Origin of the sequence: Pseudomonas sp. B707 (genome assembly GCF_022496685.1) — a bacterium.
GTDB classification, from domain to species: domain Bacteria; phylum Pseudomonadota; class Gammaproteobacteria; order Pseudomonadales; family Pseudomonadaceae; genus Aquipseudomonas; species Aquipseudomonas paraglycinae.
Genome location: NZ_WTVE01000035.1, coordinates 369,238 through 426,908 on the forward strand (window position 1 = coordinate 369,238; position 57,671 = coordinate 426,908).

The 57,671-nt window shown below is 61.1% G+C and carries 52 protein-coding genes (1 of these 52 running past the window's edge); 6 read left to right on the plus strand and 46 right to left on the minus strand.

What is annotated here, in order from left to right:
* The 43 genes from GQX66_RS26880 to GQX66_RS27090 all read right to left on the minus strand — a co-directional run.
* Positions 1–995, minus strand: partial view of a fused response regulator/phosphatase gene (locus GQX66_RS26880; RefSeq protein WP_102717469.1) — the 5' portion only. The gene continues 709 nt to the left of window position 1, outside the view; 995 of the gene's 1,704 nt are visible here — the first part of the coding sequence; it begins with the start codon at positions 993–995; its stop codon lies off the left edge, out of view.
* Positions 996–1,000: 5 nt separating this feature from the next.
* A complete protein-coding gene (locus GQX66_RS26885; RefSeq protein WP_011333053.1) occupies positions 1,001–1,300 on the minus strand; it encodes an STAS domain-containing protein in 300 nt (99 codons plus the stop codon).
* 102 nt (positions 1,301–1,402) lie between these two features.
* Entirely contained in the window at positions 1,403–1,852 is a 450-nt protein-coding gene (gene fliJ, locus GQX66_RS26890) for a flagellar export protein FliJ (RefSeq protein ID WP_007951935.1), read from the minus strand.
* A 6-nt stretch (positions 1,853–1,858) separates the two neighbouring features.
* A complete protein-coding gene (gene fliI / locus GQX66_RS26895) occupies positions 1,859–3,217 on the minus strand; it encodes a flagellar protein export ATPase FliI (RefSeq protein WP_085605786.1) in 1,359 nt (452 codons plus the stop codon).
* Positions 3,207–4,013, minus strand: a complete 807-nt coding sequence (fliH, locus tag GQX66_RS26900) for a flagellar assembly protein FliH (protein ID WP_240872034.1) — start codon at positions 4,011–4,013, stop codon at positions 3,207–3,209. Before fliH ends, fliI begins: the two co-directional genes overlap by 11 nt.
* Positions 4,014–4,017: 4 nt before the next feature.
* Entirely contained in the window at positions 4,018–5,037 is a 1,020-nt protein-coding gene (fliG, locus tag GQX66_RS26905) for a flagellar motor switch protein FliG (RefSeq protein WP_007958288.1), read from the minus strand.
* Positions 5,030–6,817, minus strand: a complete 1,788-nt coding sequence (gene fliF / locus GQX66_RS26910; RefSeq protein ID WP_007958290.1) for a flagellar basal-body MS-ring/collar protein FliF — start codon at positions 6,815–6,817, stop codon at positions 5,030–5,032. The genes fliG and fliF overlap by 8 nt, the downstream gene beginning before the upstream one ends.
* Before the next feature lie 15 nt (positions 6,818–6,832).
* Complete coding sequence (fliE, locus tag GQX66_RS26915) at positions 6,833–7,162, minus strand: flagellar hook-basal body complex protein FliE (protein WP_007958292.1); 330 nt, start codon at positions 7,160–7,162, stop codon at positions 6,833–6,835.
* A 128-nt stretch (positions 7,163–7,290) separates the two neighbouring features.
* Positions 7,291–8,682: a sigma-54 dependent transcriptional regulator gene (locus GQX66_RS26920; protein ID WP_134022259.1), complete on the minus strand. Its 1,392-nt coding sequence runs from the start codon at positions 8,680–8,682 to the stop codon at positions 7,291–7,293.
* A 5-nt stretch (positions 8,683–8,687) separates the two neighbouring features.
* Positions 8,688–9,881 (minus strand): ATP-binding protein, encoded by a 1,194-nt coding sequence (locus GQX66_RS26925; protein ID WP_165369548.1) that lies wholly within the window; start codon positions 9,879–9,881, stop codon positions 8,688–8,690.
* A gap of 128 nt (positions 9,882–10,009) precedes the next feature.
* Complete coding sequence (locus tag GQX66_RS26930; RefSeq protein ID WP_003222863.1) at positions 10,010–11,485, minus strand: sigma-54 dependent transcriptional regulator; 1,476 nt, start codon at positions 11,483–11,485, stop codon at positions 10,010–10,012.
* Between the two features lie 172 nt (positions 11,486–11,657).
* Complete coding sequence (locus GQX66_RS26935; protein WP_007958300.1) at positions 11,658–11,954, minus strand: hypothetical protein; 297 nt, start codon at positions 11,952–11,954, stop codon at positions 11,658–11,660.
* Between the two features lie 10 nt (positions 11,955–11,964).
* Positions 11,965–12,363 carry a flagellar export chaperone FliS gene (fliS, locus tag GQX66_RS26940; protein WP_007958302.1) on the minus strand — a complete coding sequence of 133 codons (399 nt, stop codon included), beginning with the start codon at positions 12,361–12,363 and terminating at the stop codon, positions 11,965–11,967.
* A 129-nt stretch (positions 12,364–12,492) separates the two neighbouring features.
* The gene (fliD, locus tag GQX66_RS26945) at positions 12,493–13,935 is read right to left on the minus strand and encodes a flagellar filament capping protein FliD (protein ID WP_085747114.1); all 1,443 of its coding nucleotides are present in this window, start codon (positions 13,933–13,935) and stop codon (positions 12,493–12,495) included.
* 80 nt (positions 13,936–14,015) lie between these two features.
* The gene (locus GQX66_RS26950) at positions 14,016–14,372 is read right to left on the minus strand and encodes a flagellar protein FlaG (protein ID WP_085605774.1); all 357 of its coding nucleotides are present in this window, start codon (positions 14,370–14,372) and stop codon (positions 14,016–14,018) included.
* A 71-nt stretch (positions 14,373–14,443) separates the two neighbouring features.
* Positions 14,444–15,295: a flagellin domain-containing protein gene (locus tag GQX66_RS26955; RefSeq protein ID WP_007920059.1), complete on the minus strand. Its 852-nt coding sequence runs from the start codon at positions 15,293–15,295 to the stop codon at positions 14,444–14,446.
* Positions 15,296–15,538: 243 nt separating this feature from the next.
* The gene (locus tag GQX66_RS26960; RefSeq protein ID WP_085747116.1) at positions 15,539–15,805 is read right to left on the minus strand and encodes a hypothetical protein; all 267 of its coding nucleotides are present in this window, start codon (positions 15,803–15,805) and stop codon (positions 15,539–15,541) included.
* Complete coding sequence (locus GQX66_RS26965; protein ID WP_085747117.1) at positions 15,802–17,094, minus strand: 6-hydroxymethylpterin diphosphokinase MptE-like protein; 1,293 nt, start codon at positions 17,092–17,094, stop codon at positions 15,802–15,804. Before GQX66_RS26965 ends, GQX66_RS26960 begins: the two co-directional genes overlap by 4 nt.
* A gap of 86 nt (positions 17,095–17,180) precedes the next feature.
* On the minus strand, positions 17,181–18,107 hold the full coding sequence (locus GQX66_RS26970) for a ketoacyl-ACP synthase III (protein ID WP_085611535.1): 927 nt from the start codon (positions 18,105–18,107) through the stop codon (positions 17,181–17,183).
* 226 nt (positions 18,108–18,333) lie between these two features.
* Positions 18,334–19,386: a pseudaminic acid synthase gene (pseI, locus tag GQX66_RS26975; protein WP_134022255.1), complete on the minus strand. Its 1,053-nt coding sequence runs from the start codon at positions 19,384–19,386 to the stop codon at positions 18,334–18,336.
* Positions 19,383–20,885 carry a UDP-2,4-diacetamido-2,4,6-trideoxy-beta-L-altropyranose hydrolase gene (pseG, locus tag GQX66_RS26980; RefSeq protein ID WP_240872035.1) on the minus strand — a complete coding sequence of 501 codons (1,503 nt, stop codon included), beginning with the start codon at positions 20,883–20,885 and terminating at the stop codon, positions 19,383–19,385. The genes pseI and pseG overlap by 4 nt, the downstream gene beginning before the upstream one ends.
* Positions 20,882–21,577 (minus strand): pseudaminic acid cytidylyltransferase, encoded by a 696-nt coding sequence (pseF, locus tag GQX66_RS26985; RefSeq protein ID WP_240872036.1) that lies wholly within the window; start codon positions 21,575–21,577, stop codon positions 20,882–20,884. Before pseF ends, pseG begins: the two co-directional genes overlap by 4 nt.
* Positions 21,574–22,194 carry a pseudaminic acid biosynthesis-associated methylase gene (locus tag GQX66_RS26990; protein WP_102717463.1) on the minus strand — a complete coding sequence of 207 codons (621 nt, stop codon included), beginning with the start codon at positions 22,192–22,194 and terminating at the stop codon, positions 21,574–21,576. Before GQX66_RS26990 ends, pseF begins: the two co-directional genes overlap by 4 nt.
* 30 nt (positions 22,195–22,224) lie before the next feature.
* On the minus strand, positions 22,225–23,382 hold the full coding sequence (pseC, locus tag GQX66_RS26995) for a UDP-4-amino-4,6-dideoxy-N-acetyl-beta-L-altrosamine transaminase (protein WP_240872037.1): 1,158 nt from the start codon (positions 23,380–23,382) through the stop codon (positions 22,225–22,227).
* Positions 23,379–24,380, minus strand: a complete 1,002-nt coding sequence (pseB, locus tag GQX66_RS27000) for a UDP-N-acetylglucosamine 4,6-dehydratase (inverting) (protein WP_007958320.1) — start codon at positions 24,378–24,380, stop codon at positions 23,379–23,381. The genes pseC and pseB overlap by 4 nt, the downstream gene beginning before the upstream one ends.
* Positions 24,381–24,410: 30 nt before the next feature.
* Positions 24,411–27,326, minus strand: a complete 2,916-nt coding sequence (locus GQX66_RS27005) for a TIGR00180 family glycosyltransferase (protein WP_240872038.1) — start codon at positions 27,324–27,326, stop codon at positions 24,411–24,413.
* A 55-nt stretch (positions 27,327–27,381) separates the two neighbouring features.
* Positions 27,382–28,119, minus strand: a complete 738-nt coding sequence (locus GQX66_RS27010; protein WP_007958324.1) for a cephalosporin hydroxylase family protein — start codon at positions 28,117–28,119, stop codon at positions 27,382–27,384.
* Between the two features lie 17 nt (positions 28,120–28,136).
* Positions 28,137–29,210, minus strand: a complete 1,074-nt coding sequence (locus tag GQX66_RS27015; RefSeq protein ID WP_085747125.1) for a class I SAM-dependent methyltransferase — start codon at positions 29,208–29,210, stop codon at positions 28,137–28,139.
* Positions 29,207–30,058, minus strand: coding sequence for an NAD(P)-dependent oxidoreductase (locus GQX66_RS27020; RefSeq protein WP_240872039.1), 852 nt, complete (start codon positions 30,056–30,058; stop codon positions 29,207–29,209). Before GQX66_RS27020 ends, GQX66_RS27015 begins: the two co-directional genes overlap by 4 nt.
* Entirely contained in the window at positions 30,055–31,281 is a 1,227-nt protein-coding gene (locus GQX66_RS27025; RefSeq protein WP_240872040.1) for a class I SAM-dependent methyltransferase, read from the minus strand. Before GQX66_RS27025 ends, GQX66_RS27020 begins: the two co-directional genes overlap by 4 nt.
* Positions 31,278–31,838 carry a dTDP-4-dehydrorhamnose 3,5-epimerase gene (gene rfbC, locus GQX66_RS27030; RefSeq protein WP_007958330.1) on the minus strand — a complete coding sequence of 187 codons (561 nt, stop codon included), beginning with the start codon at positions 31,836–31,838 and terminating at the stop codon, positions 31,278–31,280. The genes GQX66_RS27025 and rfbC overlap by 4 nt, the downstream gene beginning before the upstream one ends.
* Entirely contained in the window at positions 31,835–32,917 is a 1,083-nt protein-coding gene (gene rfbG, locus GQX66_RS27035; protein WP_240872041.1) for a CDP-glucose 4,6-dehydratase, read from the minus strand. The genes rfbC and rfbG overlap by 4 nt, the downstream gene beginning before the upstream one ends.
* Complete coding sequence (gene rfbF, locus GQX66_RS27040) at positions 32,899–33,672, minus strand: glucose-1-phosphate cytidylyltransferase (RefSeq protein WP_007958332.1); 774 nt, start codon at positions 33,670–33,672, stop codon at positions 32,899–32,901. Before rfbF ends, rfbG begins: the two co-directional genes overlap by 19 nt.
* 247 nt (positions 33,673–33,919) lie before the next feature.
* Positions 33,920–35,677, minus strand: coding sequence for a calcium-binding protein (locus GQX66_RS27045; protein WP_240872042.1), 1,758 nt, complete (start codon positions 35,675–35,677; stop codon positions 33,920–33,922).
* Positions 35,678–35,895: 218 nt separating this feature from the next.
* Positions 35,896–39,489: a glycosyltransferase gene (locus GQX66_RS27050; RefSeq protein ID WP_240872043.1), complete on the minus strand. Its 3,594-nt coding sequence runs from the start codon at positions 39,487–39,489 to the stop codon at positions 35,896–35,898.
* Between the two features lie 117 nt (positions 39,490–39,606).
* Positions 39,607–41,178: a flagellar hook-associated protein 3 gene (locus GQX66_RS27055; protein WP_102717454.1), complete on the minus strand. Its 1,572-nt coding sequence runs from the start codon at positions 41,176–41,178 to the stop codon at positions 39,607–39,609.
* A gap of 13 nt (positions 41,179–41,191) precedes the next feature.
* The gene (gene flgK / locus GQX66_RS27060) at positions 41,192–43,237 is read right to left on the minus strand and encodes a flagellar hook-associated protein FlgK (protein WP_085747132.1); all 2,046 of its coding nucleotides are present in this window, start codon (positions 43,235–43,237) and stop codon (positions 41,192–41,194) included.
* A 21-nt stretch (positions 43,238–43,258) separates the two neighbouring features.
* Entirely contained in the window at positions 43,259–44,551 is a 1,293-nt protein-coding gene (gene flgJ / locus GQX66_RS27065) for a flagellar assembly peptidoglycan hydrolase FlgJ (protein WP_134022238.1), read from the minus strand.
* Positions 44,552–44,562: 11 nt separating this feature from the next.
* Complete coding sequence (locus tag GQX66_RS27070) at positions 44,563–45,651, minus strand: flagellar basal body P-ring protein FlgI (protein WP_039765528.1); 1,089 nt, start codon at positions 45,649–45,651, stop codon at positions 44,563–44,565.
* Between the two features lie 27 nt (positions 45,652–45,678).
* A complete protein-coding gene (gene flgH, locus GQX66_RS27075; RefSeq protein WP_085605729.1) occupies positions 45,679–46,374 on the minus strand; it encodes a flagellar basal body L-ring protein FlgH in 696 nt (231 codons plus the stop codon).
* A gap of 53 nt (positions 46,375–46,427) precedes the next feature.
* A complete protein-coding gene (gene flgG / locus GQX66_RS27080) occupies positions 46,428–47,213 on the minus strand; it encodes a flagellar basal-body rod protein FlgG (protein WP_007958342.1) in 786 nt (261 codons plus the stop codon).
* Between the two features lie 45 nt (positions 47,214–47,258).
* Entirely contained in the window at positions 47,259–47,999 is a 741-nt protein-coding gene (locus GQX66_RS27085; RefSeq protein ID WP_007958343.1) for a flagellar basal body rod protein FlgF, read from the minus strand.
* Between the two features lie 204 nt (positions 48,000–48,203).
* The gene (locus GQX66_RS27090) at positions 48,204–49,766 is read right to left on the minus strand and encodes a sigma-54-dependent phenylalanine hydroxylase transcriptional regulator PhhR (RefSeq protein WP_011333015.1); all 1,563 of its coding nucleotides are present in this window, start codon (positions 49,764–49,766) and stop codon (positions 48,204–48,206) included.
* A 280-nt stretch (positions 49,767–50,046) separates the two neighbouring features.
* On the opposite strand from GQX66_RS27090, the gene phhA reads away from it, so the two are divergent.
* From phhA to GQX66_RS27115, 6 genes are all read left to right on the plus strand, one after another.
* Positions 50,047–50,838, plus strand: coding sequence for a phenylalanine 4-monooxygenase (gene phhA / locus GQX66_RS27095; RefSeq protein ID WP_011333014.1), 792 nt, complete (start codon positions 50,047–50,049; stop codon positions 50,836–50,838).
* 110 nt (positions 50,839–50,948) lie between these two features.
* Positions 50,949–51,305, plus strand: coding sequence for a 4a-hydroxytetrahydrobiopterin dehydratase (locus GQX66_RS27100; protein WP_003222798.1), 357 nt, complete (start codon positions 50,949–50,951; stop codon positions 51,303–51,305).
* A complete protein-coding gene (locus GQX66_RS27105; RefSeq protein ID WP_085683027.1) occupies positions 51,305–52,498 on the plus strand; it encodes an amino acid aminotransferase in 1,194 nt (397 codons plus the stop codon). Before GQX66_RS27100 ends, GQX66_RS27105 begins: the two co-directional genes overlap by 1 nt.
* A 240-nt stretch (positions 52,499–52,738) precedes the next feature.
* A complete protein-coding gene (locus GQX66_RS28535; RefSeq protein ID WP_007958347.1) occupies positions 52,739–52,870 on the plus strand; it encodes a hypothetical protein in 132 nt (43 codons plus the stop codon).
* A 73-nt stretch (positions 52,871–52,943) separates the two neighbouring features.
* A complete protein-coding gene (locus tag GQX66_RS27110) occupies positions 52,944–53,123 on the plus strand; it encodes a hypothetical protein (RefSeq protein ID WP_007958348.1) in 180 nt (59 codons plus the stop codon).
* A 95-nt stretch (positions 53,124–53,218) separates the two neighbouring features.
* Positions 53,219–54,406, plus strand: a complete 1,188-nt coding sequence (locus GQX66_RS27115) for an MFS transporter (RefSeq protein ID WP_240872056.1) — start codon at positions 53,219–53,221, stop codon at positions 54,404–54,406.
* Here GQX66_RS27115 and arfB read toward each other — a convergent pair.
* From arfB to GQX66_RS27130, 3 genes are all read right to left on the minus strand, one after another.
* Positions 54,403–54,816, minus strand: coding sequence for an alternative ribosome rescue aminoacyl-tRNA hydrolase ArfB (gene arfB, locus GQX66_RS27120; protein ID WP_011333010.1), 414 nt, complete (start codon positions 54,814–54,816; stop codon positions 54,403–54,405). The genes GQX66_RS27115 and arfB overlap by 4 nt on opposite strands.
* Before the next feature lie 21 nt (positions 54,817–54,837).
* The gene (locus GQX66_RS27125; protein WP_240872044.1) at positions 54,838–55,533 is read right to left on the minus strand and encodes a pentapeptide repeat-containing protein; all 696 of its coding nucleotides are present in this window, start codon (positions 55,531–55,533) and stop codon (positions 54,838–54,840) included.
* 108 nt (positions 55,534–55,641) lie between these two features.
* On the minus strand, positions 55,642–57,057 hold the full coding sequence (locus GQX66_RS27130) for an amino acid permease (protein ID WP_129973378.1): 1,416 nt from the start codon (positions 57,055–57,057) through the stop codon (positions 55,642–55,644).
* Between the last annotated feature and the right edge of the window lie 614 nt (positions 57,058–57,671).

A 57,671-nucleotide genomic window follows, 5' to 3' on the forward strand; every position in this document is an offset into this window, starting at 1 on the left:
TCGCAGGTGTCGATGACCCCGTCGGAGAGCAGAAACACCCGATCGCCCACCGCCATCGAGTGAACCTCGGTGCGGTCATCGAAGGTCTGCGGGCTGAGCACGCCCAGCGGCAGATGCCGAGCCGCCAGCGGCTTGCGCTCCCCGGTAGCCAGGCAATGCAGATAACCGTCGGGCATGCCGCCGTTCCAGACTTCCACCGAGCGCCGCTGAAAACTCAGGCACAACAGCGTCGCGCAACAGAACATGTCCACCGGCAGGATGCGCTTGAGCTTGGCGTTCATTTCCCGAAGGGTCTCGGCCAGACCGTAACCCTTGGCGGTCATGCCATAGAACACCTCGGCCAGCGGCATGGCGCCGACCGCCGCCGGCAAGCCGTGACCGGTGAAGTCACCGAGCAACACATGCATGTCGCCGGCAGGCGTGTAGGCCGCCAACAGCAGGTCGCCATTGAACAGCGCATAGGGTGATTGCAGGTAACGGATATTCGGCGCGCTCAGGCAACCGGAATGCGCGACCTTGTCGAATACAGCCTTGGCGACCCGCTGCTCGTTGAGCAGATAGTCGTGATGCTTGGCGATCAGGTCGCGTTGCTGAAGAACCGTGGCCTGCAAACGCCGCAAGCGATCCATCGCCTTGATTTTGGCGGCGAGAATCACCTGGTTGTAGGGCTTCGCCAGAAAGTCGTCACCGCCAGCCTCAAGGCAGCGGGCCAGCGCTTCACTTTCCGTCAGCGACGTGAGGAAGATGATCGGCACCAGATTCTCACCCGCCAGGTTCTTGATCTGGCGTGCGGCTTCGAACCCGTCCATCACCGGCATCATGGCGTCCATCAGCACCAGATGCGGCTTTTGTCGAATAAATGCCTCGACCGCCTCCGCACCGTGGGTGGCCGTCAGCACTTCATGCCCCTGACGACGGACGATGGTCGACAACAACAGCCGGTCAGCGGCGCTGTCTTCGGCAATCAGGATCGTCAGCGGCTCTTGCGGCTGCATGGCCGTCAACTGATGTCGAACAGTTTGTCGAAGTTGGAGATGGCGAGGATTTTCTTCACGTCGGAACTGCTGTTGACCACGCGGATTTCCGAGTCGTCACCGCCGACATGATCACGCAGCAGAAGCAGCATGCCGAGCGCCGAACTGTCGAGATAGGTCGCCTCTTTGAGGTCGACAATCACAGATTCGGGCTGCTCTTTTTCGTAGGATTGGCGAAATTCCTGATGCTTGGCGAAATCGAATCGCCCCTTGACCGAAATCGTCAGTTTTTTCTTGTCCGCAGACACTTCTGTAACGACTGACATGTACTGGCTTCCTTGTCATTTGACGAACCTGTACAAGGTTTAGCACCTGAAGGGGCCATGGGCAAGGCGCGATGGCGTCGGGATCTGTGCGAGATCTGCCCGTCAAAACGCCTCGTGGCGCGGCAAACGCTGAGACAACTCGTCCAGCAGCTTCTGTTCGCGCTTGTCTTCGGCGCGCTGCGCTTCATCCAGATAACGTTGTACAAGCTTGCGCAGACCTTCGACCCGGGCGAATGCCTGCTGCCAGGCATCGCGGGCCTTGTCCAGATTGTTCTGGTGCCATTGCAGACTCTGGCGCTGCTGATCGACGGCGGTGTCGAGTTGCGCCAGAAAGCCCTGAAAACCCAGCAGCCACTGCCCGGACACGCCGGTGCTGCCGCGTACGATCCACTGCTCGGAGTAATCCAGACGAAAGGCATGCAGGTCGGCGAGCTTGCTCTCGGCCACCTTCACCTGCCCCTGAAAGTAACCCAGGCGTTGCACGGCGGTTTTCTCGGCCTTCTCGGCCATGTCCACCACCGGCGCCAGACGCGCGGCTCGACTCAGGGCCATGACCGGTTACCCGCCGGCCGCCGGGGCGAAAATCGTGCCGAGATACGCTTCGCTTTCACCCAGGCTGATGTTGTCGTTGAGACCCTGACGCAGGTATCTGACCAGTTGCGGCTGCAGATTGATGGCAAGGTCAGTCTCGCGGTCACCGCCCGCGACATAGGCGCCGACGCTGATCAGGTCGCGGCTCTGTTGATAGCGCGACCACAGCTGCTTGAAGTATTGCGCGCGCTGCATGTGCTCCGGCGACACCACCGCGGGCATTACCCGGCTGATCGAGGCTTCAATATCGATGGCCGGGTAATGGCCCTCTTCGGCCAGGCGTCGCGACAGCACGATGTGGCCGTCGAGCACACCACGCGCCGAGTCGGCGATCGGGTCCTGCTGGTCATCTCCTTCGGACAATACGGTGTAGAACGCGGTGATCGAACCCCCGCCCTTCTCCGCATTACCGGCGCGCTCCACCAGTTTCGGCAATTTGGCAAAAACCGACGGCGGATACCCCTTGGTCGCCGGCGGCTCGCCGATGGCTAGGGCGATTTCCCGCTGGGCCTGGGCGAAACGGGTCAGGGAATCCATCAGCAACAGGACGTTCTTGCCCTTGTCGCGGAAATACTCGGCGATCCGCGTGCAGTACATCGCCGCGCGCAGACGCATCAGCGGCGCATCGTCCGCCGGCGACGCCACCACCACGGAACGCTTGAGGCCTTCTTCACCGAGGATGTGTTCGATGAATTCCTTAACTTCTCGACCCCGCTCACCGATCAGGCCGACGACAATGATGTCGGCCTCGGTGAAGCGGGTCATCATGCCGAGCAGCACCGATTTACCGACACCGGTACCGGCGAACAGACCCAGACGCTGGCCGCGACCGACCGTCAACAAACCGTTGATGCAACGGATACCGACGTCCAGCGGCACGCTGATCGGGTCACGGTTGAGCGGGTTGATTGTCGGGCCGTCCATCGGCACCCAGTCTTCGGCCTTCATGCCGCCCTTGCCGTCCAGCGCACGTCCGGCGCCGTCCAGCACGCGACCGAGCATGCTCATGCCCATCGGCAGGCGACCCGTGTCGGCCAGCGGCACCACGCGGGCACCCGGGGCAATGCCAGCCACACTGCCGACCGGCATCAGGAACACCTTGCTGCCGGAGAAGCCCATGACTTCGGCTTCAACCTGGGACGGGTGATAGGTGTCGTCGTTGATCACCATGCAGCGGGTGCCCATGGCGGCGCGCAGGCCTTCGGCTTCAAGCGTCAGGCCGACCATGCGCAGCAGGCGCCCTTCGAGAATCGGCGCACCGGCGATTTCGGTGGCCTCGGCGTAGGTGCTCAGGCGCTTGGCGAAACTGGTGCGTTCAAGGCGCATCGGGGGCGTCCGCGAGCGGCTCATCTGCGACCGGTGCCGGTTTTGGCGACTCCGGCAGATCCAGACTCAGGTCCGGCGCGGCCGGGTGCAGGGCCTGTTCGTGCAACTGGTCGAACAGCTTGGCCATGACCTGGCTGACGCGGGTTTCGATGCTGGCGTCGATCCGGCTGTGGTCGGTCTCGACCCGGCAACCGCCCGGCAGCAGGGATTCGTCTTCGACGATGCGCCAGGTTTCTTCATGACGTTCGCGCAGAGCTTTGACCTGTTCGAAATCCTGTGGATTGACGTACAGCCGCACATTGCCCACGCCCAGCGGCAGCAGCTTGAGGGCGTCGCGCATGACGTGTTCGATCTGCGTCGAGTCGATGGCCAGTTCGCGCTGAATCACCTGCTTGGCGATGTGCTGCACGAGGTCGACCAGTGACTTTTCGATCTGGGTGTCTTGCTCGGCGATGGGCTCGAACAGGTGGCCCATCAGCTGCTCAAGGCTGTTGACCTTGGCCGTCAGGACCACTTCGGCTTCCTGGCGCACCTTGAGGGTGGCGCTGTGAAAGCCTTCCTTTTCGCCGATGGCGAAGCCTTCGTTGTAGGCCTCCTGACGGATGCTTTCGAGCTCTTCCAGAGTCAGTGGCTGGACTTCCTCCAGCGGCACCTCTTCCATTTCCGGCGGTTCAGGCTCCGGTTCCGGCTCGGGCTCAGGTTTCGGCGGGTCGAAGCTGGGCAACGCCCAAGATTCGAAACCACGGACGTCCCGGGCACGGATCAGGTCCGTCACATCGTCGTCATGCTTGTCCATGGGCTTAGATCATTTCCTCGCCGCCCTTGCCACCGAGCACGATTTCTCCGGCTTCGGCCATACGGCGGGCGATGGTGAGGATTTCCTTCTGCGCGGTCTCCACGTCGCTGACGCGCACCGGGCCCTTGGCCTCGAGGTCGTCGCGCAGCAGTTCGGCGGCACGCTTGGACATGTTCTTGAAGATCTTCTCCTTGACGCCTTCGTCCGAACCCTTGAGGGCCAGCACCAGCACATCGGAAGACACTTCGCGCAACAGCGCCTGGATCCCGCGGTCGTCGACATCGGCCAGGTTGTTGAACACGAACATGAGGTCTTCGATCTGACCGGACAGGTCTTCGTCGACTTCGCGGATCGAGTCCATGAGCTGGCCTTCGATCGAGCTGTCGAGGAAGTTCATGATGTCCGCCGCCCGCTTGATGCCACCCAGGGTGGTGCGCGAGGCGTTCGAGTTGCCGGAGAACTGCTTCTCGAGGATCTGGTTCAATTCTTTCAGCGCGGCCGGCTGCACGGTGTTCAACGACGAGACGCGCAGGATGATGTCCAGACGCACCTTGTGGTCGAAGTTGCCCAGCACTTCACCGGCCTGATCCGGATCGAGGTACGCGACCACGATCGCCTGGATCTGCGGGTGCTCGTAACGGATCACGTCGGCAACGGCGCGCGGCTCCATCCATTTCAGGCTGTCGAGGCCACTGGTGTTGCCACCCAGCAGAATGCGGTCGATCAGGCCGTTGGCCTTGTCTTCACCCAAAGCCTGGGTGAGCATTTTGCGCACGTAGTCGTCGGAGCCGACGCCCAGGCTGGTCTGATCGCCGACGATGTCGACGAACTCGCTCATGACCTGCTCGACCTGCTCACGGTGGACGTTGCCCATCTGGGCCATGGCCACGCCGACTCGCTGAACCTCTTTGGGGCCCATGTGGCGCAGCACTTGTGCGGCATCGGTCGAACCCAGGGACAGCAGCAGAATCGCGGCTTTATCGACCCGGGACAGTTTGGCGACGGCGGCTCGGTTATCACTCATCTGCGTTAATCCACTCTTTCACGACCTGGGCCACACGACCCGGGTCTTCTGCCACCAGACTCTTGATTGCGTTCAACTGAGCGTCATAACCCTCGCTCGGGCTCGGCAGCAGAATGCTGGTCGGGCCGCCGAGGCTGACGCGATCGTTGGACAGTTCACCATCCAGACCGCCCATGCCACCGAGTTCCATGTCGCCGCCGAGACCGGCCAGCTCCTTGCTTTTGCCGCCACCGGTGATGTTGTTGAGCACCGGACGCAGCACGCCGAACACCAGCACCAGGATGAACAACACACCCAGCACTTGTTTGACGATGTCCCAGAACCATGGCTGGGAGTAGAACGGAATGTCGGCGATCACTTCGCCGCGCTCGGCGGAGAACGGCATGTTGATCACGCTGACGCTGTCGCCACGGCTGGCGTCGAAGCCAACGGCGTCCTGTACCAGACGAGTGAAGCGCGCCAATTCGTCGGCGCTCCACGGCGCACGGGTGGTTTCGCCGTTGGCCGGGTTGATCTTGACCTGATCGTCCACCACCACCGACACCGACAGGCGATTCAGGCGACCCTGCTGCTGTTTGGTGTGGCTGATGGAACGGTCGAGCTCAAAGTTCTTGGTGGATTGTTGACGCTTGTCCGCCGGGTACGGCGCGAGCATCGGCTGGCCGGTGGCCGGGTCCATGATCTGCTGACCGTTGGCATCAACCAGTGGCTGACCTGGCTGCACCATGCTCGCCGGCGCGGCTGCGCCACCGGTGGTCTGCGGCGCCGAAGCGGGCGACGGTGGCTGGTTACTCAGGGCACCCGGCACACCTTGCGGGCCATTGCTGGCGGTGCGTTGTTCGTTGACCGACTGTTCGCTGCGCAGGGCCGGTTGATCCGGGTTGAACTGCTCGGCGGTCGATTCGACGGCACTGAAATCGACGTCGGCCGAGACTTCAGCCTTGTAACGATCGTTGCCCAGTACCGGTTGCAGAATGTTGTGCACGCGCTGGGTGAGCATGCTTTCCATGCGACGGCTGTAGTCGAACTGCTTGCCGGCCATGGTCATTTCGGAGTTTTCCGCCTGATCCGACAGCAGGTTGCCCTTCTGGTCGACGACGGTGATCTGCGATTTGCTCAGCTCGGGAACGGAGGTTGCCACCAGATTGATAATGGCAACGACCTGACCTGGCTCCAGCGAACGACCGGAGTACAGCTCGACCAGTACCGAAGCGCTTGGCTTGCGCTCGTCACGCACGAACACCGAGCTTTTCGGGATCGCCAGGTGAACGCGCGCGCCCTTGACGTTGTTCAGGCTGGAAATGGTGCGGGCCAGTTCGCCTTCGAGGCCGCGACGATAACGGGTCGCTTCCATGAACTGGCTGGTGCCCAGACCCTGTTCCTTGTCGAGGATTTCAAAACCGATGTTGCCGTCGCTGGGAGTGACACCAGCGGCCGCGAGCTTGAGCCGCGCACGGGACAGGTCATCGGCCTTGACCAGCAAGGCGCCGGAATTCGGTTCGACGGTGTAGGGAATGTCGGCGGAGGCCAGGGTGTCCATGACCTGCTTGGCGTCCATGCCGGCAAGGCTGCCGTACAGAGGCCGGTAGTCCGGTTGCTGCGACCACAGCACCACGGCAAAGCCAATCGCCACGCTCGCGGCCAGGCCGACCAACAGGCCCACCTGACGCAGCACGGTCATCTCGGAGAGGTTTTCCAGGAAGGACAGGCCGAACAGCGGCGGTTTGCCGTCTATCGGGGTGGCCTTGGCCGGAACGTTATCGGCGACTGCTTCTGCCATGACTCAATCTCGTCCTTAAACCGGCATCTGCATGATGTCTTGATAAGCCTGAACCAGCTTGTTGCGCACCTGGGTCAGAGCCTGGAACGACACGCTGGCTTTTTGCGAGGCAATCATCACGTCCGTCAGATCGACGCCGCTCTTGCCGATTTCAAATGCGTTGGCCAACTGAGTCGACGCCTGCTGGGTATCACTGACTTTGTTGATGGCCTGACCGAGCATGTCGGAAAAGCTGCTGCCTGCCACTTCAGGGGCAGCGGCAATCGATTTCGGCTTCGACATGGCGTCCATTTGCATGGCCTTCATGTCCATCATCAACCGATTAAATTCAATACCTTGGCTCATGGTCTACTCTCTTGGGCGGCCCGCAATTTTTTGACACTCACTCGGCGGGTACTCAGGTGTTAGCAACAACGGTGCCAGCTCATGGGCACCGCTTTCAGAAAAGCCGTTTCAAACGTTTGCGCCACCCGTCAGGTGGCGAACAGGTAGCCTTCGACATCCATGCCCGCATCGCGCATTTGCGCCAGTTTGTAACGCAGGGTGCGCGGGCTGATGCCGAGTTTTTCGGCGGCTTCCTTGCGTCGACCGCGTTCGGTACGCAGGGTGTCGATGATCATCTGGAACTCGCGGCGACGCAGGTCATCGCCCAGCGCACCGGCCGAATCCGCCTCGATTTCGACTTCACGAATGACCGGCGCAACCGGCACAACCGACGGCAACGGGGCGAACAGCGCAGGCCCGGAGAGACAGAAATCCTGCGGCTGGATCAACCCGCCCTGCTGGAGAATCAAGGCCCGCTGGACCGCGTTATCCAGCTCGCGCACGTTGCCCGGCCACGGATAACCGATCAGGCACGCTTGCGCCTCGGGCGAGAACTTCGCCATCGCGTGCTTCATTTTATTGACGTGTTTGGCCAACAGACGCTCGGCCAGCGGCAGGATATCGGCGGTGCGCTCGCGCAACGGACGCCAGGCCAGCGGAAATACCGACAGACGATAATAGAGGTCTTCACGGAATCGCCCCGCCGCGACTTCGCCGGCCAGATCACGGTTGGTGGTCGCTACCACGCGGATATCCAGAGTGATCGGCTTGCGGGCGCCGACCCGCTCCACTTCCCGCTCCTGCAACACCCGCAGCAGCTTGGCTTGCAGGCCCAGAGGCATTTCGGAAATTTCGTCGAGCAGAATGGTGCCGCCGTCCGCCTGTTCGAACTTGCCGGCCTGGGCCGCGATGGCGCCGGTGAACGAGCCTTTTTCGTGACCGAACAGGGTGGCTTCGAGCATGTTGTCGGGGATCGCCGCACAGTTGATCGCAATGAACGGCTGACTGGCGCGATGGGATTGCTGGTGGATGTAGCGCGCCAGCACTTCCTTGCCGGTGCCGGACTCGCCGGAAATCAGCACGGTGGAATCACTGCGCGCGACCCGCGCTGCCAGATCCAGCAATTGAGCGCTGGCGGGCTCGACCGCGACCGGGCCTTCGGTATCACTCACGCCAAGGCTGCCCAAGGCGTGACGCGCCACCAGATCCAGCAGAGCCTTGGGCTCGAACGGCTTGACCAGATAATCCGCCGCGCCTTGACGCATCGCATCGACCGCGCGCTCGACCGCGCCATGGGCGGTCATCAGTAGCACCGGCAATTGCGGTTGTCGCGCGCGCAGCAGGCCGAGCAATTGATGGCCGTCCATGCCCGGCATGTTGACGTCGCTGACCACCAGACTGAACGCTTCGCGCTCGACGGCGTTCAGCGCCTCTTCGGCCGAACCCACCGCGTGATAGTCGTGACCGGCCAGCAACAGCGTATCGGCCAGCGCTTCGCGCAACGAGCGGTCATCCTCGACCAGCAGAACCTTGATGCCCATGACCTTCACTCAGCTCCCTGTACAGCAGAAAACAACGGCAGGATGACCTGCGCGCACGTACCGCGCCCGACCCGCGAACGCAGCTGCAATTCTCCCTGATGCGCACGTGCCACGGCCTTGACCACGGTCAGGCCCAGGCCGGTCCCGGTAACCTTGGTGGTGAAAAACGGCTCGCCCAGCCGCGCCAGCACCGCCGCATCAATACCGCTACCGCTGTCACTGACACACAAACGCAGGGTGTTGTCGCGGGTATAGCAATGCACCTTCAGACGTACCTCGCCGGCACTCGCCTGAATGGCGTTTTCAATCAGATTGAGCAAAGCGCCGACCAGCGTGTCGCGATTGCACAGCAACTCACCGGCATGGCTGTCGCACTGCCAGCGGATCGGCAGATCCTGCACATGGGTCAGCGCCGCGGCCTGCAACGACTGCATCAAGGTATTGGGCGTGATGCGATCAGTCAGCGGCAATTCTCCGCGAGCGAACACCAGCATGTCGCGCACCTGATGCTCGAGCTCGTGCAGACGCTCTTTGAGGCGACCGGCGAAACGCTGCTGGGTGGCGACCGGCAGTTCCTGCTCGGTCAAATGACTGGCGTACAGCAAGGCGGCGGACAACGGCGTACGAATTTGATGAGCCAGCGAAGCGACCATCCGACCCAGGGAAGACAGTCGCTCGTGGCGCGCAAGCTGATCCTGCAAGTGACGGGTCTCAGTCAGGTCGTTGAGCAGCACCAACTGCCCCGGCTCGGCATCCAGCGAGCGGGTGGCAATCGACAGGCGTCGACCGTTCTTCAAGGAAATTTCGTGGCCGTCATCTTCACGAGGCGCGAAGCAACGGGCGATGACATGGCGCCACAGCTCGCCTTCCAGAGGCAGGCCCAGCAGATCGATGGCGGCCGGATTGGCCTCGCACACAATGCCGTGACCGTCGATGACGATGACGCCACCGGGCAACAGATCGAGGAGGTTTTGCAGACGGTTGGCCAGGCGTTCTTTTTCCGCCAGTTCCTGCATGCGTTGGGCGCTGACTACGGCCAGCTCGCCCTTGAGCTCGGTGACCCGGGCTTCGAGCATGCTGTAGGAGTCGGTCAACTGGCTCGACATCTGGTTGAACAGGGCGAATGCCTGCTCAAGCCCCTGGCGGCTCGCCTGCTCTACGGACGGCAGTTGCCCCGAGGACTCGGGAACAGAAGACATCTGGGAGGCTTGGGGCATTGTGCTCTCTCGCTTGGCTGACCGTCAGTTAAACGGAACGTTGCGAGGGACGTAGCAATACCCGTGCCTAAAAAAAACCGCTTATAAATGAAACAGTTGAAAAACAGGCGTCAATCATCCGCCTGTTCATCACCTTCACGACGGCTCATGCCGTACTTGCGCATCTTTTCCACAAGCGTGGTGCGGCGAATGCGCAGGCGTTCGGCGGCGCGGGCAACGATGCCGTTGGCGTCGTCCAGCGCCTGCTGGATCAAGCCCTGCTCCAGACCACCGAGGTAGTCCTTCAGGTCGAGACCTTCCGGCGGCAGCATGGCGTTGGCGGTGAAGTCCGGCGTGTGGCCGTTGATCGCCACGCGCTCTTCCAGGTCGCTGCGCAGGCTGTCGACCATTTGCTCGTCTTCGTCGTCGACGTAGCGGAATTTCTTCGGCAACTCGACCACGCCGATCACCCCGTACGGATGCATGATCGCCATGCGCTCCACCAGGTTGGCCAGCTCGCGGACGTTGCCCGGCCAGCCGTGGCGGCAAAGGGACATGATGGCGGCGGAGTTGAAGCGGATCGAACCGCGCTTCTCGTGCTCCATGCGCGAGATCAGCTCGTTCATCAGCAACGGAATGTCTTCGACGCGCTCACGCAGCGGCGCCATCTCGATCGGGAACACGTTCAGGCGATAGTAGAGGTCTTCGCGGAAGGTGCCGATCTCGATCATGCTTTCGAGATTCTTGTGAGTCGCGGCGATGATGCGCACGTCGACGCTTTGGGTCTTGTTGCTGCCCACGCGCTCGAAGGTGCGCTCCTGCAACACGCGCAGCAGTTTGACCTGCATCGGCAGCGGCATGTCGCCGATTTCGTCGAGGAACAGCGTACCGCCGTTGGCCAGCTCGAAGCGGCCGGCACGGCTGGTGATCGCGCCGGTGAAGGCGCCCTTCTCGTGGCCGAACAGTTCGCTTTCCAGCAACTCGGCCGGGATCGCCCCGCAGTTGACCGGTACGAATGGCGCGTCACGACGCTTGGAATGGTAATGCAGGTTGCGCGCAACCACTTCCTTGCCGGTCCCGGACTCGCCGAGGATCAACACGCTGGCGTCGGTGTCGGCCACTTGCTGCATCATCTGACGCACGTGCTGAATCGCGCGACTGGTGCCGACGAGACTGCGGAACAGGTTGGGTTCGCGATGACGGCCGCGCTCGCGGGCCTGGTCGTACATCTCGCGATAGACCTGGGCACGGTGCAGGGAGTCCAGCAGCTTGCTGTAGCTCGGCGGCATTTCGAGGGTCGAAAGTACCCGGCGGCGTTGGTCTTCGGGCAGGTCCACCGAAGAATTATCGCCCATCAGCAAAACCGGAAGGAACTCATCCCAGGTTGAGAGTGTCTTTAACAGGCCCAAAAGCGCACCAGGAGCATTGACCGTCCCGATCAGTACGCAAATGACCTCACGACTAGACGACAAAGAGCCGACTGCCTGCTGCCAGTCATGGCTTCCGCAGGGTAAATTTTCTTCGCCAAGAAAATTTAAGATCACCGCCAGGTCGCGGCGGCGGACGCTATCGTCATCGATCAGCAGAATTTTGGTTTCACGCCACATGCAATAGCAACTTCCCTAGTCAACTCAATGCCCAAAATGAGGGGCAAGCGAGACGCTTGCAGGACACCTTGTGCCTGTAGACGCCTGAAATCTGAAAACAGCCACTAGTTAAGTCAAAAAACCGTGCACAGTCAAATTTATGGCGCACATGTCTGGATTAACTGGGGGTTAATTAACCAAACAGATGGTAAACCTTTGCCGCGTTCTGCGCTTGGGTGATCTGCGACATCTCGTCGACTATCGCCTGACGCTCACCCATGGCGACTTCAAGCAGCTGCTTGTAAACATGCAGCAACTCCTCGAGGTTGTCGCGCAATGCGACCTCGTCCACCGAAGCCTCACTCAAGACATCTTCCATGCAGGAACGGCAATCGAGATCCAGTTGACCGATGGCCTCCCAGTTGCGCTCGGCCAGTGCTCCGACCAACGCTGCCCGGGTTTCTTCGATTCGCTGCAATACAAGACTCATGGTGATCTCCTCAGAACTGCGGAGCGGGCGCAGGCGCGATCGCATCCCAGCCTTCTTTGACGGTGCTCAGCAAGCCGGCAACCTCATCAAGAATACGCGGATCGCTACTGATGTTCGCCTCGGCGAGACGCTTCATCATGTAGATGTAAAGACCGTCCAGATCAGCCAGCGTATCCGCGGAATTTTCCAGATCCAGTCCTTCACGCAGCCCGCTGACGATGCCGATGGCCTTGCTGATCGACGTGCACTTGGCAGGAATGTCCTTGCGCTCGATCGCACCTTTGGCCTGGGCGATACGGTCCAGACCGCCTTCCATCAGCATTTGCACCAGGCGATGAGGGCTCGCTTCAGAGGTCTGAGCGTGCGCACCTACTTTCTGGTATTGCCGAAGGGCTAACATCGGATTCATGTTCTACCTCATTTGCCACAATGACTCGTATGAACAGTGTATCGCCAGCGAGTCGAAAAACTTTAGACCATAAGACAAAAACCCGGCGCACGCTCGAAAGCGTAGCCGGGTTTTTGTCGTTTTTGCATGTTACTTCGCGGATTGCTGAGCGTTCAGCGAGCTGAAGAACGACGTAATGTTGCTCGCCGTCGCCTTCATCTGCCCTACCAGCAAGTCCATGGCGTTGTACTTGGCAGTCAACGTCTTGGTCAGGTTGGCCACACGGACATCCAGGGCTTTTTGCTGATCGGTAATCGTCCGGCTATTGGCATTCAGGATCGTCAGTCGCTGATCCAGCAGACCTTGAGTCTTGCCGTCGGCCGATGTCTTGAGATACGGGTCAACCGCCTTGCTCATGCGCGCCAGCAGACCGTTGGTGTCATTGGTACCACTGAACAACTGCTGTACCTGACCCGTTGCCCCCGGAGCCGCCATGGCCTTGTTGAAGGCAGTGGTGTCGAGCTTCAGGTTACCGGTAATGGAGTCGGTCATGATGCCCACTTCCGACAGATAGGCCATCGAGCCACCCGCGCCCGCGCCGGTAAACTCGGCGCGAATGCTCGCAATCAACGAACGCGGCAAGGAATCGCCAGTGAACGCCGCCTGCACGGTCAGCTTGCCGTCTTCATCCGGCGTGGCTTTGGACAGGCTGTCAACGGTGGTCTTGAGCGAATTGTAGGCATCGACGAACTGCTGAAGCGACGTCTGCAGCCCTTTGGTATTGGTATCAACGGTAACCGTGGACGGCGTCGCGCTGGCAGCGACCAGATTCAGGGTCATGCCACTGATCGCACCGGTAACCGTGTTGCTCTTGCTGGTGACTGCCAGGCCATCGATGGTCAGGGACGCATCCTTGGCGAGCGCGCCCACGGAACCGGAATCACCTGCCGCCGGCGTAGCCGACATGACCTTGGTGCCATCGATTTCCAGGCCGGCGATACCGCTGACAGAGAGATCGGAACCCGCACCGGTCTTGTTCGAACCAATCACCAGACGAGAGGCGCCAGTGGCGTCGGTCACGATGTTGGCGGAAATACCATTGCTGCCCTGGGCCTTGTTGATCGCATCACGCGTGCTCTGCAAGGTGGCATTGGCCGGGATGGTGACATTGTAATCAGTGCCATTCTGACTGATTTTCAGGGTACCACTCGGAATGGCACTGGATGCACCGCCGGCAAAGGCTGCAGAGGCGACCTTCGAACCGGTAGCCAGTTCTTTCACGACAACGCTGTAAGAGCCCGAAACCGCAGTGTTATCGGAAGTTACAGTCAGCGTTCCAGGCACGCTCGATGTCGCCGTGTAGCCGGCGAATGCGGGATTGGTCTTGCTGCCCAGAGTGGCCAATGCCGCCTGAAAGGTGGTCAGCGCGCTCTTCAGAGCACCCACACCGGAAATTTTCAGCGTGTTGGTTTTGGTCTGGTTATCGATCTGCGTCTGCTTCGGCGATTTGTCAGCGTTGACCAGCGCAGTAACGATCGCACCGATGTCCAGGCCGGAACCCAGGCCCGAACCCGGTAAAATTGGACTTGCCATGTGCATCTCCCTTGGGTTGTTGCCAGTCTTTTGACCAATACCTGCGCCTAAAGAACTTCAAACACTATTCATGCCAGCTATCAGACTTTGGCGTCGAACAACACGTGACTTGCGTTGGCGAGGCTGTCTGCCAGCTTCAGGGCTTCTGCGGAGGGGATCTGTCGTACGACCTCGCCCGTCTCGCTTGCGATCACCTTGACGATGACCTTGCCGGAATGCTCGTCGATCGAAAATTCCAGATTGCGCTTGATCGACTGAACGAACTTCTCGATCTCCTGCACCGCCAGCTTCAGCTTGGTTTCATCTGCTTCCTGGCTCTTTTTCGAGGCAGGAACAGCATCAACGGTCTGAGGCTTGGTTTCCGACGGCTTGTCGGTAACGGTATTGGCTGGTTTGGGAGCCGGATAAGACACGTTAAGCTTGACGCTCATGTCCATGCTCATCACCTCATAACGTAAAAAGCGAGAGAGCACGCAAGCGCACTCCCCCGCTAAAACTCATTCCGAAATTACTGAAGCAGCTTCAGTACAGCGGAAGGCAGTTGGTTGGCTTGAGCCAGAACAGAGGTCGAAGCCTGTTGCAGGGTTTGCTGCTTGGTCAGGTTAGCAGTCTCTGCGGCGAAGTCGGTATCTTGTACGCGACCTTGTGCAGCAGTGGTGTTCTCGGTGATGTTCTGCAAGTTCTGGATGGTGCTGGTCAGACGGTTTTGCGAAGCACCCAGGCTGGCACGAGTTGCACCGATTGCAGCGATAGCGGCGTCGATTGCAGTGATCGCGTTGTCGATGTTCTGCGAAGCGCCAGTTACGGTAGCACCGGTCAGGGACAGAGTACCGCTACCAACCGACAGGCTGACGGCGTCGAACTTGGAGCTCAGTACCAGGTCGATGTGGTTAGCCGAACCGGTGTTTGCACCCACTTGCAGGGTTACAGTACCAGCCGAACCGTCCAGCAGGTTTTTGCCGTTCAGGTTGGTCGAAGCCGAGATACGGGTGATCTCGTCGGACATCTGAGCGAATTCAGCGTTGGTAGCGGTCTGGTCAGCAGTGCCGTTGGTACCGTTACGTGCTTTAACAGCCAGTTCACGCATACGCTGCAGAATGTCGGTAGTAGCTTGCAGAGCGCCTTCAGCGGTCTGGGCAACGGAGATACCGTCGTTGGCGTTCTGGATTGCCTGGGTGTTACCGCGGATCTGGGAAGACATACGGTTGGAGATCTGCAGGCCAGCGGCGTCGTCTTTAGCGCTGTTGATTTTCAGGCCGGAAGACAGGCGCTGCATCGAAGTCGACAGAGCGTCGGAAGCGCGGTTCAGGTTTTTCTGAACGTTCAACGACGTGGTGTTGGTGTTTACTGTTAAAGCCATGACGAATTCCTCGTTGGTTGGGTACTGCGGCTTCCGGCCCTGGCAACCGCCGGGTATGGCCTAGAGAACCTTCGTAATAGTTATCGTCGGGTTTGCAGGTTGCTTGAGGGCTTTTTTGAAAAAATTTGCCATCACCCTGCCACCCCCTAGAAAACAAAGACTTAGCAGCACTTCACCTTCGAAAAAATGACGTCATAAAACCGTCCGTGGCGCAAACCGGCGGGCCAGCGCCTTCGCTCCTCTTCAGGCGGACGATTCTTCCAGCAATTGAATCAACTCGTACTCCATGAAATCGGCAAGTCCCAGCCAGTCCTGACGCTCCTGGCACTCGAGCATTTGTGCGAGCAATTGCGCCCAGACTTGCTGCGTCTGCGTGCCGGCCGACAGCAATGACTGCTGCGCGCCCTCGAACACATCGACCATGGTCAACGCCGCCTCGACATCACGTCCCAGGCGGAACAACCCGGCGCACTGATGGCATTCGTCTACCCAGCTTTGCAGTGCAGTCATTGCACAAACTCCTGATTGAACGCTGTTCCGGCAATCTGCGCACCCGCCCGGCTGCTGTTGAAAAATGCCACCTGCGGCTGACTGGCGATGTATCGCTCCAGCACGCACAGATAACCGCGAAAATTGAGCTGGGTACTGACGCGCTGGCCATACCCGTCACGCACCCAGTGCCGCGCCTGATTCACCGACGGCCCCAGGTCACCGTCATTCCAGCCGGCATGGGTCTTGTTCATCGGGAAAGCAAAATCGGCACCGAACAGCGTGATGCGTGCAGCGCCCATCTTCACCGCCAGGTCCACGGCCGGGTGAATCACACTGCCACCCACATGCAGCAGCGCCCTCGGGTGCTGTTCACGCAATGCCGCATAGACCGGACTGGCCGAGTAGCCGCCGTAACGCTTGCCCTTCCAGGCCCTCAGCACCTCGGGATCACTCATGGGCAGGTACACCAGCGGGATGCCGTCGGAGTCCTCGAAAGGCAAATGCCGGAAGCTGATGCGCTGATCGATGCTCACCACATAGTCGGGCACGATCCCGTGCTCGCGCAGCGGCCGGTAGGCGGTATCGACGCAAATGAACAACGGACGCTCGGCCCGCTCGCGGATCGCGGCCAGACGTTCGAAATGCTGTTCCAGCGTCGGCCCGGTGCCGATCACATAGATCTCCCGACCGGTGCAGGTGCCGAACAGCGTCGCCACATCATCGTCGGCAAGCAATACCGGCAAGCAGTCCTGCAGACGCTGTTGAATGAACGGTGACTGCGGATCGAACTCACGGTTGTTGAAGCTCAAGTGCACTTCGCTGACCAGTCGATCACGAATCTTCGCGTTGAAGTCATCGGCCAGCAGCATTTCGGCAGGCAATGCAAAGAATGGCGTGCAGATGTCGGGCAGGTCGCCGGCGTAGAGCAATTCAACTCGCGGCTCCTGCAGCCACTCACGCTGATCGAGCAGTTGCAGCACCAGGGCAAACAGCGCGCCATTGAGGATGTGCACATACAAGCGCTCAAGCCCGGCGCGCTCCAGCAGCACCGCGGGCAAATCCCCGAGGCCGGTGCCGTAGACATGCAGTTGCGGCTTGTCCGCCGGTAGGCTGGCGGCCTGAATCTGCGCCTCGCGGACACGATCATGCCGGCTGGTGAGCTGAATGCCGCCAATGCTCAGCGTCGAGCCCAGCCCTTGCGTCAGTTCGGCCTCAATCGCCGAACTGTCTTCGTTCAGCAATCGTGCGAACAGCGCCGGCCAGCGTCGCTCGACGACTTCAGCATTGGCCTGGAAAAACTCACTCATGGCGCCTCGCGCTCCCTTCAGGCAAAAAAATAGCGTTCAAGGTTAACCCTTGAACGCTATTTTTGTATCCGTCGTTCTTAGCGGATTCAAGGACGATAAATAATCGCCGAACCCCACGACAGACCGACACCGAAACCACTGATCGCGATGCGGTTCCAGTCGGAATCCATCACGTGTTTTTCCAGCAGAAGCGGCACACTGGACGACACGGTGTTGCCGGTCTCGACCATGTCCTTGATGAACTTCTCCGGCTCGCCTTCGAAGCGCCGCGCCACGGCGTCGACAATCGCCGCACTGCCCTGGTGGATGCAGAAGGCATCGATGTCATCGGCCTTCAGGCCGGAATCGTCGAGCAGTTCATGCAGGTGCGCCGGCACCTTGAGCAGCGCGAAGTTGAACACTTGGCGGCCGTTCATGAAAAACACACCATCGGTGACTTTCAGGTGCGGTGCGCCGGAACCGTCGGTGCCGAACTTGGCCTTGCCCAGCGCCCAGACCGGATCTTCACCCATCCAGGTGGCGGTAGCAGCATCGCCGAACAGCATGGTGGTGTTGCGATCTTCCGGGTCAACGATCTTCGAATACGGGTCGGCTGTGATCAGCAGGCCGTTCTTCAGGCCGGCGGCTTCCATGAAGCCTTTGATCGCATAGATGCCGTAGACGTAACCGGAGCAGCCCAGGGAAATATCGAACGCCGCGACATTGGTCGGCAGGCCGAGTTTGTCCTGGACGATGGCCGCGGTGTGCGGCAGGCCTTCCTCGTCACCGTTCTGGGTGACGACGATCAGCGCATCGATGGATTCACGTTTCAGTTCAGGGTTGTTGGCAAACAGCGCATTGGCCGCTTCAACGCACAGATCGGAGGTTTCCTGTTCCGCGTCTTTGCGTGGGAGGAAGGCCGAACCGATCTTGCCGAGGATGAATTCTTCATCCTTCTCGAATTTTGCACCTTGTGCGTAATTGTCCACGCCGGCTACAGGAACGTAGCTCGCAATGCTTTTTATGCCAATCATTACGGCTTCCCAATAATAAACAGCCCAATACCACCGCTCGCAAGGATTCGAGGGGCGCCGACAAACAGAAAACGGCCGCCACAACGGGCAGCCACGGGGAGCGCAAAGGGCTATCACTGGAACCGAAAACGGGCCAGGCGCCATCTCCCCGGTCATTACAATACAGTGAAGATGCGCGTTATGACTCGCAGGTCACGCTATTTTGCCGAATCGGTGACAGATCGGGTCATTCGACCAATGACCAGTCCAGCGGCGTACCGCGTTTGATCGGCTGGCGCGCACGGCGCCCGAGGACGGCTTCGGCGTGCTTGGGCGGCAAGCCGAGACCGGGACGAATGGCGCGCACATTAGCCACAGTGAAGAGTTCACCGGCCGCCATATCGGCCGTGACATACAGCGACCGGCGGTAAACCAGCGACTTTTGCTCAGCCTCGGTCACCCCGTAATGCACCTGCCCCATGGCCTGCCAGGCGCGCTCGGTCTCGACCACCAGACTGGCCAGTTCCGCCGGTTCCAGCGAGAAACTGGCGTCCACGCCACCGGCCGCACGGTCGAGGGTGAAGTGTTTTTCCACCACGGTCGCACCCAGCGCCACCGCCGCCACCGATACGCCAACACCCATCGAATGGTCTGACAGCCCAACCTCACAACCGAACAACTCACGCAGATGCGGGATCGTGCGCACGTTGCTGTTGGTCGGGGTCGCCGGGTAGGTGCTGGTGCACTTGAGCAGCACCAGATCCTTGCATCCCGCCTCACGGGCGGCGCGCACGGTTTCGTCGAGTTCGGCGATGCTGGCCATGCCGGTGGAAATGATCAGCGGTTTGCCGGTCGCTGCGACACGGCGAATCAACGGCAGATCGGTGTTCTCGAAACTGGCGATCTTGTAGGCCGGCACATCGAGGCTTTCGAGGAAATCCACGGCGCTGTCGTCGAACGGCGTCGAAAACGCGAGCATGCCCAATTCCTTGGCCCGGGCGAAGATCGGCGCATGCCATTCCCAGGGCGTGTGGGCCTTTTCATACAGGTCATAGAGCGAGGTACCGGCCCACAGACTGTTCGGGTCCTTGATGAAGAACTCGCCTTCCGCCAGATCCAGGGTCATGGTTTCGGCGGTGTAGGTTTGCAGCTTCAAGGCATGGGCACCGGCCTTGGCCGCCGCTTCGACAATCTGCAAGGCGACGTCCAGCGACTGGTTATGGTTGCCGCTCATTTCCGCGATGATGAACGGCGGCGCATCGGCACCGATCCGGCGGTTTCCAATATTGAAACTGCTCATTGACGGAATTCCTTCAAAACCTTGGTGAACGCGCAGGCACTCTGGGTAAACCCGGCGTCACGAAAAACATTCATCGAGGGCTGATTGGCCGGCAATACCTGGGCGGTAATGGCGTTCATCTGCGGCCAGTGCCCAGCCACGAAGACTTCACCCTGCGCCAGCAGCGCCCTGCCCCAGCCGAGACCGAAACGCCCTTCGAGCAGATACAACGAAGCCTCTGCTTCAAAGCCGCGCAGATCGTAGCGCAGGACACCGACCGGGCCGTCATCCGCCTCGGCCACCAGCAGCAGCCGCTGAGGATTGCGCAGGCTCGCGCCCAGCCAGTTCACATGCTGCACCCAATCGATTACACCGCTGTCCAGCGACCAGCGGCGCACCGCCTCGGCATTGCGTCCGTCGAACAGCAACTGCGCGTCATCCAGTGTCGCCAGACGCAACTTGAGCACCGCGCCGGCCAGTGCCGCTGCGACCCGCAACGCGCCGCGCCCGTCGACCAGATGCCGCGAACGCTCGGCCAGGCTCTGGCGCAGATAAAAATTGCCCACGACAAAGCCGATGGCATCACGCAGTTGCTCGACGCCGACCTGCTCCCGCGCGCCCATGAACACATGCGCGCCGGCCGCCGCCATCACCTCGCCGTTGGCCTGCTGGTTGTTCGACACCGCAATGCAAATCGTCGGCAGGCCCAGGGCCGCGCGTTCCCAACTGGTGCCGCCGCCGGCACCGATAAACAGGTCGGCCTCGGTCATGCGCCGATGAAAATCGCTGACAAAACTGTGCAGCCGCCAGTGCGGCCGCGTTTCGGCCAACGCCTGCATCTCTGCCCAGGCCGGGTTGTCGGCGCCGGCGACGAAATCCACTTCCAGCTCGGAAAAATCCGCCAGCGCCAGCATCGCGTGATGGGTCTGGCGCGCCGCATCGAAGCCGCCGAAATTCACCAGCACCCGGCGCGCCACCGGTTTGATCTCGATGGCCGGGCCACTGAATTCTTCGCGCAGCATGGCGAAGCGCGGGCCGAGCAGCGTTCGACACCCGGTCGGCAGCAATGGCTGATAGTTTTCGCTGAGGCCCGAGAGGTTCTGATTGAGCAGCAGATCCACGCTGTAGCGTCGGGTCGCCAGATCGTCGACGGCGGCGATCCGTGGCGCGAAGCGACGGGCCGCGGTCTGCCAGTGATGGTCGAGGCCGTAATGGTCGGCGATGACCCAGTCAAACCCAGGCTGCCCTTCCAGCTGCGCCGCCAGTGCATCGATATCCGCCTGCCACGGCAGCATCGATTCGATGGCCTGCTCCGGGTCTTCACCGGCGTAGCGCTCCGGCAACGCGAAGGTCTCGAAACCTTCGCTCTGCAACGCATCGAGCCGATGCCCCGGCAAACGACGGCAGGCGAACGCGACATGACTGCCTTGGGTGCGCAGCACTCGCGCCAGCGTCAGGCACCGGGCGATGTGGCCACTGCCGATGGTCGGCGATGCGTCGGCGCGGATCAGCACTCTCATTGCAACTCTCCGCCAGCCTTGAGGGCGGCGTAGAGGTACTCGGCACGCTTCCAGTCTTCGGCGATATCGATGTCCTGCACCAGATGCCGGGGCAGGATCACCGGCAGACTGGCCGGCGAATACAGCACCTCCCCACCCAGCCACGCCTCGCTGCGGCCCCAATAGAACTGGCCGGCATCCTGAAAGGCAGCCGGCAGATCCTGCGAACGGGTATTGCGAAACTCGGGGTACAACGCCGTCAGTGCGCCCTGCCCGTCCAGGGTCAGGGCGCGCTGCACCGGAAAGCCGAAATCAGTGACTGAAAAAGCAAAGGACTTGTCCGGATGCTGCGCCAGCAACTCCAGGCCCTGACGCAGAAACCGCGCCTGCAACAGCGGCGCCGTGGCATACACACAGCAGGCGTATTCGAAGGCCGGCAGTTGCTGCAAGGCATGCGCGATCACCGCCGCAGTGCCGGTGAAATCATCGGCCAGCTCCGCCGGACGCATGAACGGCACCTGAGCACCGTTGGCACGCGCCACGTCCGCGATCTCTGCGTCGTCGGTGCTGACCACCACCTGCTCGAACAACCCTGAATCGAGGGCCGTGCGTATCGAACGGACAATCATCGGCACACCGTCGAACGGCTTGAGATTCTTGCGCGGAATGCGCTTGCTGCCCCCACGGGCCGGGATGATTGCGACGTTGTTCAAGGACGTTTTTCCAGCAGGAACCAAGTGATGTCGTCGACCGGGAATTGCGGGTCGCGGCGATAACCGAAGCCGTAATCCAGCAGTTGCAGATCAGGATAACGGTCAAGCATTTCCCCGGCAAAATCGCGTTTGAACAGTTTTCCACTGTTGCCGCGATAGGACACTTCCACCGGCGACGGATTGTAGTACTCGGCGATCAGGATGTAGCGCGAACTCAATTCATACAACTGGGCATACGCCGTCGGCAACAGCTCCGGCGCCAGATGGATCAGCACGCCTTTGCTCAGGGTCAGGTCGTATTGGCGCTCACGGGGAAAATCGAACAGCGAACCGTGCCAGATGTTCGCGATCTCCAGCGCACGCGCCTGGGCACAGGCACTGGCATTGATTTCGACCCCGAACAGCTCGCAGCGGGGCAACAGCTGACGCAGCGCCTGCAAGTTGTTGCCGGCGTTGGTGCCCAGTTCCAGCAAACTGTCGATCCGTCCGGCCCGGGTCAGCGCCTTGGCGAACAACGCCAGATTGGCCGCCACCAGTGGCTGGCCGACGTTGCGATCGACGTACTGGTTGCCGAATTCGCCTTGCCAGAATTGTTCCTGCTCGCTCAGATCACGCATTACCGTTTCCATCCACCGCCGCAGCGGCAATCATTCAGTCAACCGACGCAATTGCTCGACCACGTAGTCCTGCTGCTGATCGCTCAGCAACGGAAACAGCGGCAGGCTGATCGCTTCGGCGTAATAACGCTCGGCTTCGGGGAAGTCACCTTCGGCAAAACCCAGGTCACGATAGTACGGCTGCAGATGCAGCGGAATGTAGTGCAGGTTCACGCCGATGCCGGCGGCACGCAATCCTTCGAACACCTGACGGTGGCTGAGGCCGATGCGCTCGGTCTGCAAACGCACCACGTAAAGATGCCAGGCCGATTCAGCCTCCGGCTGGAGGCTCGGCACGGTGACTGGCAAGTACGCCAGCAGACGGTCGTAACGCTCGGCCAGTTCCCGACGCCGGGCGATGAACTCGTCCAGCTTGCTCAGCTGCGACAGGCCCAGCGCGGCTTGCAGATCGGTGATCCGGTAATTGAACCCCAGCTCGACCTGCTGGTAGTACCACGGGCCGTGGCTGGGCTCGGTCATCTGCTGCGGATCGCGGGTCATGCCGTGGCTGCGCAGGCGTTGCAGCCGCTCGGCCAGCTCCGGGCGATTGGTCAGCACCATGCCGCCTTCGCCGCTGGTGATGATCTTCACCGGATGAAAACTGAACACGGTCATCGCGGCAAATTCACCGCAGCCCACCGGACGCCCGGCATAGCTTGCGCCGACCGCATGGGAAGCGTCTTCGATCACCGTGAAGTTGTAGCGCTCGGCCAGTTCGGCAATTCGCCGCATGTCGCAGCTCTGCCCGGAGAACGCCACCGCCACCAGCACTTTGGGCAGCGTGCCGTCGCGTTCGGCAGCATCGAGTTTGCTTGCCAGAACTTCAGCATCGAGGTTCCACGTCAGTGGGTCGATGTCCACGAAGTCGACATCCGCGCCGCAGTAACGCCCACAGTTGGCCGACGCGAGAAAGGTGTTCGGCGTGGTCCACAAGCGGTCGCCCGCTCCCAGCCCTGCCGCCAGACAGGCAATGTGCAGCGCCGCCGTGGCGTTGCACACCGCCACGGCGAAGTCGGCCTGACAACGCTCGGCCATCGCCTGCTCGAAGCGCTCGATAGTCGGGCCCTGGGTCAACCAGTCGGACTGCAACACCTCGACGACCGCGTCGATGTCCGCCTGGTCGAGGCTTTGCCGACCGTAGGGAATCATACCGAGAGCTTCGCGTGCAGCTCGGCGATCTGCCCCACCGAGAGGAAGTGCGGGTTGGTGTCGGAGCGGTACTCGAAGTCTTCGCCAACCGGTACGCCACGCTCACCGAGTTTGTCCTCGGCAAAATCCACATCGACGCTGGTGAAGCGAATCGACGGCTGGATGGTGTAGTGATCGGCGAACTCCAGGGTCATCCGCGCATCGTCCAGCGGCACCATCAGCTCGTGCAGTTTCTCGCCCGGACGGATGCCGACGTTCTTGTGCGGCAGATGCTCGGCCATGCCACGCGCGAGATCGACCACGCGAATCGACGGGATCTTCGGCACGAACACTTCGCCGCCGTGCATCCGCGCAAAGCTGTCGAGCACGAATTGCACGCCGTGATCGAGGGTGATCCAGAAGCGGGTCATGCGCTCATCGGTGATCGGCAGCTCTGTCGCGCCGTCGGCGATGAGCTTGCTGAAGAACGGCACCACTGACCCGCGCGAACCAGCCACGTTGCCGTAGCGCACCACGGCAAAACGCGTCTGCTGTTCGCCGGCGATGTTGTTGGCCGCGACGAACAACTTGTCCGACAGCAACTTGGTGGCGCCGTACAGGTTGATCGGGCTCGCGGCCTTGTCGGTGGACAGCGCGACGACTTTCTTCACGCCGTTGTCGATGGCAGCGGCGATGATGTTTTCCGCGCCGTTGACGTTGGTGCGGATGCATTCGGTCGGGTTGTATTCCGCCGCCGGCACCTGCTTCAACGCCGCGGCATGCACCACGTAATCGATGCCGCGCATGGCCTGGCGCAGACGATCGGCGTCGCGCACGTCACCGAGGAAGTAACGCATGCACGGCGCGTTGAACGTCTGCTGCATTTCGTATTGCTTGAGCTCATCCCGGGAGAACACCACCACGCGCTTGGGCTGGTATTGCTCGAGCAGGCGCGCGATAAACTTGCGCCCGAACGAGCCGGTGCCGCCGGAGATGAAAATCGACTTACCGTTGAACATGTTCTGATTCCTGTTCCCTGCCCGGCAGGCTCAAGCGAGCAACTGTGCCCAATTGATCGAGGTATTTTCGCCCAGGGTAAAGCCTTTGCCGTTCAGCGCCAGGTTGGCGTTGTAGGCCGGATCCTGCGCAAAGGCCGTGCTCCATTTTTCACGCAAGGCCGCCAGGGCTTGCGGTGCCTGCGGCAGCTCGCCGGTGTGCAGCACCTGCACCAGTGGCGTCCACACATTGAGATAGCCGGCCTGACCCGCCTTCAGGCACAGGTCGACATCGCTGAAGCCTTCAGCGAACGTCACTTCATCGAGACCGCCCAGCGCATTGAACAGCTCTTTGCCGATCATCAGGCAGACCTTGGACACGGCCGAGTAATTCTGCTCGACGGCCAGGCGCTGCATGTAACCCTCGGCGCTGTGCTTCTCGCCGATGAACGGCGAACCGACGCCATCGTTGAGACCGAGGATCAAGCCGGCCTGAGCAACCTTGCCGTCGCGGCTCACCAGTTTGCCACCGACGATACCCACTTCCGGCCGCAGTGCGTGGTTGAGCAGCAAGTCGATCCAGTTCGGGTTGACCACCTCACTGTCCGCCGCCAACAGCACCAGATAATCGCCTTGCGCCTGCCCGCTGGCGGCGTTGCACAGCGCTGAATCACACAACGGCTGATCGGCACGCAGCACGCGCACCTTGGCGTGCTGCAGGGAGCCCAGCCAATCGTTGACCTCGGCGGACGAATTCGGATTGGCCGCCACCAGGACCTCAAAGCGGCTGTAGCGGGTCTTGAGCACCACGCTTTCCAGGCAGCGCTGCAACGCACGCACATCATCGATGACCGGCACAATGATCGACACCAGCGGCTGCTCGGCATGACGATAATCAATCTGCCAGGTACCCGGCAGGGTCGAGTTGACCTTGGCCTTGTAGCCACGATTACCCAGATGGCGCAGCAAGGCCTGACGCTCGTGGGCATTCTCTTCCGGGGCCACTGCCTGAGTGATCAGCAAGGGTTCGTCAAGGTGTGCCAGACCGTCCAGACCACCCTGCTCGATGATGCGCAGCAGCAAGTCCAGTTCCAGCGCCTTGTTGAAGTCGGCCTGATAGCCACCCGCATCCAGCAGGACGTCGCGACGGACCAGCCAGTGACGCGCCATCAGCGACGGCACGCTTTGCAGCAGATCAAGATTGATACCCGGGCGGAACACGTCAACCAGCGCGCCGCTCTCCTGGCGCTGGATCTCGTCGGTGGCGACTGCACGTATCTGGGCCGCGTCCATCAGTTCCAGGCTGGCGCGCAACAACCCGCTGGCGGTGAACTGATCGCCGGCCTGTGCCAGCAACAGCCAGTCGCAAGGCGACTGCTGGGCACTCTGATTGAGCTTGTCGACAAAGTTGCTCTGGGTCACGCGGACAAAGTGCAGGGTGTTCTGCGCGGTGGTCGCGCTCGGCGCTTCACCGGTGGTGAACACGACAATCCTGAACGCTTTGCAGTGGCCCTCAAGCAGGCTGTCGAGCGAGACCTGCAACTTGTCGATGTCGTTATCCAGGTCCAGCAGGAAAATACCGAACTGCGGGCCGCCGCCGTTGACCGCCAGGTGACGGGCAATCGCCTGCGATTGTTCGGCGGACGGCTCGCGGGCAGCCAGCCACTTGAGCAGGCGACCGGACTTCGTTTTGTCGAACATGGCCTGCTGGTCATCGTCCGCAAACGCCTCGAGGCGAGCGATCCAGTCGTTCAGGGCATGCGCCGCTTCGTCCTCATCCGACGCCTGCAGTTGCGTCGACAGGCGTTTGACGACCGTCTGGTTGAACGCATTGAGGTCGTGCGCTTGCCACAACCGGTCAGTCACGCTTTCTGCCGTGTCGTTATTGCGCGCCTGCAGCAAGTGCGCCTGACGCGTCCATACGCCCTCCAGCCCTTCCAGCTGAATGCGACCGGCCGGCATGGCGTGAAGCATGAATTCGAACTGTTCCAGACGGTCGAAAAACGCCTGGTTGTAGAAAGGCATTTCGACGTACTGCAGCGGCCCGAAACGACGATCCGGCACCTTCTTTTCCTGACTCCAGACCGATTCGAAAATCAGTTCCGCGGTCAGTGCACGACCGCTGCGCAGGCTCTCGGCCATCGCGTCGAAACTTTCCAGCGCAAACGCTTTGGCCTGCATGGCGTCCAGCCCTTCGATAGCGCAAGGCAACGAGGTGAGGAACTCGGCAAAGGCCTCTCGCTCGGCGACCGATTTGCTATCGACGTAGGTCAGCGAATGGAACACATCGGTGTTGTGCTCGGAGACGCCGTAGTTGATCTCGCGGACCACATAGGGAATCGGCAGAATCCGTGCCTTGGCACTGGCCAGCAGGAAATACACGTGGCCGATTTCCTGCCATTGAAAATTGGTGCCGGCCGGCAATGCCGAGTGCCAGGTTTTCATCAGGTCGGTACGCGTCACCGCATAGAACGGCGGGATGTACTGACTCATGTAATCGATAACCCGATCCTGAGCCCGCTCCGACGCGTAGTCTTCCTGAACCTTCTTGTCCCGACGGTAGTAGTTCACGCCGTTGGTCAGCGTCAGGTACATCAGGCAATAGCCGTGGCACATGCCATAGTCCTGGTTCGCGTGCAGGAAGCTCACGGACTCGGCCAGCGAATCGTGCAGGATGAAGTCGTCATCGGCTGCCAGCACCATGTACGGCGTGGTCAGTCGCTCGACACCGTAAGCCAGCTTGGCCTGCATGCCCCAGTAGGCAAACTGCGGCACGTGGTGATAATCAACGGCGGAAAAATCCCCCTCGGGCCGCTCGATCGTGGAGTCCAGCACCATGATTTTGCAGGGCAAGCTGCTGTAATACTTCACCGCCCGACGCAGGAACGCCGGACGATTGTGCGTAATCAGCACCACGGTCAACAGCTCGTTGAGCGGTAGCGTCAATTCAGAACTGAACTTGCCTTGCATAACTTCTCTCCACAACCGGCGACTCGCCGAGACAACGCTTTGGTGATGTTGCGAATTAACGAACGCGACGCAGATAGCCGTCCGGCGCCACAGTGATCAGCAGCTTGTTCTGCAGCTGAACATCGATCTCGAAATCCTTGTTCTCTTCCAGGTATTTCCACACGGCGGTCTTCGGGTTGTCGCCCGGGCCCCATGGACGATCCGGGAAGAAGTCGGCCGGCATGTCTTCAACCACGGTGTCCATCACCACGCAGTAGCTGTCGACCGAAACCAGTGGCGCGTAGAGGCGCAGCTCTTCGAGCACGTGGTCGTGGGTGTGGTTGGAATCGAGCACCAGAATGACTTTCTTGCCTTCAGCCGCCGCGCGAACCTGGGCAGCGATGGCCGGGTCGATGCTCGAACCTTCGATCATCTTGATGCGTTTGCTCATCGGGTGGCTTTCGATGGCTTCGCGGTTGTGCGGACGAATGTCCAGATCGATGCCCAGCACTTCACCGTGACCTTGCAGTTCCAGCAGGGAGGCGTAGTAGATGATCGAACCGCCGTGGGCGATGCCGCACTCGATGACCAGATCCGGCTTCACCTGCCAGATGATTTCCTGCATCGCCATCATGTCTTGCGGCAGCTGGATGATCGGACGGCCCATCCACGAGAAGTGGTAGCTGTACTTGTGCTTGGCCGATTCGTTGAAGAAATCACGGGCCAGGCCGGTGAGTTTCTGGTCGTCACCCTGTTGGGCGATCTGCTCGCGGCATTCGGCTTCGAAAGCTTTGTTGATGCTGTTGTCGGTCATTTTCAAAATCTCAAGGGTCACTGAAACGAAGCGCTGTCGACGGCGTGATAGACGTAACGTCCACCGGTCATCCGCTTGATCTCTTCGAGGTAATTGGAATTCATCACAAACAGGTTGGCACCCTCGGGCAAGGCGTCCATCGCCTCTTGCGGCGAGGACACCCGGGCGCCGCTCAGGGGCAGGTAACGCCCCTGCTTGGCCGGGTTGATATCCACCACGCGATCCACCGCCACGCCGGCGCGTTGCAGGAACAGCGAATAGATCACGCCTTTGGACGAGGCGCCCCAGATCGCCGAACCCTGCTCGGGTGCACCCTGGATGATCTGCACCGCGCGCTCGAGGCTGGCGGTGAAATCGTCCGGCAACGCCAGGCGTGGCACCGGTTGTTCCGGGGTCAGGCGCAACGTGGCAAGGTCAGCGACGATGTACAGGTATTGGCCACCGAACAGGTGACCGGCCTCGTGCACGGTGCCGAACATCCGGCGCAGGTCATCGAGACGGAAGTAATTGACGTGCTCGTAGAACAGATCGAACCAGGCGCGGTGTTCGAGGATCCAGTCGAAGCACGGCACTTCGATGTAGATCTGCCCGCCACCCTGATTGGCTTCGGCGATCACCGCCAGAAAACCCAGCGGATCTTGAATGTGCTCCAGCACATGACGCAGCACGATGGCGTCCGCCTCCAGGCCCAGGCCTCGGGTGAACGGGGCCTTGATCACGTCGGCGTTCTCGCCCTCGTAGGCCGGATCGATGCCGGTGATGCGGTAGCCCAAACCTTTGAGCAACTCGAGGAAATAGCCTTTTCCGCAGCCGACTTCGATCAGTTCCTGACCCTTGAAGTGCCGGGCAATGATGCCTTCGACATCGCTCAGGTGCTTCTGGAACTGGCCGGAATGCGCCTGCTCGTTCTGGTAGTCGGCGTCGTAGCTGAGCTTGTCGGCGTCGAACGCCGCATTGAAGATCAGACCGCTGCGCTCATCCTGCACCAGCAACATGTCGGCGCGGGCCGATGCCTTCGCCGATTCGGGATCGGCAAAGGTGCGGTTCTGCAGCACCGGCAGGTCGGTGACCCGATACAACTCGTGCCTCATTGCGGCTCTCCCAATAACTGTTGCAAGCGCTCGGTCACCGCCCAGAACGCCAGCGGCTCGTGGGTCGGATACGGATAGTGGCCGAGGTTCAGGCCAATGGTCGCGCCGCGCTCTTGCACGCGCTGTTCGACCAGCGCCCGCACCGAAACCGGCTGGCCGCTGGCGCAGTTGATCGTGCCGTCGAAATCGCGCTTGTGCAGGATCGCGGCGAGGTACGCGGTGGCCGTTTCAATCGCCAGAAAATCGCGCAGCTGTTCACCGGCCGACATGTTGAACGTCGCATCGCCGGCATCGATTGCCCGGTCCAGCGCCGCCAACAGACTGTTGGGGTTCTGTCCGGCGCCGTGCAGGTAGAACAGCCGTGCCCACTGCAGGGTGAACGGATGCTCCTGCTGCAGATGTTGCAAAAACAGGTGCAGCGTGTGCTTGGCCAGACCGTAAGGATTGGCCGGCTGCGCGTCGTTCTGTTCGCTCAACGGACCGCTCTGCATGCCGTACTCGAAGCACGTGCCGGTCACCAGCACCTGCTTCACGCCCGCCTCTACCACGCCTTTGATGAAGCGATAGTCGGCCATCAGGTTGTGCTCGAAATGGAACAACGCCCGATAGTTCGGCAACCCCGGCCAGGCCAGGTGCGCGAGTGCATCGACACCCTCGGTCAGCGCGCCGATATCCAGATCCGCCGCGTGAATATCCGCGCTCACGAACTCGACGTCATTGATCCAGGGCATGTCCGCGGCTTTCTGCGCGTCGCGCGCAACCGCCCGCACCGTGCAGCCACGGGCCAGCAACGCTGCGACCAGATGACGACCGACGAAGCCCGTGGCTCCGGTGACCAGAACCTTCACAGCACGCTCAACTCAGGCACGGCGATCACGAAACGACCGTCCCACTGACGCACCTGGGCCAGTTGCTGACTGACTTCGTGCAGCAGGTTCCACGGCAGCACCAGCACGTAATCCGGCTTCTCGATATCGATCTGCGCCGGCGCGACAATCGGGATGCGGCTACCCGGCAGAAACTTGCCCTGCTTGTGCGGGTTGGCATCGGCGACCCAGGCCAGCAGATCCGGTTTGACCCCGGCGTAGTTGAGCAAGGTGTTGCCCTTGGCAGCAGCGCCGTAACCGACCACACGCTTGCCGTCGGCCTTGGCCTGCAACAGAAAACGCAGCAGATCATGCTTGATACGTTCGGCAGCCGGCGCCAGCGTCGCGTAGTACCCGGTGGTTTTCACCCCGGCGTCGAGCTCGGCCTGCAACTGCTGTTGCACCGCTGGCTGCACGGCGCGGCGTTCGCCGTCCTTGCGCTGGACGAACACCCGCAGCGATCCGCCATGGGTGGTCAGATGGCTGACGTCGAACACTTCCAGACCGTTGCGTTCACACAGCGTCTGCACGGCAGTCAGGGACAGGTAGGAATAGTGTTCGTGATAAAGCGTGTCGAACTGCGCGCCGGCCATCAGCGTCAGCAGTTGCGGGAATTCGAAGGTGGCGACGCCGGTCGGCTTGAGCAGCGTGGCGAAACCGCCGAGGAAATCATTGATGTCCGGCACGTGAGCGAGCACGTTGTTGGCAGCCATCAGGTCGGCGGCCCAGCCTTCGCTTTTCAGCTGCGCGGCGGTGTCGCGACCGAAGAACAGTTCACGAATCTCCAGGCCTTTTTCCCGGGCCGCCTGCGCGGTGCTACGGGTCGGCTCGACGCCCAGGCACTGAATGCCGCGACCGGCCACGTACTGCAGCAGGTAACCGTCGTTGGCAGCGACTTCCACCACGCGGCTGTCGGCGGTCAGGCCGAAACGCTCGACCATCTCGGCCACATAACGCTCGGCGTGGGCCAGCCAGGTGCTGGAGAACGAACTGAAGTAGGCGTACTCGGCATCGAACAGGCTGTCGGCGGAGGTGTAATCCTCGGTCTGGACCAGCCAGCATTGCTGGCACACGGCGACCTTCAGCGGCACCCATTGTTCGGCCTGCTCCAGCCGATCGGCATGCACATAGGCGTTGGACGGTGGCGAGGTGCCGAGGTCGATCAGCGGCAGGCTCAGCGGTGCGGCGCACCCACGGCAGTTCATAGACGCACTCCAGCAAAGTGTTGATCGAGCGCGGGATGGCTGGAATCACGCGCTGACAAATTATTGACAGGCAACGGCCAGGCAATCGCCAGCCGTGGATCGTTCACCGACAGGCCGCCCTCGTGCTCCGGCGCGTAATCGGCGCTGTGCAGATAAAGCAGTTCGGCGTCTTCGGTGAGGGTCTGGAAACCGTGAGCGAAACCGGCCGGAATCAGCAGGCTGCGTCCGTCACCGGCCTTCAGGTGCTCGGCGTGCCAGTGCAGGAAGGTTTCCGAGTCCGGGCGCAGGTCCACCGCCACGTCCCACACTTCACCGCGCAGGCAGGTGATCAGTTTGGCTTCCGGCGCATTGGCGTTCTGGTAATGCAGACCGCGCACGCTGCCCTTCTCGCGTGTGCAGGAATGGTTGATCTGACGAATGTGAAATTCACTGCCGAACGCCTTCAGACTGCCTTCGCAGAACAGTCGGGCGAAGTGCCCGCGCTGATCTTCGAAGCGTTTGTGCTGGACGCTGAACAACCCGGCCAGCGGCAACGGTTTCAAGGAAAACTCGCTCACAGCGCGCCCCGGTAAAGATTCAGTTGGCCGAGGGTCACGGTGCGCATGTCGTCGCCGTTCTGCCACGCCAGATGCCAGTCGAGGGTCTGGGTCAGGCATTGCTGCAACGTCCAGCGCGGTTGCCAGCCCAGCACCTGACGGGCGCGGCTGCTGTCCAGGCGCAGCAGACCGGCTTCGTGCAGGTCACTCTTTTCGAGGCGCAGGCCACGGGCCTGAGGCCAGCGGTTGGCGAGCAGTTCGACCACTTCGCCGACGCTGCACATGTCCGCCTCACCCGGGCCGAAGTTCCACGCGCCAGCATATTCCGGGCCGTCTTCATAGAGGCCGGCGGCCAATTGCAGGTAGCCGGCCAGCGGCTCCAGCGCGTGCTGCCACGGGCGCACGGCTTGCGGGTAACGCAGGGTCACCGGCTCGTCGGCCGACCAGGCTTTCAGTACATCGGGTATCAGCCGTTCAGGGGCGAAATCACCGCCGCCCAACACGTTGCCGGCGCGCGCGGTGGCCAGGGCCAGACCGTGCTCGGCGTACTTGTCGGCCGGGAAGAACGATGCCGCGTAAGACTGCGCCAGCAACTCGCAGCAGGCCTTGCTGCTGCTGTAAGGGTCATGGCCACCGAGAGCTTCGTCTTCGCGGTACGGCCACAGCCATTCCTTGTTGGCGTAGACCTTGTCGGTGGTCACCAGCACGCAGGCCCGCACGCAACCGACCTGGCGAATCGCTTCGAGCAGGTTGAGGGTGCCCATGACGTTGCTCGAATAAGTGCCGAGCGGATCACGATAACCCTCACGCACCAGCGGCTGGGCCGCCAGATGCAGGACGATCTCCGGCTCGCTGTCGGCGATGATCTCGAGCAAGGCGCCGAGGTCACGCAGATCGCCGCGCTGATCGTTGATGCCTTCGCTCACGCGCGCCAGTTCGAACAGGCTCGGCTCGGTCGACGGGTCGAGGGAAAAACCGCTGACTTGCGCACCGAGGCTTTGCAGCCACAGGGTCAGCCAGCTGCCCTTGAAACCGGTGTGCCCGGTGACCAGAACCCGCTTGCCGCGCCAGAACTCAGGACTCAGGCCCATTGCTTCCATGGGGCCTCCCCGCTCTGCCACAGTGCTTCGAGATGGTTCTTGTCGCGCAGGGTGTCCATCGGATGCCAGAAGCCTTCGTGCTCGAAGGCTTTCAGTTGTTCGTCCTGGGCCAGGCGAGCCAATGGCTCCGCTTCCCAGGTAGTTTCGTCGCCAGCGATATACGACAGCACTTTTGGCGACAGCACGAAGAAGCCGCCATTGATCCAGCCGCCGTCGCCGCGCGGTTTTTCGGTGAAGCCGAGGACCTGATCGCCATGGCGCTCGAGGGCGCCGTAGCGGCCCGGCGGCTGCACGGCGGTGACGGTCGCCAGACGGCCGTGGCCCTTGTGGTAGTCGACCAGCTGCGCAATGTTGATGTCGGAGACGCCGTCGCCGTAGGTGAAGCAGAACGCCTCTTCATCCTTGAGGTAACGGCCGGCACGCAGCAGACGGCCACCGGTCATGGTTTCCTCGCCGGTGTCGATCAGGGTGACGCTCCACGGCTCGCTGTAGTTCTGGTGAACGTCCATGCGGTTGTTGCGCATGTCGAACGTGACGTCGGAGGTGTGCAGGAAGTAGTTGGCGAAGAAGTCCTTGATCGCGTAGCCCTTGTAGCCGAGGCAGATCACGAAGTCGTGGATTCCGTGGGCGGAATACTGCTTCATGATGTGCCAGAGAATTGGCTTGCCGCCGATCTCGATCATTGGCTTGGGCTTGAGGTGCGACTCTTCACTGATGCGCGTGCCGAGGCCACCCGCCAAAATAACTGCCTTCATCGTCTCCCCTCTTCTACGTCACAGGGCTTGGCCTCGCTGTTGCAGGCCTTTGCGGCTGAACCTTTGCCAGTCCGGGCGCAGGTGAATGACCGCGAGCGCTCGTTTTATGGCGATTTGAGGGGGACTTGCAGGAAACGCGCCAGCTCCGCCGACCCTGTGTCGGCGAGGAAATGCAGGCATGAAAAAAGGGATGAATCCGTTGCCGGACTCATCCCTTTCATCGAGCAGCTTCAATCAATCAGACGGATCAGCCAAACATCGCGAATCCATCGATCGTGGCCGGCAGGTCGTAGACCTGACCGTCAGCGGTCTGCAGATGCTCGATGTTGTTGTACCCACCCACATACCAGTCCACCAGTTTCACGCCATTGGCCGGCACACCGCTGCTGCCGTCATTGGCGCCGTGCAGGTAGGCATCGTCGCCGACACGCGTGACGCTCAACTGGCTGAGGTTGGCAATGGTGTTCATGATCAGGGTGTCGTTGTAGCTGCTGGCCATATCCTGAATGGATACCAGGCCGGGGGCATTCACCACATAGGTGTCATCGCCATCGCCACCAATCAGCGTATCGTTCTGCGGCGCCTCGCCATCCAGACCGGATGCCAGGCCGCCATAAAGAATGTCCGCACCCCCGCCACCCTGAATGAAATCGTCGCCAGCTCCGCCTTCCAGAATGTTGTCGCCCCAATCACCTTGCAGCACGTCATTGAAATCGCTGCCACGCAGGTTTTCGATGTCGATGTACGTGTCGTAGAGGGCGATACCGCTCTGCGGGCCCCAGCCGAGGGAGACGCTCAAACCCTCAGTGCTGTCTTCGTAGCTGACGGTGTCGACACCGGCTCCGCCTTCGAAGCGATCGGCACCCGCGCCGCCGTACAGGACGTCATTGCCGGCGCCCGACACGATGACGTTGTCCCCGTCATTACCGTAGCCCGTGAAGTCTGCGGTGCCGGTATACGTCATTTTTTCAATGAACGGATCCATGTGCATCGACGACAGGCTGGTGTACACGTGGTCGGTACCACCAAAGAGGTCCGTCTCGACGATGCTCACACCGGCGCTGTTGATGATGTACACATCGTCGCCTCTTCCGCCTTCCAGCGTCACGCCCGCGACGTTGGCGGTGAATCGGTCATCGAACGAAGTACCGATGACTTTCTCGACGTTCAGCAACGTGACATCCGCACCTGCTTGCTGACCAATGCCGATACTGACGCCATCAAAGGAGTGGCGGTAGCTCACGGTGTCGTAGCCATCGGCGCCATCCACGATCATGGCGTTATCGAGCAGATACACCACGTCATCGAAATTCGATCCCTGAATCGCCTCGATGCCGGTGAAGGTGTCGCCAGCAGCGATGGTCAATGCATCGTAGTTCTCGAAATCCTGGACTCTCACACCCTCGAGGCTGTCGGAATAGCTGACAGTATCGAAGCCTTCGCCACCCACGAAGTGATCAGCGCCGGCGCCACCCCACAGCCAGTCGTTACCTGCGCCGCCGATGATCTCGTTGTCACTGGCATTGCCGTAACCCTTGAAATCGCCGGTACCGGTGAAGGTGAGCTTCTCGATGAACGGGTCCATCTTGACGGTGTTCAGGCTGGTGCGCAGTTCGTCGTAGCCACCGTTGTTTTCTTCAATCAGGGTCACGCCTTCGGCGGTGACGTTGTACACGTCATCACCCACACTGCCGTCCAGCGTCACGCCACCCACGGAAGCGGTAAAGGTGTCGTTGTAGAAACTGCCGACCACCTTCTCCACCGACACCAGCGTGTCGACCTTGCCATCGGGCCCTGTGACCGTAACGGCGCCAGCACCAACCTCGACACCGACTCCCGAACTCATGCCGTAATAGGTCGCCGTATCAAACCCTTCACCGCCGTCCAGCACGTCCGATCCCCCGCTGGCCAACAGCTGATCATCCGACTCCATTCCATAGAGTTCGTCATTGTCCTGGGTGCCAATCAGGACATCCGCTTCACTCGTTCCATTTACGATAGCCATTTGCTTCTTCCTTGCCTTGTTATGAATCTGTCCCTGCGTGCGTGGCGATCACACCCCGCCACGGCCCACTGATAAATCGCGGAATACGTTGATATCGACAGGGAAAAACCAAAGCTTTAATCCGCGCACACATTCGTCGGCATTTAATGTAAATACGCATTTCACGGCCGAAAAAAAAGCGACCTTCAGGTCGCCTTTTTTCGGTTGTCGAGCGCGGCTCAGTCCGCCAGCCAGCCATATTCCCAATACCGCAGGTTATCGCCGCGCAGCACGTAGTCACGCAGGACTACCTCGCGCAACTCGTCACCCATTCGGTAGCTGGCATCCGGGTCGGCCAGGTGCATGCGGATCGCCTGCAGCCACTCGTCCGTGCTGTTGGTCTTGATCCGGGTGCACGGCAGATAACCGCGATACGCTTCGGTGTCCGTGCAAATCACCGGATAACCGCAGGCACCGTATTCCAACAGCCGCAGGTTGCTTTTGCAGTCGTTGAATACGTGGAATTCCAGCGGCGCCAGGGCCAGGTCAAGGTTCAGGCTGGCCAGTTTCGCCGGATAGATTTCCAGATCGATCACACCGTGGAATTCATGCATGTACGGAAGCAGATCGTCCGGGCACATGCCGAAGAAAACCCAGTCGACTTCGTCGGCCAGCTCGCGCACCACATCGGCGATGACGGCCAGGTCACCGTGGTGACTGGTACCGCCACCCCAACCGACCCGCGGTTTTTTCGAGGTACGGCGCTGACTGCGCAAGTGACTCCACAAGTCCTTGGACAGCATGTTCGGTACGACACGAATGTCGTGATGCATGTCCGACAGCACGTTAGCCAATGGCTGGGTCGACACGACCACTCGATCACACAGACCAATGGCGCGTCGCACCATACGCTCCATGTCCTGCTTGCTCGGCATGTTGCGGATATGCGCATTGCGATGGGGAACGTCGATGACATAGTCATCGAGCTCGAAGATGCGCCGCGCATTGAAATACTTTTTCAGCGGCGGGATTTCATCGATGGCGTGTTCCGAATAGCGCCCTTGCAACACGATCACATCGGGCGACTGACGCTCGATATCGATGATCGACGGCAAGCCGTAGCAAATGCGCCCCTCGACCCGGTTGGCCGCCTGCAGCTCGATCATCGGCTGACTCATGCGGTAGTGCCCGATGGCAGAGGCGTTGATCGGCACCACCAGCACATTCGGCAACTGCGCCCTGGAAAAGGCACTCCACCCAGTACGCAAGCCAGGTTCCAGACTGAAGTTGGTGGCACCCACACCCTGCAGCGTCAGGTTGGTGTTGTAGGCCGGGTCGCGTGCAATGGTCGGCAACCAGCGCTGGTAGAACGTGTCCCTTTCCTCGGCGAGCAGCGCTTCGTCTTCCGCCGTCGCCGCAGCGCTTGGGCGCGCGCCCACCGCCAGCACGGCATGGGGACTCATCACCACCAGGTAGCCTTCGCGGCCAACCCGCAAGCACAGATCCACGACATTCAGCGACTGCTTCAGGTCCTGCTCGTCGAGCCCGCCCGCAGCGTCGAAAACCGACTTGCGAATCATCAGGCAATCGCCGCCGACAGCACTCAGGTTATGGACCGCCTGCAGGCGGAACATGTACCCGTCCGACTGCATGGGCTGGCCATAGAACGGCAGCCCGACCGGCCCGTTCAAACCGAGAATCAGGCCAGCATGCAGCACCCCGCCGTCGGGATTGAACAGCTTGGCACCGACCACCCCGACTTCCGGGCGCTGCGCATGGTTGAGCAGTTCATCGAGCCAGTCGGCCTGGGTAATCACCGCAAAGGCGTTGAGCAGCAACACATACTCGCCACGCACCTGGCTGATCACAAAGTTGTGCACAGCGGCGGCATTGCCCTGTTGCGGATAGCTCAGCACGCGGATCCGGTCGCTGCCCAGTTGCGCCATGCCGTCCAGCCATACCCGCGCTTCAGCGCTTTCGCTGCCGTTGTCGACCAGCAGCAATTCGTACTCGGTATAAGCGGTCTTTTCCAGCAGCGTTTCCACACAGCGCTGCACGGCAGCAGTCTGGTCCTGAGTGACAATGACCACCGACACCAGCGGGCGTCGGGCATGGTGATAATCCACGCGATTCAGCAGCTCGCTGCCACCACGACGGATTTCATGGACAATCCCCAGCCGTTGCAGATGCGCTTCGAGAATTCGTGGACTTTGCGCAACGACAGCCGATTCGGTCAGCCATTGGGAAAGATCGAATTTGGACTCCAGCAGCACTTCAGCAATGTGTCCCACAACGTTCAGGCCGTCGCTCTCGACCATCCGCCACAGCACATCATGGGGGGCCAGCTCGGCAAACGCCGGTGCAAAGCCGCCGAGCGCCAGAAAGCGCTCGCGCTTGAACGCCAGGGCGCGCCCGACGTAGGGATAACTGCGCATGAGATCCAGATTGAAGTCCGGCTTGAACGCAGGCTCCGCCGATTCGCCGGTGCGCAGGCTACCCTCGTCGCTGTAAAGACAGGTCAGGGTCTGGCTGTGCGCGATCCGGTCGGCCATGACCAACAACGCCGGCGCAACGAGGCAATCACCTGGCTGCAATAGATAGAACCAGTCGGCGCCTTCGAGCTGCGGCAGCAGTGTGTTGATCTGTTCCAGTCCGTCATCCTGCAACGGCATGTGAAACACGCGCCCGTCGAGGGTCGCCTCGTGACACGAAACGGACAGCACCAGGATCAGTTCCGGCGGGTAATCCTGGGCAGCGAGCGCCTCCAGTGTGCGCTCCAGACCATCGCGACTGCCCTGCCGGTCAATGATGATCGGCACAATCCGCGGCTGCTGCGGCCAGCTGGCAAGCGTTTCCGGCAACCAGTGGCGCTGCTGTTCGGTGAGCACCCGGCATGCCAGCCACTGCGCGTAGAGTTCGCCGAAGCTGAAGCTGTTGACGCCTACGCCCCACTCCTGACGGCTCTGTTTGGAGCCAAGGGTTCGGCTCAGGGGCAGCTCTTGCCACACCCGGGGCGAGTCTTCGACACGGGTCAGCGGCACATAGCGCACCCACCCCGGCGCAGGCGCCGACTCACCACTGCGCGCCTTGAGCATTTGCGAAATCCATTCGCGCTCGACTTCTGCCGCATCCTTCATCGGTTGCTGCGCACTCAAACGCTCCGGGTAGAGACGTTCGGCGCTGAGTACGTTGTTGGAAACCGCCAGGTTGCCGCGCCGCAGCAGGCAGACATACAAGGCAAAATCCAGGGTCGCGACGAAGCAGGCACCCTCCTCGGTCAACGCCGGCAAAAGCTCGACAACGTCGGCGCGGCGCATCAGCGCACTGCTGAATCCACCGAGAACATTGACCGGGAATTTTTCAAAGATGCCCAGGACATCGTCGCCCTTGAGCAGTGCGCTGACTGGCGACAACGGGGTGTTTTCAATACGCGCCGGCAGAATGATGTCGTTGGCATCCCAGAGCAGCCGCTGAGCCACCACCAGGCTGACTTCGGCATGCCGCATTTCGTGGACCTGCTGCTCGACGCAAGCCGAATAGAGCAAATCGTCATCGCACAGGAACTTGATGAATTCGCCCTGTGCCTGCTCAAGACAGACCTTGAGGTTGTCGACCAGCCCCAGCGTCCGTGGATTGCGCACGTAGCGTACGGCCACGCCTGTCTGCTCGCTCACTGACGCTGTGATGTCCTGGATCTCGTTGCCGCGATTGTCATCGCACACAATGATTTCGAGATTGCCGTAATTCTGGCTCACGGCACTGTTCAAGGCTCGTTCGAAAAAACGCGGATTGAAGGCAGGGATGACGAGGCTGACAAGGGGGAGTGAATTCACGGCGGACTCGCAAGCGGCGGGAACCCGCCCGGAACAGCGAGCCCTTTGAAACCGCAAAAAAAGACGATTGATACAGAGCGGTCAGAGCAAGCGGGCGCTTGCGCGCCCGCTCAGGCTTCAGATCTTGTTGAACAGGCCCAACTGAGAGATTTTGCTGAACGCCAGTTGCGAGGCCTGCAGCATGGTCTGCTGCAAGGTCAGGCGGGTCATCACTTCGGCCGGATCCGAATCACGGATCGTGCCCTGAGTGGTGGAGTTCGCCAGCTGCAGGCTCTCGTTAGTGGTGTTCTGGTCATCCAGCGACAACCCACGGGCACCGATGGACGTCACCGCGCTGCCGATCTGATTGGCGGCGCTGTCGATGTTGCCGAGGCCGGCTTCCATGGCACCCTGGAATTTCTGCTTGGCCACCGGATCACCGTCGATCGGGGTGTTCAGCGCCGTGACCATCTGGCCCAGGGTGTCGAGCACGTTCTGGGTCTGGTGGTTGTTGGACTGGATCGAGAACTGGTCACCGGCCGCCGGCGTACCACCGAGGGCGAAGGTCACGCCCGCTGCCGTGGCGTTGCCGCCAGCCACGGTACCCGACGAGATCGGCTTGCTGTCGGCAGTGACAGGCGCCGCGTACAGGTCGAACGCGGTGGCGCTGGTGAACTTCAGGACTGCGCCGCCACCCGACGGGAAAGCCGCGTCGTAGGCTGCCTGGTTGGTCACGCTGGAACCGGTGATGACCGCGGTCGACGGGTTGCCCGGGCTGCGCGAAGCGGTGAACGAGTCCGGCGAAGCCGACAGCTGGAAGCTATGACCGGCAATGACCGCGTCCGGGTTGGTATCGCCAGCCTTGAGGTTGATGTTCAACTTCATGTCGACGCCACGGAAGCTGACCGTCTGGTTGGCGCCGTTGCTGTTGCTGATCAGACCGTTCTGGCTGGCCTCGGAAGTCACGTCGTTGCCCAGGGCATCGGTGATCTTGAGCTGAGTGCTGCTGATGAAGTCCACGGTGTAAGGCTGACCGGCCGTAAACTTGGCGTTGTAGGTGGCGGCGGTGCCGACCGTACCGTTGGTCAGCACCACGCGACCGTCATCGACGGCCGGAGCCGTCATTGTGGTCTGGGTGCGGCTGGTGTTGATGGTCTGCTGGAACGCATCCCAACCGGTGGTGTTGGTGGCTACCGACAGGCCGTCACCAATGCCCAGGTTGATCTGGGTCTGGTCACCGTTGTAGGTGTAGGTGCCATCGGCGTTCTGCGAGTACGGCGCGGTATCGGTCTTCGAGCCGGAGAACAGGTAATTGCCGTTGGCATCCTTGGAGTTCATCAGGCCCAGCACTTGTTGCTGGATCTGGCTCAGTTCGGCGGCGTAAGCCTGGCGGTCCTTATCGGTGGCGATGCCGTTGTTGGCGGCCAGACCGATTTCCTTCGCGCGCTGCAAAGCAGTGGTGATGGAGTTCAGTGTGGATTCCTGAACGGTCAGCGCGCTCTTGGTGGTGTCGATGTTGCCTTTGTACTGATCAAGCATCGCGGCCTGCTGACCGAGCTTGAGCAAGCGACCGGCGCCGATCGGATCGTCGGCGGCGGTGTTGATGCGCTGCAGGCTGCTGGCTTCGTTCGCGGTCGCGACAGCCTTGCTGTAGTTGCGCTGATATTGAGCAGCTTGCGTCGCGTAATACTGAGCGGTGGAAATGCGCATGAATTACGACTCCTTAAAGACTGTTGATCAGCGTGGCGAAGGTTTCCTGCGCAGCTTTGATGATCTGCGAAGACGCTGTGTAGTACTGCTGATACTTGACCAGGTTGCCGGTCTCTTCGTCCAGGTTGACCTGAGACAGCGAATCACGCGCGCCCTGCGCCTGATCCAGAATGGCGGTGGTGGCCTCGATGTCGGACTTGCCTTGAGCGGCCTTGGTACCGACGTTGGTCACCAGCTTGTTGTAGGCGTCGGTCAGGCTGATGCCCTTGCTGCCCGAGCCGGTGTCCACGGTCTGCTTGGTCTGCAGACCAACCAGTGCCTGGGCGTTGCGGTTGTCCGAAGACGCCGCGCCGGTCAGGCTCATGGTGAAGGTTTCGCCGGCTTTCGGCGTCGCGCCCACGGTGGTCTGCACGGTGAAGGTTTTCTGCACGTTCGGCGTGACGCTGGTATCCATCACCGGTGCGCCGGTGGAGTCGACCATGCCGATCTTCAGGTTCAGGGTGTTGGCCTGCCCCGGCACGATGGTCCCGGTGCCGATGGTGTTGCCCTTGGCGTCGACCATGTTGTACGACTGGCTGCCGCTGGCGACCGCACCGAACACCAGTTTGACCGGGGTCGAATACTTGAGCGCGTTCTGCAACTCGGCCTGGGAGGTCGGGTTGTAGATATCGATGGTGTCGGTCAGCGTCGGCTGAGTGTAGGTGCCGGAATTATTGGTGCTGGCCACGCCGGTCAACGGTGCCGCCGCCGCAATTTTCTTCGGGTCGGTGAGCACGGTCTGGATGCTCGAGGCCGCGCCACGGGTCGGGGTCACCTTGAAGGTGTCACCGGCGCTCAGGGCACCGCCATTGAGGGCCAGGGTGAAGCCGTCGATGACCGGAGGCGGCGTGGTCGTGGTGCTGAACGAACCCATGTCGGTGCCGTCCGAGCGCTTGACCGTGTAGTTGGTCGCGCTGGTGAAAGTGACCTGGTAATCGTTGGTGGTCAGCTTGCCGGTGTCCTTGATGGTCACGTCAAGGTTGCCCGAACCCGCGCTGTTGCCCGCCTGGGCAATGCTGCGCTGACTGATCAGCGCGGCACTGTTGATGTTGTTGAAAATCGCTGCGCCGAAGTCACCGTTCTTGTCGATGCCCTGGGCTTGCTGACGGTTGACCTGGTCAGCGATCACCAGCGCTACACGGCCCAGCTCGTTGAGCGACGGGTCGAGCACTTCCTTGCGATAGCTCAGCAGACCGCCGATTTCGCCACCGCTGATCACCGAAGTGATGTCGATGGTGCTCGAACCGCGATCCATCTGGATGCCCATGCGCGACGGGTCATCCTTGCTCGGCACAGTGCTCAGGGTGTTGGTGGTGTTACCGACAACCAGCGGCTGACCGCTGCCGACGTAGACGTCGAAGCTGGTGCCGCGCTCGACGACCTGCGCGCCGACCAGCTGGGAGAGCTGGCGCACGGCTTCGTTACGGGTGTCGAGCAGATCGTTCGGCTGGCCGCCGCTGGTGGAAATCTCGCCGATCTTCTGGTTGAGATTGGCAATCGAGGTGGCCAGTTTGTTGACCTGGGCCGCCATGTCGCCAAGGTTGCCGTTGAGCGTGGTGTTCTGGTCGTTGAGCTGCTTGGCCAGTGCGTTGAAGCGGCTGGTCAGGGCTTGCGCGCCGGTCAGCACCGACTGACGGGAAGTGTCGTCGGTGGCAGAGGTCGATACGCCTTGCATCGAGGTGAAGAACTTCTGCAACACGCCGGTCAGGCCGGTGTTGGTGTCGGACAGCGAACCGTCCAGCGCTGTCGCCTGCGCGCCATAGGCGGCCGCTTCGCTGCTCAGCGAGGTGGCGGTGTGCAGCTGCGATTCGAGGTAGGAGTTGTACACCCGACGCACGTCGGCGAGGGTCGTACCGGTACCGATGAACACGTTACCGTACTGAATCGAGGACTTGGTGCCCTGCACGGTTTGCTGGCGTGAATAACCGGCGGTGTCGACGTTGGCAATGTTGTTACCTGTCACAGCCAGAGAGGAAGAACTCGCGTTCAACCCCGACATCCCGATATTGAGCAAACTCATGATTCAAACCTTACCTTGTGTTTATAAGGGCGTTGTTGGAACGCCGGCCGCAGCGTAGTTCTGATTGACCGTCATCTGCCTGGCAATCTGCGAAATCTTCGTCGCGTAGTTCGGGTCGGTCGCGTAACCGGCCTTCTGCAATTCGCGTACAAACTGTTCTGGGTTATCGGCCGACTTCAGCACATCTTGATAGCGATTATTGCTCTGCAGCAAAGTCACCAGATCGTGGAAGCTGTCCTTGTACGAGGCATAGGAACGGAACTCGGCCGTCTCCTTGACCATCTGCCCGTTGCGGAACTCGCTGGTGATCGCCCGGGCCGAATCGCCCTTCCAGTTGCTGCTCGCCTTGATACCGAACAGGTTGTGACTGCTGCTGCCGTCCTGGGCGCGCATGACCGATTTGCCCCAGCCGGTTTCCAGTGCAGCCTGAGCCACCAGATAACGCGGATCGACGCCAATGCGGGCGGCGGCTTCCTGGGCCATCGGCAGCATGGTGTTGACGAACTGGTCGGCATTGCTGAACGCGCGCTTGGCGGGTGCCAGCGGGATCTGCGCCATGGCTCGGCCGTAAATCTGCATCTGCCCGCCGGAAGCCTTGTCTGCCTCGGCACGGTCCAGCCAGTCGCCGTTGTACAGCGGGCCGGAACCGGTGACAGCGGCGGTCGTGGCGCGTTGCGGCAGTTGAGTGGCCGCTGCCGGCGTGGCCGACGGCACCAGACCTGCGAGCAAGCGATCCGCCAGTTTCGGCGGCAACGCCAGACGACGCTGGTTGATCATTTCCATGTCATTGCGATGGGTCAGTTCGGTGTTCGGCGCATGCACCGAACGCGACGCCCACAGTGGACGCTCGCCGTTGAGTCGCGACAACGGGCCATTGGTGGCCACGGTGCCGGCGGCAATCGGCGTGGCTACGGCAGCGGCCTTGGCTTTGGCTTCTTCCTGCTTGGCGGCGGATGCGGCCGCAGCCTCGCCCGGCGCCATCGGTTTGTTCTTCGACATCTGCTTGATCAGCACGTCGGCCAGACCGATACCACCGCCCTCGCGGGACATGGAAACCGCCAGTTGCTGGTCGTACATTTCCTGATACTGCTTGGCGGCCGGCGTGTTGAGCGGGTTGTCCTGGCCCAGCGCTTCGGTGGCCGAACGCATCGACTTGAGCATTTCACCGAGGAACAGCGATTCGAATTCCTGCGCAACCTTGCGCATGTTGCCGTCGCTGTTCTTGTCGCCGACCTTCAGCTGGTTCAGACGATTGAGGTCGGAGTACGAACCCGAATCGCTGCTGCTGACCAGACCGCTTTTGCGCATATCCATGGTCGCCGTCCTCAGATCACGATCAGGTCGGCTTGCAACGCGCCGGCCTGCTTCAGTGCTTCGAGAATGGCCATCAGGTCACCCGGCGCTGCGCCGACCTGGTTCACCGCCCGCACGATCTCGTCGAGAGTGGTGCCCGGGCCGAACTTGAACATCGGCTTGGCTTCCTGTTCGGCATTCACCCGCGAGCGCGGTACCACGGCGGTCTGGCCGTTGGACAGCGGGCCCGGCTGGCTGACGATCGGGTCTTCGGTGATGGTCACAGTCAGGCTGCCGTGAGTCACGGCGGCCGGCGACACCTTCACGTTCTGGCCGATGACGATGGTGCCGGTACGCGAGTTGATGATGACCTTCGCCACCGCCTGACCCGGATCGACTTCGAGGTTTTCCAGGATCGACAGGTAGTCGACGCGCTGGCTCGGATCGAGCGGTGCGGTCACACGGATCGAACCGCCGTCGATGGCCTGGGCAACGCCAGGGCCGAGCATGTCGTTGATCTTGTCGACGATGCGCTTGGCGGTGGTGAAGTCGGAACGGTTGAGGTTCAGCGTCAGGCTGTTGCCCTGGTTGAAACCGCTCGGCACCGAACGCTCGACCGACGCACCGCCAGGGATGCGACCGGCCGACGGAACGTTGACGGTGATCTTCGAACCGTCACGGCCTTCAGCGTCGAAACCGCCAACCACCAGGTTGCCCTGAGCGATGGCGTAGACGTTGCCGTCGATACCCTTGAGCGGGGTCAGCAACAGAGTGCCGCCGCGCAGGCTCTTGGAGTTACCGATGGACGACACGGTGATATCGACCTGCTGACCCGGCTTGGCGAACGCCGGCAGATCGGCACTCACCGATACCGCCGCAACGTTTTTCAGCTGCACGTTGCCCGATCCCGGCGGCACCTTGATGCCGAACTGCGAGAGCATGTTGTTGAAGGTCTGCAGGGTGAACGGGGTCTGCGTGGTCTGGTCGCCGGTGCCGTTAAGACCGACCACCAGGCCATAGCCGATCAACTGGTTGGAACGCACGCCGGAAATGCTGGCGATGTCCTTCAACCGTTCGGCTTGTGCATTGAAGGCCGCCGACAACAGGAACGCGGCCACCATGAGACTTCTGAAATTCAACGTAGCCACCTAGAAAGGGAACAGCGGGCTGAGGAAGAAACGGTCGAACCAGCCTGGCTGACTCGCATCGGCGAACGAACCGGTGCCCGAGTAGGTGATGCGCGCATCGGCGACCCGGGTCGAGGACACGGTGTTGTCGGTGGCAATGTCATCGGCCCGCACGAGGCCGGCGATCCGCACCAGCTCGTCGCCGGTGTTGAGGGTCATCCACTTCTCGCCACGCACGGCGATGATGCCGTTGGGCAGCACGTCGGCGACGGTCACGGTGATCGAACCGGTCAGGGTGTTGCCTTGGGCGGCCTTGCTGTCACCCTTGGTCGCGCGGTCGCCTTCGTAGCTGGCGCTCAGGCTCAGGTCATTGCTGCCGATCGGGTTGTTGGTGGTCGCACTGCTGCCGAACAGCGACGTCAGACCGATGCCGGTCTTGCTGTTCTTGGCCACCTGCGAGTTGGCGTTCTTGCTGGCCTGGGTCCTCTCGTTCAGGGTGATGGTGATGATGTCACCGACCCGGAACGCCTTGCGGTCGCTGTACAGGTTCTGTTCGAAACCGGCCTGATAGATCGAGCCGTTGTTGGCGGCCGACGGCAACGGTGTGCGCGGCAACACCGGGGCGTAGTAAGGATCATTGGGCTTGGGCGTCGGAGCGACGCAGCCCGCGAGCGAGACGACCCCACTCAATGCCACAACAGATACAAAGCGCTTCATGACCCTTACCTCACGGTGTTGCAGGCGACCTCATGGCCGCCTCATAGACTTGATTACAGATTCTGCGTTACGAACGAGAGCATCTGGTCGGCGGTGGAGATCACCTTGGAGTTCATCTCGTACGCGCGCTGGGTGGTGATCATGTTGACCATCTCTTCCACGGTGCTGACGTTGGAGGTTTCCAGGGTGTTCTGCAGGGTGGTGCCGAAACCGTTCAGGCCCGGAGTACCGACTTGCGGTGCACCGGAAGCGGCGGTTTCCAGGAACAGGTTGTTGCCCACCGCTTGCAGACCGGCCGGGTTGATGAAGTCGGCGGTTTGCAGGTTGCCGATCACTTGCGACGCGGCGTTGCCGGCAACGGTGATCGACACGGTGCCGTCACGACCTACGGTGAAGGTCTGGGCGTTGTTCGGAATGACAATCGCCGGCTCCAGGGCGAAACCGCTGGCGTTGACGATCTGGCCGTTGGAGTCGAGGTGGAAAGTACCGTCACGGGTGTAGGACGTGGTGCCGTCCGGCTGCAGGATCTGGAAGAAACCGCGACCGTCGATGGCCATGTCCAGCGGCTGCTCGGTGGTTTGCAGGCTGCCGGCGGTGAAGTTTTTCTGGGTGCCAACAATGCGCACACCGGTACCCACTTGCAGACCTGACGGCAGTTCGCTGTCCTGGGTCGACTGGGCGCCTGGCTGACGCTTGATCTGGTACAGCAGGTCCTGGAACTCGGCGCGGTCACGTTTGAAACCCGTGGTCGACACGTTCGCCAGGTTGTTGGAAATGGTGGTCAGGTTGGTGTCCTGGGCGGACAGACCGGTTTTGGCAACCCATAGAGCCGGAAGCATTCGATTCTCCTCGTGCGCCTGTTTTACGGCGCGACGTTCTGATAATTAGCTGATCTGCAAGACCCGAGCCATGGCCTGGTCGTCGTCTTTGGCGGTATTCATCATCTTGACGTGCAGTTCGAACTGCTTGGCCAGGGCCAGCACCGACGTCATTTCTTCCACGGCATTGACGTTGCTCGACTCCAGGAAACCCGACACCAGTTTGACGTTGGCATCGGCCGGCGCAGGCTGGCCGTCCTTGGTGTAAATCGAACCGTCCAGGCCCTTGTTCATGTTCTTGATGTCCGGGTTGACCAGCTTGATCCGGTCGACTTCGGCCATGACGCGCGGCCCCTCGCCCATCGCACGGATGCTGATGGTGCCGTCTTCACCGACTTCCACCTGCTGCTCCGGCGGCACGGCGATCGGCCCGCCATTGCCCATGACCGGCATGCCGTTGCCGGCACGCAACACGCCGAGGGCATCGATGTTGAGGCTGCCGGTGCGCACGTAGCTTTCACCGCCATTAGGGTTCTGCACGGCGATCCAGCCGTTGCCCGACACGGCGACGTCGAGGTCACGGCCGGTCTGCACCAGCGAGCCCGGCGTGAAGTCGGTGGCGGGCCGTTCGCTCATGGCAAACGCACGCGCCGGAAAGCTGTCACCGAACACCGGCATCGAACGCGCCTGCTCCAGGTCGCGCTGAAAACCATTGGTGGAGATGTTCGCCAGGTTGTTGGCATGAGCCTTTTGCGCCAGTGCGTTCTGGCTGGCGCCGGTCATTGCCACATAAAGGTACTTGTCCACACTCTTTCCTCTGCATGCCGGACGTTTGCCGCCCACCGCTGTACTGCTGAGCCATAAGCAATTTGCAGACCAACTTTTTTCTGGCGGCTGAGGGCCCGGTAAACAAAGGACTTGAGGGATTTTGCGAGGATGAGGGAAATGTATCGAAGTCGAAAAACCGGCGGTGTCATGCCGCTTGGCGGCAAACACCCGATCCGGCCGTGATCACTCGGACGCGTCCTTGCCGACTTCATACTCACGCAGCTTGTTGGCAATCGTGGTGTGCGAAACCCCGAGCCGCTTGCCCAGTTGCCGGCTGCTCGGATGCTCTGAATACAGTCGCTCCAGTACCGCTTTCTCGAAGCGCCCGACAATCTCGTCCAGCCCGCCTTCGAGGGAGAAATCGCCAAGCGGCTGACGCACGCCGTAATCCGGCAGGCGAATGTGCTCGGCCTTGACTGTGCCGCCGTCGCACAGCGAAACCGCCTGGAACAGCACGTTCTCGAGCTGCCGCACGTTGCCCGGCCAATGGTAGTGACTGAGCCGGTCCATCGCCGCCGGTGCCAGTTTCGGCAGCGGGCAACCGATCTGCCGACTGGCCTGATCGAGGAAGTGCTCCACCAGCGGCGTCAAACCGTCGAGGCATTCGCGCAGTGGCGGGATGTGCAGCGACAGCACGTTCAAGCGGTGATACAGATCCTGGCGAAACTCGCCTCGTGCGCACAACTCCGACAAGTCGACCTGGGTTGCGCAGATCACCCGCACATCCAGGTAAACCTCTTCATCACTGCCCACCCGCCGGAAGCAGCCGTCCTGCAGAAAGCGCAGCAATTTCACCTGCAAGCGCGGGCTCATTTCGCCGACGCCATCGAGAAACAACGTGCCGCCCGCCGTCAGCTCCAGCAGCCCGAGCTTGCCTTCGGCGCGCGCGCCTTCAAAGGCACCGGGGCCGTAGCCGAACAGTTCGGTCTCGGCCATCGACTCAGGCAGCCCTGCGCAGTTGAGCGCCATCAACGGCGATTGTCCGCGCGGACTCGCCAAATGGCAGGCCCGTGCCAGCAATTCTTTGCCGGTGCCGGTTTCGCCTTCAATCAATAGCGGTGCATCCAGCGGTGCCATGCGCCGTGCTTCACGCACCACCGCCGCCATCACTTTCGAGCTCTGGAAGATGCTGTCGAAGCCACGCAACTCTTGTTTGCGCACGTTATAGATGCGCTCGCCGACGCGGTCCGCACGGTGCAAGGTCAGCACGGCACCGGCCATGGCCTCGCTGTCGTCGTGTTCCGATTGCAGCGGCGCGATGTCGGCAAGAAAGATGTCGCCCTTGACCTTGACCCGCATGCCGTTGATTCGCGATTTGTTGGCGCGCACCAGTTCCGGCAGATCGAAATCCTCGGCGTAACGCGACAACGGAATCCCCGGCACCTCGTCCACCCGTACCCCGAGCAACTGCGCCGCCGCACGGTTGGCCGCGACGATGGAGCCGCCCATGTCGATCGACAGCACCGGAAATTCCAGCGCGCCGAGCAACGCATTCAACTCCATATGCCGCCGCTCGCTGGGCATCAGCCCTACACGCTTGACGCCGAACACCCCGGCAATCGCCTCGAACTTGGGTCGCAATGCCTGGAACTGAATGTTGATCAGGTTCGGGCAATGCAGATAGATCGCGTTGCCATGCTCACCGCCCACCTCGCCACGGGCGACGTTGATCCCGTACTCCACCAGCAGATTGAGAATGTCGCGCAGGATGCCGATGCGATTCTGGCAGTGGACTTTGATACGCATATAAAGGCCCGAAACAGGTGAAGAGGTGGTCTGACGCCGGAATTTTCTGCGCAGCGCGCAAGATAGTCGTCAAGATTATGTGACAGCCATCGGCCTTTTCAAACCCGACAGTCACCGCAAACACGACTTATCGCACGAAGCGTAACGAAAATTTTACGAATTAAAGAGACTTTTCCTACTCCACCAGTCTTCAACCTGCTGCAACAACGAACGTTCCGGGGTATTTCTCAGTCCATCGCAGGACATAACAAGAACGAAATTCCCCTCGCAGGAGAGCAGTATGAAGCAGACGCAATACGTGGCCCGCGAGCCCGATGCGCAAGGTTTTATCGACTACCCCGCCGAAGAACACGCGGTGTGGAACACGCTGATCACCCGCCAGTTGAAAGTGATCGAGGGTCGCGCGTGCCAGGAATACCTGGACGGTATCGAAAAACTCGGTCTGCCCCACGACCGCATTCCGCAACTGGGCGAGATCAACAAGGTGCTCGGCGAGACTACCGGTTGGCAGGTTGCCCGCGTTCCCGCGCTGATCCCTTTCCAGACCTTTTTCGAATTGCTCGCCAGCAAGCAGTTTCCGGTGGCCACGTTCATTCGCACCCGTGAAGAACTGGACTACCTGCAAGAGCCGGACATTTTCCACGAGATCTTTGGCCACTGCCCGCTGCTGACCAACCCGTGGTTCGCCGAATTCACCCACACCTACGGCAAGCTCGGCCTGCAAGCCACCAAGGAAGAACGCGTTTATCTGGCGCGCCTGTACTGGATGACCATCGAGTTCGGCCTGGTCGACACCCCGCAAGGCAAACGCATCTACGGCGGCGGCATCCTGTCTTCACCGAAAGAAACCGTTTATTCGCTGTCGGACGAGCCCGAGCATCAGGCCTTCGATCCGCTGGAAGCGATGCGCACGCCGTATCGCATCGACATCCTGCAACCGCTGTATTTTGTCCTGCCGAACCTCAAGCGCCTGTTCGACCTGGCCCACGAAGACATCATGGCCATGGTCAAGCAAGGCATGCAGCTGGGTCTGCACGCACCGAAGTTTCCGCCAAAACCAAAAGCCGCGTGACCCGCGACTTTTGCTTACAAGTGAGTCTGTCCGTCGTCGCCACTTTGGTTTAGCGTGGCGACACTGACCGCCAATATAAAAAAATACCTTCAGATTTCAGGAAGTCCACCATGTCCACTTTGAACCAAGCCCATTGCGAAGCCTGCCGTGCCGATGCCCCACAAGTCAGCGATGAAGAACTGCCGATCCTGATCAAGCAGATCCCTGACTGGAACATCGAAGTACGCGACAGCATCATGCAGCTGGAAAAAGTCTTCCTGTTCAAGAATTTCAAGCACGCGCTGGCCTTCACCAACGCCGTCGGCGAGATCTCCGAGGCCGAAGGTCACCACCCGGGTCTGCTGACCGAGTGGGGCAAAGTCACCGTGACCTGGTGGAGCCACTCGATCAAAGGCCTGCACCGCAACGACTTCATCATGGCCGCGCGCACTGACGAAGTGGCCAAGACCGCAGAAGGACGCAAGTAATGCACTTCGACGCCATCGGCCGGGTGCCCGGCGACCCGATCCTCGGCCTGATGGAGGCCTACGCGCAGGACTCCAACCCGCGCAAGTTCGACCTCGGCGTGGGCGTCTACAAGGATGCCCAGGGCCTGACGCCAATCCCCGAGGCGGTGAAAATCGCCGAGGCGCGTCTGGTCGAGAGCCAGGACACCAAGACCTACATCGGTGGCCACGGCAATCCGCTGTTCGGCAAGGTCATCAACGAGCTGGTGCTCGGTGCCGATTCGGCACTGATCGCCGAGCAACGCGCCGGCGCCACCCAGACCCCGGGTGGCACGGGCGCCCTGCGCCTGGCAGCGGATTTCATCGCGCAATGCCTGCCGGGCAAAGGCGTATGGCTGAGCAACCCGACCTGGCCGATCCACGAAACGATTTTCGCGGCCGCCGGGGTCAAGATCAGCCATTACCCGTACGTCGGCAGCGACAACCGCCTCGACGTCGATGCGATGCTCGCCGTGCTCAATGAAGTGCCGAAAGGCGATGTGGTGCTGCTGCACGCGTGCTGCCACAACCCGACCGGTTTCGACCTGAGCCACGACGACTGGCAGCGGGTGCTGGAGGTGGTCCGTCGCCGCGATCTGCTGCCGCTGATCGACTTTGCCTACCAGGGCTTCGGCGACGGTCTGGAGCAGGATGCGTGGTCGACCCGACTGTTCGCCGCCGAGTTGCCCGAGCTACTGATCACCAGCTCCTGCTCGAAGAACTTCGGTTTATATCGCGACCGCACCGGTGCGTTGATTGTGAGCGCGAAAACCGCTGACAAGCTGATCGACATCCGCAGCCAGCTGGCGCACATCGCCCGCAACCTGTGGTCGACGCCACCGGATCACGGCGCGGCTGTCGTCGCCACGATCCTCGCCGACCCGGAGCTGAAACGCCGCTGGGCCGACGAAGTGGAAGCCATGCGCCTGCGCATCGCCCAATTGCGCAGCGGTCTGGTGGAAGCGCTGGAACCGCACGGCCTGCGCGAGCGTTTTGCACACATTGGCGTGCAACGCGGGATGTTTTCCTACACCGGTCTGTCGCCGGAACAGGTGAAAAACCTGCGCGAGCATCACAGCGTGTACATGGTCAGCTCGGGCCGGGCCAACGTTGCCGGGATTGATGCGACGCGTCTCGACTTGCTGGCAGAAGCGATCGCCAACGTCTGCAAATAACTCCCCCTTGTCTTGATCGTTCCCACGCTCCGCGTGGGAACGATCAGGCGCACTCATCGCGAGCAGGCTCGCTCCCACATTTGCCCTGCGTCACCCTGTCGCACTTGTCTAGACAATCCCGCCCGTCGAAACAAATGGATTTAAAAATCTGTTTGTCACTTTTCCTGCTGTATCCTTCGCAGGCTTTCTGAAAGCGCGGATCTACCAGATCTATCAACAGACTTAGCGAGGAGCGCAACCATGCACGAGATTCCGAATCTCCCCTTCCCAAGCCTGCACGAAACTGAGCAGACGACCACGCAACAAGCCGGTGCCCAACAGCCCGAGCCGAAAGAAGCCGCCGAGAGCCGTCCGGCCGACAGCGAAGAGTAAGCAACACCCGCCGTACAGACCGTGTGGAAAGCGCTAACATGCGCTTTCCACACTGCCTGAAACCTGAGCCGCCATGTCCAAAGAATTCGATGAACAACAGGCCGAGATCCTGATCGGTGCCACCGAAAAGATGATCGAGATCTGGAGCCGTCTCTCGCCCGAGAAACAGGCCGCCCTGCTCGCCCGTTTCGGCAGCGAAGAAAACGCGCTGGCCGCACTGGTCACCACGCAATTGGTCGCCCCGGCCAAATAGTTTTACTTTTCCCCGCCCCAGACGCGTCTGCATCGGTATCATGAGCAGCCTATCTATTCTGCTCTTCCCGTGGATCGTAATTCATGTCGTCCTCTATGCCAGAACCCCAGCGTCCCCTGGCGGTCACGCTGCAAGTCGTTTCCATCGTCCTGTTCACCTTCATCGGCTACCTGAACATCGGCATTCCGCTGGCGGTGCTGCCAGGTTATGTGCACAGCGACCTGGGCTTCGGCGCGGTCATCGCCGGGCTGGTAATCAGCGTGCAATACCTCGCCACCCTGCTCAGTCGCCCGTATGCCGGCAAGATCATCGACAACCAGGGCAGTAAACGTGCGGTGATGATTGGTCTGGCCGGGTGTGGCTTGAGCGGTGTGTTCATGCTGATTTCGGCGTGGACGCCCCACCTGCCGCTGCTGAGCCTGATCAGCCTGTTCGTCGGCCGTCTGGTGCTGGGCAGCGCTGAAAGCCTGGTCGGCTCAGGCTCGATCGGTTGGGGCATCGGCCGCGTCGGCGCCGTCAACACAGCCAAAGTCATCTCGTGGAACGGCATCGCCAGTTACGGCGCGCTGGCGGTCGGTGCGCCGCTGGGCGTGTGGCTGGTCAGCCGTTTTGGTTTGTGGAGCATGGGTGTGAGCATTCTGCTGCTGGCCACGCTGGGGCTGCTGCTGGCTTGGCCGAAAACCGCCGCGCCGATCGTGGCCGGCGAGCGTCTGCCATTCATGCACGTTCTCGGTCGCGTCTTCCCGCATGGCTGCGGACTGGCGCTGGGCTCGATCGGTTTCGGCACCATCGCCACCTTCATCACCCTGTATTACGCCACGCAGCACTGGGATAACGCGGTGCTGTGCCTGAGCCTGTTCGGCGCCAGCTTCATTGGTGCGCGGCTGCTGTTCGGCAACCTGATCAACCGCCTCGGCGGCTTTCGCGTGGCGATTGCCTGCCTGTCGGTGGAAACCCTGGGTCTGCTGTTGTTGTGGCTGGCGCCGGACGCGCATTGGGCATTGGCCGGTGCGGCATTGAGCGGTTTCGGTTTCTCGCTGGTGTTCCCGGCGCTGGGCGTGGAAGCCGTGAACCTGGTGCCGGCCTCCAGCCGAGGCGCGGCAGTCGGGGCCTATTCGTTGTTCATCGACTTGTCGCTGGGGATCACCGGGCCGCTGGCGGGTGCGATTGCAGCGGGCTTCGGTTTTGCCTCGATATTCCTGTTCGCCGCCCTCGCCGCGCTGAGCGGTCTGGCATTGAGCGTCTATCTGTACCGCCACACGGCGAAGTACCGCGAAGACTAGAAATCCACCTTGCCGCGCCCGGCCTTGATGCTGCCGCGCTTGGTTTTCGATTCGAGCCGACGCTTCTTTGAACCCAGCGTCGGCTTGGTCGGCCGGCGCTTCTTCTCGACCTTGGTGGCGCTGAGAATCAGCTCGGTCAAACGTTCCAGCGCATCGGCGCGATTCTGTTCCTGCGTGCGATATTGCTGGGCCTTGATGATCAGCACACCGTCGCCGGTGATGCGACTGTCACGCAGCGCCAGCAGACGCTCCTTGTAGAATTCGGGCAAGGACGAGGCCGGAATGTCGAAGCGCAGGTGCACGGCGCTGGAGACCTTGTTGACGTTCTGCCCTCCGGCGCCCTGGGCGCGGATGTACGTCAGTTCGATCTCTGCGTCCGGCAGATGCACATTGTTGGAAATCACCAGCATGGAAACTCTACCTTCAAGTCGCTAAGCGACAGACAACCCCAGTTCGGACAACAGCATCGATGCCTGGGCCCGGGAAATCACCGCCCCTTTGAACAGTTTGGCATCGTTGAGCCGAAAGCCGCTCAAATCAGCACCGCGCAGGTCGGCATCGGTAAACCTGGCGCCATTGATCCGTGCGTGAGCCAGGCTGCACTCGATGAACTCGGCCTTGCGAAAGTCGGCATCGCTCAAGTCCGCATCGGAGAAATCCAGACCGTTCAACGTCGTGCGGGCGAACGACATGCCGGCCAGAAATGCGCTGTTGAGTCGGGTCTCACTGAACGACAGACCCAGGCTGGAGGTGTGACTGAAGTTGGCACCGGTCAGCTTGCAGCCGGTGAAAGCGACCTGCGCCAGTTTCGCCCGCTGCCAGCGTGTGTTGTTCAAATCGCAACTGCTGAACGAGGCCTCCAGCAACTGCGCCGCTTCGAACACCGCGTGGGCACCCCGGCAGCCCTTCCATTGAGTCGTTTCGAGGCGGGCACCGAGAAATTGCGTGCGCAGCAGAATGCAGCGCTGGAACTCGGCGCGATCCAGCGTCAGTCGCGACAGATCGACATCGGTGAAATCCACCCCGATAAACCGCAGCGGCAAGCGCTGGGACGCGATCAACGCCTGCACATCATCACGCGTCAGCGCGTCTCCTTCGACCTCGTAGTGCGTTTGCACCTGATCCATGCCCGACTCCTTCGCGATTCAATTGGCGCCGGCAGTCTATCGTCACTTCGCGTAGGACCGGGCACAAAAAAGCCGGCGGAAGCCGGCTATTTTGTTGTCGTCCGTTGCCTACTTGGCCGCGGCCCCAAGCACCGCGCGTTGATCGCTGCGCTTGTTCTTGATCACGTAGCAGACCCACATGAACACCACCCACACCGGGATCGCGTACACCGAGATCTGAATGCCCGGGATCAGCAGCATCACGCCGAGGATGAACAGGACGAACGCCAGGCAGATGTAGTTGCCGTACGGGTACCACAGCGCCTTGAACAGCGGCTTCTGATTGGTCTTGTTCATGTGCTGGCGGAACTTGAAGTGCGAGAAGCTGATCATCGCCCAGTTGATCACCAGCGTTGCAACCACCAGCGACATCAGCAGTTCCAGCGCGTGTTGCGGGATCAGGTAGTTGAGCAGCACCGCCACCAGAGTCACTGCCGCCGACGCCAGGATCGAACGCACCGGCACGCCGCGCTTGTCGATCTTCGCCAGCGCTTTCGGCGCATCGCCCTGCTCGGCCATGCCCAGCAGCATGCGGCTGTTGCAGTAGGTGCCGCTGTTGTACACCGACAATGCCGCGGTCAGTACCACGAAGTTGAGGATGTGCGCAGCGGTGTTGCTGCCAAGCATCGAGAACACCTGCACGAACGGGCTGCCGCTGTAGGAATCGCCCGAAGCGTTGAGGGTTTCCAGCAGGCTGTCCCACGGGGTCAGCGACAACAGGATCACCAGCGCGCCGATGTAGAAAATCAGGATCCGGTAGATCACCTGGTTGATCGCTTTCGGGATCACGGTTTTCGGCTTGTCGGCTTCGGCTGCGGTGAAACCGAGCATTTCCAGACCGCCGAAGGAGAACATGATGATCGCCATGGCCATTACCAGACCGCTGACGCCGTTCGGGAAGAAGCCACCGTGGGACCACAGGTTGCTAACGGCCGCCTGCTCGCCGCCATGGCCGCTGACCAGCAGATAACTGCCCAGGGCGATCATGCCGACGATCGCCACGACCTTGATGATCGCGAACCAGAATTCGGCTTCACCGAAGACTTTGACGTTGGCCAGGTTGATCGCATTGATCAGCACGAAGAACGCGGCAGCGGTGACCCAGCTCGGGATCTCCGGCGCCCAGTAGTGGATGTATTTGCCGACCGCGGTCAGCTCCGACATGCCCACCAGGATGTACAGGATCCAGCAGTTCCAGCCCGACAGGAAACCGGCAAAACCGCCCCAGTATTTGTGCGCAAAGTGGCTGAAAGAGCCGGCCACCGGCTCTTCGACGATCATTTCGCCGAGCTGGCGCATGATCATGAAGGCGATGAAGCCGCAGATGGCGTAGCCGAGGATCATCGACGGGCCGGCGGATTTCAGCACCCCGGCCGAGCCGAGGAACAATCCGGTACCGATCGCGCCACCGAGGGCGATCAGTTGAATATGGCGATTTTTCAGGCCGCGTTTCAGCTCGCCTGATTGCGAGTTTTGTCCACTCATGAAAAAGGTCTCACGCAAGGTTTGATGATGTTCAGTAGACGTTGCTGCAAGGTTGCGATTTCAGCCAACCTTGATCAAACCCCAGCGCAGGCACCAGGAATTCAGCTTTTTTACAACGGTCATGCGTCACCTGTTTGTTTTTATCTGTGACGAAATCGAACCCGACACGCTCGTGACGCGGCGGAGTGAACAAGGCGGATAAACCTTGAGGTTTGCGCGATTACGCAGAGGGTCACAGTTAAAACGCGGCGCATTGTACACCGCTAACCCCCTGCTGCCAGACCTCGCCGGATCAGCGTGTCGGTTGCCGGGATTGCATGTGTCCACCCCGGGAGGCCCGGGCGGCTGCAAAAATTGAGTCAGGCCTTTGCAGGCCATCGGCGTGGACGATGGAAAATCCGCCCAACGTGGAGAAGTGAAAATGGATATCGGCGTTCATTGCGCCTCCTTCTTGTTATGCACCTGCACGACAGGCATGCAGCGCATCTCACCTTCCAAACGTCGCTGAAACAAGCGCGCCAGAGCGCCGCGCAAGGCCCGGCGGGACTGGCTCCGGCAGATTTTCCTTACAGTCTGATAAAGACACCCGATTTAAGGGTCTGCGACGGCCTTTT

Excerpts from the sequence above, each read along its gene's own strand:
- GQX66_RS27090 (WP_011333015.1), bottom strand. The coding sequence starts at position 49,766 with ATGCGTATCAAAGTCCACTGCCAGAATCGCATCGGCATCCTGCGCGAC.
- GQX66_RS27110 (WP_007958348.1), top strand. The coding sequence starts at position 52,944 with ATGTCCAAAGAATTCGATGAACAACAGGCCGAGATCCTGATCGGTGCC.
- GQX66_RS26885 (WP_011333053.1), bottom strand. The coding sequence starts at position 1,300 with ATGTCAGTCGTTACAGAAGTGTCTGCGGACAAGAAAAAACTGACGATT.
- GQX66_RS27105 (WP_085683027.1), top strand. The coding sequence starts at position 51,305 with ATGCACTTCGACGCCATCGGCCGGGTGCCCGGCGACCCGATCCTCGGC.
- GQX66_RS28535 (WP_007958347.1), top strand. The coding sequence starts at position 52,739 with ATGCACGAGATTCCGAATCTCCCCTTCCCAAGCCTGCACGAAACTGAG.
- GQX66_RS27130 (WP_129973378.1), bottom strand. The coding sequence starts at position 57,057 with ATGAGTGGACAAAACTCGCAATCAGGCGAGCTGAAACGCGGCCTGAAA.
- flgG (WP_007958342.1), bottom strand. The coding sequence starts at position 47,213 with ATGCTTCCGGCTCTATGGGTTGCCAAAACCGGTCTGTCCGCCCAGGAC.
- GQX66_RS26970 (WP_085611535.1), bottom strand. The coding sequence starts at position 18,107 with ATGATTGGCATAAAAAGCATTGCGAGCTACGTTCCTGTAGCCGGCGTG.
- fliI (WP_085605786.1), bottom strand. The coding sequence starts at position 3,217 with ATGCGCCTTGAACGCACCAGTTTCGCCAAGCGCCTGAGCACCTACGCC.
- GQX66_RS26950 (WP_085605774.1), bottom strand. The coding sequence starts at position 14,372 with ATGGACATGAGCGTCAAGCTTAACGTGTCTTATCCGGCTCCCAAACCA.
- pseG (WP_240872035.1), bottom strand. The coding sequence starts at position 20,885 with ATGAGAGTGCTGATCCGCGCCGACGCATCGCCGACCATCGGCAGTGGC.
- GQX66_RS27100 (WP_003222798.1), top strand. The coding sequence starts at position 50,949 with ATGTCCACTTTGAACCAAGCCCATTGCGAAGCCTGCCGTGCCGATGCC.
- arfB (WP_011333010.1), bottom strand. The coding sequence starts at position 54,816 with ATGCTGGTGATTTCCAACAATGTGCATCTGCCGGACGCAGAGATCGAA.
- fliG (WP_007958288.1), bottom strand. The coding sequence starts at position 5,037 with ATGAGTGATAACCGAGCCGCCGTCGCCAAACTGTCCCGGGTCGATAAA.
- fliE (WP_007958292.1), bottom strand. The coding sequence starts at position 7,162 with ATGAGCCAAGGTATTGAATTTAATCGGTTGATGATGGACATGAAGGCC.
- GQX66_RS26990 (WP_102717463.1), bottom strand. The coding sequence starts at position 22,194 with ATGCGTGATCTGAGCGAGCAGGAACAATTCTGGCAAGGCGAATTCGGC.
- GQX66_RS26920 (WP_134022259.1), bottom strand. The coding sequence starts at position 8,682 with ATGGGCATCAAGGTTCTGCTGGTCGAGGATGACCGCTCGTTGCGCGAA.
- flgJ (WP_134022238.1), bottom strand. The coding sequence starts at position 44,551 with ATGGATATGCGCAAAAGCGGTCTGGTCAGCAGCAGCGATTCGGGTTCG.
- phhA (WP_011333014.1), top strand. The coding sequence starts at position 50,047 with ATGAAGCAGACGCAATACGTGGCCCGCGAGCCCGATGCGCAAGGTTTT.
- fliH (WP_240872034.1), bottom strand. The coding sequence starts at position 4,013 with ATGGACAAGCATGACGACGATGTGACGGACCTGATCCGTGCCCGGGAC.
- GQX66_RS27070 (WP_039765528.1), bottom strand. The coding sequence starts at position 45,651 with ATGGTGGCCGCGTTCCTGTTGTCGGCGGCCTTCAATGCACAAGCCGAA.
- rfbG (WP_240872041.1), bottom strand. The coding sequence starts at position 32,917 with ATGGAAGCAATGGGCCTGAGTCCTGAGTTCTGGCGCGGCAAGCGGGTT.
- GQX66_RS27125 (WP_240872044.1), bottom strand. The coding sequence starts at position 55,533 with ATGGATCAGGTGCAAACGCACTACGAGGTCGAAGGAGACGCGCTGACG.
- GQX66_RS26955 (WP_007920059.1), bottom strand. The coding sequence starts at position 15,295 with ATGGCTTTAACAGTAAACACCAACACCACGTCGTTGAACGTTCAGAAA.
- GQX66_RS26965 (WP_085747117.1), bottom strand. The coding sequence starts at position 17,094 with ATGAGTGAGTTTTTCCAGGCCAATGCTGAAGTCGTCGAGCGACGCTGG.
- fliS (WP_007958302.1), bottom strand. The coding sequence starts at position 12,363 with ATGAATCCGATGTTAGCCCTTCGGCAATACCAGAAAGTAGGTGCGCAC.
- pseB (WP_007958320.1), bottom strand. The coding sequence starts at position 24,380 with ATGTTCAACGGTAAGTCGATTTTCATCTCCGGCGGCACCGGCTCGTTC.
- fliD (WP_085747114.1), bottom strand. The coding sequence starts at position 13,935 with ATGGCAAGTCCAATTTTACCGGGTTCGGGCCTGGGTTCCGGCCTGGAC.
- rfbF (WP_007958332.1), bottom strand. The coding sequence starts at position 33,672 with ATGAAGGCAGTTATTTTGGCGGGTGGCCTCGGCACGCGCATCAGTGAA.
- GQX66_RS27005 (WP_240872038.1), bottom strand. The coding sequence starts at position 27,326 with ATGCAAGGCAAGTTCAGTTCTGAATTGACGCTACCGCTCAACGAGCTG.
- GQX66_RS26925 (WP_165369548.1), bottom strand. The coding sequence starts at position 9,881 with ATGTCTTCTGTTCCCGAGTCCTCGGGGCAACTGCCGTCCGTAGAGCAG.
- fliJ (WP_007951935.1), bottom strand. The coding sequence starts at position 1,852 with ATGGCCCTGAGTCGAGCCGCGCGTCTGGCGCCGGTGGTGGACATGGCC.
- flgH (WP_085605729.1), bottom strand. The coding sequence starts at position 46,374 with ATGAAGCGCTTTGTATCTGTTGTGGCATTGAGTGGGGTCGTCTCGCTC.
- GQX66_RS27015 (WP_085747125.1), bottom strand. The coding sequence starts at position 29,210 with ATGAGGCACGAGTTGTATCGGGTCACCGACCTGCCGGTGCTGCAGAAC.
- GQX66_RS27025 (WP_240872040.1), bottom strand. The coding sequence starts at position 31,281 with ATGAACTGCCGTGGGTGCGCCGCACCGCTGAGCCTGCCGCTGATCGAC.
- GQX66_RS26935 (WP_007958300.1), bottom strand. The coding sequence starts at position 11,954 with ATGAGTCTTGTATTGCAGCGAATCGAAGAAACCCGGGCAGCGTTGGTC.
- GQX66_RS27045 (WP_240872042.1), bottom strand. The coding sequence starts at position 35,677 with ATGGCTATCGTAAATGGAACGAGTGAAGCGGATGTCCTGATTGGCACC.
- GQX66_RS27055 (WP_102717454.1), bottom strand. The coding sequence starts at position 41,178 with ATGCGCATTTCCACCGCTCAGTATTACGCGACGCAAGCTGCTCAATAT.
- GQX66_RS26930 (WP_003222863.1), bottom strand. The coding sequence starts at position 11,485 with ATGTGGCGTGAAACCAAAATTCTGCTGATCGATGACGATAGCGTCCGC.
- fliF (WP_007958290.1), bottom strand. The coding sequence starts at position 6,817 with ATGGCAGAAGCAGTCGCCGATAACGTTCCGGCCAAGGCCACCCCGATA.
- GQX66_RS27010 (WP_007958324.1), bottom strand. The coding sequence starts at position 28,119 with ATGACCGACAACAGCATCAACAAAGCTTTCGAAGCCGAATGCCGCGAG.
- GQX66_RS27115 (WP_240872056.1), top strand. The coding sequence starts at position 53,219 with ATGCCAGAACCCCAGCGTCCCCTGGCGGTCACGCTGCAAGTCGTTTCC.
- pseI (WP_134022255.1), bottom strand. The coding sequence starts at position 19,386 with ATGAGCAGTTTCAATATTGGAAACCGCCGGATCGGTGCCGATGCGCCG.
- flgK (WP_085747132.1), bottom strand. The coding sequence starts at position 43,237 with ATGAGTTTGCTCAATATCGGGATGTCGGGGTTGAACGCGAGTTCTTCC.
- GQX66_RS26960 (WP_085747116.1), bottom strand. The coding sequence starts at position 15,805 with ATGACTGCACTGCAAAGCTGGGTAGACGAATGCCATCAGTGCGCCGGG.
- pseC (WP_240872037.1), bottom strand. The coding sequence starts at position 23,382 with ATGATTCCCTACGGTCGGCAAAGCCTCGACCAGGCGGACATCGACGCG.